The sequence below is a fragment of the Myxococcales bacterium genome, from assembly GCA_016703425.1.
Lineage (GTDB): Bacteria > Myxococcota_A > Polyangia > Polyangiales > Polyangiaceae > JADJCA01.
The window spans coordinates 360,001-416,715 of sequence record JADJCA010000008.1 but is presented as its reverse complement, the minus strand read 5'-3'; the positions used below and the strand labels follow the sequence as shown (position 1 = coordinate 416,715).

Genomic DNA, 56,715 nt, shown 5'->3' with positions numbered 1-56,715 from the left:
GATCTCGTGAATGTCGTCGGCGTTTTCGCGCGTCACGTAGCCGGTCAGGTCGACGCCCGCCTTCTGGTGCCTGGTGCGGCACTTCGTGAGGCCACCCTCGTAGTCGTCAAGCTCCGCCATGGTGCAACCGAGGCGCGGGATCGACCGACCGACGCCGCGTTGATCGACAAGGACGTAGTCCCCGAACTCGAGGAAGCGCGCGACCGTTCGCATGGGTTCCGAGTCTTTGTTTCCAAGAGCCAAGTCGACGGCGAGGCTCTCCGACGGGGCGCCGGGGCCACCGTTCAGTTCGATCGTCGGAGTCCCGCCAGGCTTGCCACGAAAACGGATGGCGTGGACCTTGATGGTTCGGCTGCCTTCTTGGCTCCGGTTCTCGGGAACCACGAGGTCGTAGCAGTCGTAGGTCTTGCCTTCGAGGCTCGTTGGAACCGTGAAACGGCACCCCGTCTTTTCGAGGTTGGTGGGCTTCGTCGCTTCGGCAGCCGGCGGCGTCGCGGCCGGCGCCGCAGCGGGCACGCCGTCGGAGGACGAAGAGCAAGCCGAGGTGATGAGAGCAAGGGTCAGGGCCGAGGCAACGCGCATGGTTCTCCTTCAGCGGATCTCGTGCCAGCCGAAAGGTACGATGCGAGCACCCATTTCGCGGCAAATCAGCGTTGCACAACGACGTCGCGCGTCGCGCCAGCGCGTCACTCGTCTCCGGTCGAGGACGCGCTCACGGCCTTCGACGCGCCACTGGGCAGCGTCGGCGTCAGCGAAACCCGAGCGCGAGACGAAGGGGACGCGCGGTGTTGAGAGGAGACGAGCAGGCATCGAGAAGCCGGTGTCACTTCGAGGCGACGATCCAAATCGAGGACCCCGCGACCTTGGCACCCTATGTGGGATAACCCCGTCGGGACAAATGCGGAGAGCGCTGAACGCCCGGAAATTTGCGTGTGGTTTCGGGGCGCTAATGTAGGCAAATGCGCGCCCGTCGCCGCGGTACGAATGGACTCACCATTGCAGAGTTCCAAGCACGATGCGTCCCGTACAGCTCGGTTCCACCCTCTCGCTGCTCGCCCTCTTCGTGGTTGGCTGCTCCGATCACGTCGAGCGCCTCGATGACGCTCGGCAGGCGAAGAGCGGCTCCGCTGCCGTCGCCGGTGGTACCGGCCTCCCGACGACGCCCAACAGCGGTGTCGTCCCGCCGCTTCCGGGGAGCGGCACCGGCAACCCCGGCGTGCCTGGCCTTCCCGGCACCGGCGGCACCAGCGCAGTCGCGTGTCAGCCCAAAGCGCCGCAGGCTGCGCCCCTGTGGCGTCCGCCGAGCCCGCCCCGTAAGGCGTGCACGCAGCAAGAGGGCGCGGCGGTCGTGTCGTGCATGTTGCAGAAGCAGGGCTGTCAAACGCCGGTCAGCGCGGCTTGCCAATCCTGCGCGATCACCGTCAAGGGCCAGGGCTCCTACTACGGTCCCATCATCGTCGACCCGCAGACGGGCAATGTTGAGATCAACGTCGAGGGCTGCGCGGCGCTCGCCTCGGGCGACCTCACCCAAGCCGGGTGCGGCGGACGTCTTCAGGCGCGCTTCGCGTGCGAAGATCAGGCGTGCGCGCACTGCGGTGCGGCCGATCGGCAGTCGTGCATGGCGGCCGCCGCCGCTGGTCCCTGCTCCGGTCCCGTCAACGCCGCCAAGGGCTGCGAGAGCTTCGCGCAGCAGTGCATGGGGCAAGACGAGATGAGCACGGCCTTCAACCTCGTCGGCACGTTCTGCGGCTGAACGAAATCGAGCGCTGGTCGACTAGGCGTTTACGCGCGCGTCACACGTGGCAGTGACTGGCGCTTCACACTCCGCGCGCGCCACGGCCTTTTTGCGAGGATTCACTGTGGCATCGCGGCTGCACACGCGCCCGCACCATGCCCACCCACTCCCTTTCGTCTCTCTTCGGCGCCGCGGCCTTTTTCGCTTTCGCTTCCGTTGCGTGCGGAGGCTCCACGTCCGCACCGCTCTCGCAGGCGACCGATGATGACGCCGGTACGCCCGCGGCGACCGATGCAGCCTCGCCGACTCCTAGCGTCGATGGCGCGACGCTCCCGACGCCGACGACGATCGATGCGGCGCCTGGCAAGCCGCAGCCCGACATGCGCCTCGACCCCATCGAGGTAGGCCGCGCCTGGACCTACAACGTGAAGGTGCTCGGCTTCTACCCGAGCTGCGAAAACGGTGTCCACACGGCCACGGCGCTGTCCACGAGTCAGAAGGCGGGCAAGACCGCCCACACCGTGCAGTCGCTTTGCAAGAACGCCGGCACCTACGACTACTCGGTCGACAACGACCGCGTTTACTTCCACTACCTGGGCGCGTGGCGCCTCTCGACCGACGAGCCCGTGCAGGCCGGTCACAAGTGGAGCGACGACTTCTACGACTACGTTTGGCAAGACGCGGGCAAGGTCACCGTCGCCGCTGGCACCTTCGACGACTGCTGGAAGGCGAAGCGCGACGCCGCCTACGAGTCTTCGATCACGTTTTGCCGCGGCGTCGGACCCGTGATTTGGCACTACGAGGACGGCCTGGGCAACGGCTACGAAGCCGTCCTCGTGTCCAAGAATTTCTAGCCCGCGTTCTGGCGTTCTACTTCGTTCTATCCGAGAGGGAGCGCTCTACTCGTCGGTCGCTTGAGCGCCCACGCGCTTCAAGATGGCGGCGACCTTGTCCTTCGCTACGCCGGCGGCCTTGCCGAGCGCGTGGACGATGGTCGCCTCCTTCTTGTCGATGCCCCCGGAGGCCTGCGCAACGAACGCCGCGAAAAGCAGCGCCGCCTCCGGGTGCCCCAGCGTGCTCAAGCTCTCGCCGACGTGGAGCAGCCGAGCCTTCTTGCCGTCGGCCTTGGCACGCGCCGCGCAATCGTCGAGGAACGAATCGAGCTCCCACTCGATGACGGCGCCCTTCGACAACGCTTCGATGGCGCGGATCATCCCGGCGCGCTCTTCGTCGTCCACGGTCTCGTCGGCGAGCGCCGTCAGATAGCCGGCCTCTGCGGCCACGCGGAAGAGGCGCTCTTGGTCGGGGACCTTGAGCTCCTTCATGATGTCTTCGGCGTGTTTCGCCATCGCGTCCAGCGTCTGCGACATTCTCGTCTCCTCTAGTGCCGTTGATCACTCGATCGGGGGCCAGAGGGGCAGCCCCGATCTCGGAACGAGCCGCATTGTCTCCGGTCCCGCCGGCCGTTGGAAGGGAGAAGGGCCGAAAACCGCGGCGCCACGAAACAAGCCGGAAACCGCGACGCCCCTACGTTTGGGGGCGTGAGCGACGTTGCGCAAAGTCCGCCGACCACGAGTGCTCTCAGCGCAGGCGACACCGCATGGCTCCTTGTGAGCGCTGCGCTGGTCCTCCTGATGGTGCCGGCGCTCGCGCTCTTCTACGGCGGCATGGTCCGCAAGAGGAACGTCCTCTCGACGATCATGCATTCGATGAGCGCGCTGCCGCTCGTCAGCGCACAGTGGATCCTCATCGGCTTCACGCTCACCTTCGCGTCGAGCGCGAGCAAGGCCGGGCTCATCGGCGGTCTCGACCACCTCGGCCTCACGGGCCTACCGGAGCTTCGCGGGAGCGTGCCGAGCCTCGCCTTCGTGGCGTTTCAAATGATGTTCGCCGCCATCACCCCGGCGCTCATTTCTGGCGCGTTTGCTGAACGCTTTCGCTTTGCGACGTACCTCGTCTTCACGCTCGCTTGGACGACGCTGGTCTACGACCCCGTCGCCCATTGGGTTTGGGCGGAAGGTGGCTGGCTCTTCAAGCTCGGCGCGCTGGACTTCGCCGGCGGCACCGTCGTGCACGTGACGGCCGGCGTCTCCGCGCTCGTCTGCGCGTTGGTCGTCGGCAAGCGGCTGAAGTACCCGCACGAGCGGCCTCTCCCTCACAACCTCACCATGACGCTCACGGGCGCGGGCCTCTTGTGGTTTGGCTGGTTCGGTTTCAACGCCGGGAGCGCGCTCGCGGCGTCGGGCGTCGCTGCCTTGGCGCTGCTCACGACGCACGCCGGCGCGGCGGGGGGCGCGCTCGGCTGGCTCTTCGTCGAGTGGGCGCACCGGAAGAAGCCCACGGCGCTCGGCGTCGCGTCGGGACTCGTCGCGGGGCTCGTGGCGGTGACGCCAGCGGCGGGATTCGTCGCGCCCTGGGCCGCCCTCGTCATCGGCCTCGTGGGCGGCGTAGGCTGCTATGGAGCGGTGCTTGCAAAGTACAAGTATGGCTACGACGACTCGCTCGACGCCTTCGGCGTGCACGGCGTCGGAGGCCTCTTGGGCGCGTTGCTTACGGGGGTCTTTGCGGACAAGCGCCTCAATGCAGCCGGTGCCGACGGCCTCTTCTACGGAGGAGGCGTGCGTCCGATTCTGATTCAAGCGCTGGCGTGCGCGGCCGCCGCCGCCTACGCGGCGGTCGTGACATTGGTTCTTCTGAAGATCCTGGACCGCACGATGGGCCTTCGGGTGGCGCAGAGCGACGAGCGTGAAGGCCTCGACACGACGCAACACGGCGAAGACGCCTACGCGGGCTGAGCCGCGCGTTCCCGTTGCGGTGGCCGAGCCACGCGCGTTCGCTGGCTTCGCTTGCGTGGTGCGGCTAGCGATTCACTTCGGTGCCGGCTCGACGGTCGAGAGGTCTCGGCCTTCACGGCTCAGCCGCGCGAAGCGCGCCTCGGCCAGGCCTCGGTGTTCTTGGAGATCGTCGGGGTCGTGCCCGCCGTCCCCTTCGAGGGCGAGAGCGGGGAGGGCGGCGGCCGCGCGCTCCGCAGCAAGGAACGATGAATCGCTTGCCCCGATGGCCAAGAGCGCCACCTCCGAGCCGACGCACCGTCGTGCGATGGTGGCAATGCGGCCGCGGTACATCGTTTGAACCGAGCGGGGCCCGCTGTCGCCCCACTCGCCGAAGGCGAGCTGCACGAAATAGCGCTGGCCCGCTTCGGCACGCACGCGAGCGAGCGCAATGTCGGTTGGGGAAACATGCCCCATCTGTCCTTCGCGAGACGGGTTCCAGGTCCAAAATACGTGCTCGCCGGGTGTCAGCGGCACGACCGCTCGATGACCGCGGGCGACCTTCGCGACGACTCCTCCTCGATCGCTCGCGATGACGTAGTGCCCGGAGGGATCGCAGCTGCCCTCTTGCCAGAAGAAGGTGACGGTCGCCGAATCGTTCCTCACCTCGCTTACGGCGCTCGTGAGGCGGACTCCGGTCGGAAGCGTCGGGGCGCAGCCCAACGGGAGGACGAGCAACAAGACGATCGACCACCGAGCCATTGGAGAACCCTGCCACACGGGCCGGCCGCTACCAGCGACTGAGGGGAAATCGCGCCGTCCCCGGCGAGATCGTGCCCTTGTCTGGATCGCGCTCCGTCGTCAGCAAGATGGCCGCCGTGACGCCGCCGGCTACTACGGCGGCCGCTCCCGTCCAGAACCACCACCGCGTGAACACCGACGCCTCCTTCTCCAGGCGAACCAGATCAAGGTCCTTGGTGACGCTCGCTTCGACGACGACTGGCAACGTGAGCGATTTGTAGCCGGGCGCTCCTAGCTCCAGCCGGTGCGGCCCGCTCGGGAGCAAGAGCTCGAGCGGCGTTTCCCCGAGCTCGCGTCCGGCGATCTCAACGCGCACGTGCTCCGGTTCGCTCTTGAGACGAAGCACACCCGACTTGTCGCGCGGCGCAATCTCGAGCCGCACGCTGCCGTTGGCGCCACCGACCAGCTCGGCCCGCACCGAACGCGCCACGTACCCCTCGGCAGAGACGACGAAGGTGGCGATGCCTGCCTTCAACTTGAGATCGTGGGCGCGGCATCCCGTCGCGACGACGCGCCCATCGACCAGGACCAAGGCGCGCTCAAGCGCATCGCCACCGAGGAGCGCGGGCGGCCCCTCGCATTCGACGCGCACGCGCGCGACTTTGCTTCGAAGTCCATCGAGGAGCGCATCGACCTGCCCCACGCGAGCCTTGAGCTCCGCCGTTGCGCGCGCCTGGAACTGCTCCATGAACTCGAGGGCACGGACCGCATCGCCGCGAAGCTCGTGAATGCGCGAAAGGTTGTAGAGGATCGCCGCGTCGTCGGGTGCGAGGCGCTGCGCTTCCTCGTAGCGCTGCAGCGCCTCGTCGAAGCGCCGCTCGTCCATCAGCTTGTTGCCTTCGGCGCGCAGTTGCTGCGAACGCTCCGTGGGGGGAGCGGCCATGGCCGCGTTCGTCGAAAGGGCGGCAAGGGCGCAGGCCAAGAAGAGAGCGGGGAATCGCAGGCTTCGGTTCATAGATGATCGGGGGGCCTTGTTGGTCGTACCGGCGGCGTAACGGGAACGGGGGTTGGCCCCGGTGTCTGTACCGACGCGCGCGGGCGCGGGCCCCGTTTGGGGACGGAACGCGTCGGCGTCTCGGCGATGGGCGTCTCCGTCTTTGCCGGGGGCGCGGCCGCAGCATCGACGACCGGCTCGGGCGTCAAGGTCGCCGGCGCCGCCGCCAGCGCCTTCTCGGGGCCCGACGCGGAGGCACTGGCCGCCGGAGCGGGGACCTCGCTCGGCGGGGCGCTGGCGCTCATGAGCGCGAAGGCGCCGCCACCGACCACGAGCGCGCCGACGAGGACGCCCAGCGTCGCCTCGCGTGTGCGGCGCTTGGTCGTCGAGTGAACGGTCTCCGTCGAGAGGCCGTCAGCGGTCGCGATGCGAGGCGCCCGAATTCGGTCGCTCGCGTTGAGCGTCGTGGCCGTGGCGTCGACGGAGGGGACGCTCGGAAGCGAGGGCTCGCGCTCCGGCACTTCCGCGAGGGCCGCGCTGGCGATCGCCGGCGTGGCGAACGACGCGAGCGCCTCCATGAGCGCCGTCACCGTCTGGTAGCGGCGCTCGGCCTTCTTCTGCAGCGCCCCACGGATCACCTCTTCGAGAGCCGCGGAGATCGCGGGTCGAGCCATCGGCGCCGGCTCGTCGGCGACGATGGCGGCCGAGGCTTGCGTCACGCTGCCCTCGAACGGCATGCGGCCCGTGAGCAGCTCGTAGAGCACCACGCCGAGGGCCCAAACGTCGCTGCGCCCGTCGACGGTGCCGCCGCGTACTTGCTCCGGCGACATGTACATGACGGTGCCGATGATCGCGTGCTCATGCGTGAGCTTGCTCGCGGTGCCGCCAACATCCTTGGAGATGCCGAAGTCGAGCACCTTGACCATGACGCCGCCCTGCTCGCTCGCCAAAAAGAGGTTCGCGGGCTTGAGATCGCGGTGCACGATCTCGCGCGCGTGGGCCTCGCGAATCGCGACGCACGCCTGGAGAACGTAGTCGACGGCCTCTTGGGGCTCTAGCGGGCCGCGCTCCTCCAAGACCGACGCCAAGTCGCGGCCGCTCAAGAGCTCCATGACGATGTAGGGGAGGCCTTCGGCGGTCACATCGACGTCGAAGACGCGGGGTACGTGACGACTCTTGATGCGAGCCGCGGCGCGTGCCTCGCGCTCAAAGCGCGCGACAAGCGTGGGATGCGCGAGCATCTCCGGCAACATGACCTTGATGGCCACGGCCTGGTCGAGCTTCGTGTGCATGCCGCCGTAGACGACGCCCATCCCGCCTTCGCCGAGCACTCGGTCGATGGTGTACTTGCCGTCGAGCGTGTCGCCCGGTTTGAGCTTGGCGGCGGTCATTTCACGCGGTCCCTCGGGCTCTTCTTGGCGCCGCCGGCGCCGCCGCCGCGACGCACCCTTGCGAAGGGCTCGAGCGACGCGTGCGCGGGCATGCGCGCGATTTTAGGGCCAAGGCGAAGCGGTTGCCACGAAGTCGTCATGTGGCGCAGTTGGGACCTCTGCTGCCGCGCGCATACGAAGAGCGCGGGCAAGGGCGGAGACGACATCGCGACGATCCTACGGGGCACTTGGTACCTCGGCCATGAAGGGAACGGTGGCCCGGTGAGCGATGCCCATGATAACCCCGGCCATTCGTCGAGCGATCTTGAGTAAGGTATTTTCCGAATCCGCGTGAGAAAACAATCCAAACGTGAGCGCTTTTCGTACCGCGCCGGAGAGGGCGGCCGCGTACGGCACACGTACTGGAGGTGAAGGAGGCGCCGATGGCGAGCGCACTCAGGGATCGGCGACGTTCTCGAAGATCCAGATGGCGCCGCGCGCGGCGACCAGGACGTGGACGAGGCGACTCACGCCGCTCGACGCCGAGACCGGCACCACGAGAATGTCCTCAGCGCCCGCGAGCGATGCGGCGGGGAACCACGCGCCGTTCGGGCGCTGCACGAAGACCGTGGGGCCTGAGGCGCCGGCGGTGTCCACGGTGACGTAGCGGACACCGCCGGGGCTCTCGGCAGCCGCCAGCATCTTCATGCCCGCGGGGCCGGCATAACGCTGCGTTGGCTTTCCCGTCGGAGGCACCAGTTGCACCGTCGCTCCAGCGGTGTAGGCCACGCCGTCGCCCACCCGGCGGGCGTAGCCCGTTGGCGGGGCAGCGTCGGCCATCACGGCACCACCACCATCCAAGGCGAAGCGCCCCACGCTCCGAATGCCCGAGCTGGTGGTCGCGACGCCGTCGGTGCGGCTTCCTGGAAAGAAGGCCAGGCCGGTCGCCATACCAAACAGGCCCTCGGTGCAGTCGGCGAGCTTCTGGGGGATTGGGAAACCGCCATCGGTTGCAAGAAACGTGATGCCGCATGGGCTGTTGCTAGCGGGCGGGAGCGTCGCTCCGACAACGACGCGAACTTCCTTCTGCGACTCATGAACCGCGTCGAGGCCGCGGTAAGGGGGGGTGAGAAGCTTCTGCTCGGTGCCCGCCTCGACGCTACTCACGCCGGTCGGATTCGCGAGGAGCGGCGCGAGCGCCCCGAAGCGCAGGAAGGACACCGTTCCGCCCAGCGGTTCTTCGGTCCAGTAGAGCGTGTCGGCAAGCTCCGCGAGGCCATAAAAGGCTGTGCCCGGTTCGCTGACCAACACGCGCGGTACAGGCAGATCGGCGCCCGCGTCGGCCGGGGCCGACGCATCCACCGTGGCCACCGGTGTTCCGCTGTCTTGGCCTAGGGACAGGGCGCCCGAGTCCGAGCGAGGGGCCGTGCACCGCGCCTCCGGCGCGTCACAGGCGTCGGGGGCGTCGAGAGGCGCGCAGCGCGGTTTACAACCAACCCCCGTGCATGGTGCACACGTTTCGCCTTCGCCGCACACGACATCGAGGCAAGAGCGTGAGAGCAAGACGGGCAACTCGAGCGGCGTGTGCTCCACGTAGCGAAGCCTGCGTCGCGCCACGATGCACCCCTCGAAGGCGGCGGCGGCGCACTCTTCGCTCTTCCGGCTCACGCCCGCCACGGCGGTGACCGTGATCTCGTCGCTGCGGCTCCCGCTCGGCGCGATCACCAGCGTGCCTACGGTGGCGATGGGAGCGCCTCCGGTGCAGTCGCGCGTGGAGGTGAGCGGGACGGCATCCCGGAGTCCAGTGCCGTTCCAGATCGACACGCCGCTCTCGGCGATCTGGTCGCACGGGACGTCTGTCGTGACACGGAGCGTGATCTGGGTGGGGCGAAGGCACGCCCACAGCGAGCCGACGGCGGCAAGCGCTGTGCAGCCAACGAGCAGACCGCGCCTCGCCCGCCACGCCATGGCCAGATACTAGCGCGCCCACATCAGTGGACGCAGGAAGACGTCGTCGTCGCCTGAGGCGCACGGCGCGTTACGGCGCCGACGAGGCGCCATTCGCCTTCACCCTGATCAATTGATGGTTCGACTCGCCGGGCCGTGCGTTCCGGAGCTTCACATGAACGAGGACGCCATCGGCGGTCGGGAACATCGCCTTCGGCTCTGAGCCCTGCGGCAAAGGCGCGACGGTCGTTGCCGTACCGCCGGTGATGGGCACGCGCTTCACTTCCATCGCGTCGATGAACCAGACCTCGTTGCCTCGAACAGCGAGCACGCGACCTAACGCGCCGCGAAACAGGGTCGATGGCGCGCCACCCGCCTTCGGCAAGCGAACCAGCTCGATGCCGAGGCTGCTGTAGAAGAGATCCGTGTCGCTCTGCGCAACGTTCGAGGCGACGCGGGACGTCTCGACCAGCGCCTTCGTGGGCCCTCCTGTCCGTGGCACCTGCACGAGCTGCCCGCTGTCCGGGTAGCAGCGCCGCCAACCATAGACCGAGGCCTCGTCGACGAGCAGCTGGACGATGGGGCACGCGCCCTGACCAAAGTCCTCCGAGATGACGTCGACGTTCGAAGTCGTTGGGTTGACGCGCAAGAGGCGCGTGGGCGGTGTGCCGGGGCTGGCCACACCGATCATGTAGAGCGCGCCCCCGCGGTCCGTGGTGAAGCCGTAGGCCGGGCCACCCAAGTCGTGCAACGGGGTCGATGTCTTCGACGCGAGCGAAATGCGCGAGAGCGTCCGCGAGCCCGTGGCGGACATGCGCGACAGCGCGAAGGCGTTCTCGCCGCTGACCAGGAGACTCGAGCTCGCCGCCGTCAAGGCCCGCGCCCTTTGCTGCCCGGCTTGACCAAACGCTAGACCGTGCGAGAGCCATACGCGGTCTCGGGCGTCGACAGCCCAGACCGGGTCCGCCGCGCCCTCCTCGAACACCGAGTCGACGACCGTCGCCGGCGAAGCAACGCTCACAATTTCGTCTTCCGTGGCCTCCTCTCCCGAAGGAGCGGACGCGCAAGCGGCGAGGAGCGGAAGGAGGAGAAGCGCGCGGGAGGGTCTCATTGCACCGGGACCACGCATCGCGCGTGCCGCGGCGCGAACGCGCGAGTCGTGTGGACGGTGAGCCACGCGAACGCGCCAGGGCTGGCGTAATTCGTGGGGCGCTTGCGACTGCGCGCCCCATCAAGCGCACGCCGCTCGTGGCGGCGACGCTCGCTGGCCGGGACACCTGTCGACAGGATCGCTGGTACCCGTGGCTCGACGGACCCAGCAGCCCCACCCACCTCGGAAGGGCCCGCTCGCCCCGACCTCTTCGCAACGTTCAGCTTTGGCGCGACGCTCGGCCCCTTCGTCAACGCAGCGACGCATCAGCCCGAAGGGCGGCTACGGAATGACGCGTCCCCGCGCCTCCGCCACGATGGCGTCGTAGTCGGCCTGGAGAAGGAGTCGCTGTGCCATGAGTCGACGGCCGGCGGCCTCGACGCGAGCGACGTAGTCCGCGGACGATGCGTAGCGCTCCTCGATGGAGAGGCGCGGGTCGTTGGCGGCGATTCGCTCGGCGCGCGTGGCGAGGAACGGAATGTAGGAGCCCGTTAGGCTGCATCCCTCGTCCTCCGCGTTCCCGGCGGAGCGCAGGTTCCAGCCGGTGTACGTGCCGATCGGGACGGAGAGAAAGGGATGGGCGATGCCGCCGATGGCGTTGCCGTCGTCGTTCACGATCGGCGCAAAGCCTGGGTAGATGCGGCCTGCGGTGGGAGGCTGGGTCGACAGGTCCTTGAACGGCAGCTCGTTGTACAAGCCGTTGAAGGTGACGCCAGGGATGACCGGGAAGCCGATCGCGGCGGGGGGCGCGAGCTCGCCCTCCTGGAGCATCGGGTAGTTCGAGGGGGGCGCCGCCTTCCCCGAGCGGACCCAGCCGTCGAGCGCGGAGAGCACGGCGCGCATGGAGGGCGCGTAGGGGAGCGGGTTCGACAGGTTCTTGCAGATGCCGCGGGCGGGCGTTGCCGCCGGCCCGTGCTGAGTTCCTGCGAACGCGTACACGCGGACGTCCGGCGGAATGTAGGTCGGCCAGCCTTGTGGCGTCGTCACGACAAGCGAGCCGCGCGCCTGCCAGACCTCGAGCTCCGAGTCCGTGTGCACGACCTTCGGGCAAGTGCCCGTGAGGCGACACTTGACCATGATGCCGTCGAAGCGGCGGCTGATGGGATCGTAGGTCAAGCCGTAGGTGAACGGGAACTGGTCGCCGGGGTACATGTGGTCTTCGTGCTGCCGCGAAAAGCGGCCGGGCGCGGCGAACTCGTAGTTCGTGAAGGTCTTTCGAGAGCCCGAGATATGCGGCTGGATGCCGTCGAAGACCTTGCGGCGCGATTCGTCGCGGTTGAAGCCCTGGTAGAGCAGGTCCTTCAAGAACCTCCCACTCTGCGAGGAGCCGAACCCGAGGACGTGACGTATCGACCCCGCGAGCGGGTTTCGTTGGCCTGCGTCGTCGGTGGTCTTGTTCCGCAAGAACGACACCACGTCGCGCGTGGCGGCGAAGCCGATCCCCATGACGATGGGATCCTGCGCCGTGTAGACGAACTCGTAGAGCGCGCCCGAATCGAAGCCCGCGGGGCGTGTGATGGCGATCTGCTTGTTGTTCACCCACGTGAACGAGAGGCCCGGTGGCGTCTGGCGTGGGTCGCCCTCGCGTTGGCGGACCGTAAGCGTCCCGCCAGTGAGCGCCGCCGCTGGGTACACCAGCGCCGCGTTGAACGTGGGGGCGGTGCCCGTGTCGGTGAACTCCTCGCGGCTGAGGCCCGTCACCGGTGAGCCGTCGGGACGTTTCGCGATGGGAAAGTTTGCGACGACCCGGTCCGAGCCCGCCGCGACGTCGCCCTGCCATGCGCTCCACACGACCGCATACCCCTGGTCCATGAGGAAGCCGTTGCCGGCGTGTGCTGCCAAGACCGGATCGTTGGTGCTCGCGCCGTTGAAGTTGCCCATCGCGAGCTTGTTGCCGCGATTGACCACGTCGTAGAAGAGTGTGCTGCTGCCCTTCGAGAGGTCGATGGGCTTGAGGATGTGGACGTCGGTTGTGTATTCGACGAGACCGCGACTGTTGCGCGGCGCCTTCTCGATGTTGACGATGTCCGCGTTGAAGGGCGAATGAGGATCGAGCTCGCCCGAGGCGCGCATCCGGAGCAGCTCGTATTGGCCACTCTTGAACGCTCGGCCTTCAAAGGTCGGCGACACCGTGCTCACCACATCGAGGCGCGTGACGCGAGCCTCCGCGAGCCCCGCGGCCAACAGCATCGAAGTCCCAGTCAGGGCCGCAGCTATCGTCGCACTTCGCATGGCCGGTGCCTTTCTGTGCGCGTTGGGCGCGCATGGTTCAGGGTGGTGCCGTTTGCTTCGATTCGGGCCTCGGTCGTGACGCCGAGCTTGCCCGCACTCGCCGCGGTCACCCTGAGGGTCAAAGATGACCCCCGCAAGTCGCGGCGCGCAGATGGCCCGCACCTTTGTCGACAGACGCGCCGCTCAACGCATGGGGAGGGCACCGTGTTGCCCCGGGTCAGCCGCTGATTTGCTCGCCGTCAACGAGAATCGTTGGTGTAGCAATCTTCTCGTGAACGACGGTGGGACAACGTGCCGTCGTGAGGTGCGCTGTGCCGCCGCTCAGAAGGGGCGAAACGACCATGACGGCGACGACGACCGAGAAAGTCGACCTAACGCTCGAGCTGCGACCCTCAGGGCTAGGTTTCACCGGACTGGGAAACGGGTCCAACGTGGCGGTGACGACGTCGTGCTCCCCGCGTGGAGCGCGACGTCACACGGTTTGCCTGCGTCACGGCGCCGCGTTGAAGACGAGCACCGTGCTCCGATCGAGATCGTGGGTGATCCGCAAGCCCACGCTGATGCGCTCGATCTTTCCGTCGGCCATGATCTCTGCGCTCACGCCCACTCCGCGTCGCCCCTCGAACGAGGGGTTGTTCGGAAAGAGGCTTTGCGGGGCGTCGCCGCCGAATCGTCGACCCGTCACGCGGTAGTCGGCGCCGTACAGGGTGCCCCACATCGATGTCGTCATGTCTGTCTCGAAGCTGACGTCGATCGGCGCTTCGCCCTCAAGAATGCCCGGTGACTTGACCGAGACCTTCACTCGAATCTTGTCTTCAGGGATCTCGCGGTCGATCGTCGGCAGCGTTTGCGGGAACTCGATGCTGAATGAGCCAGGACCGGCGACGCCCTCCCGCCCGCATGCGGTCGGCGAGTGCGTGCCAGAGGCTTCGCAACCCGTGCGTACGAACTGCCCCGAGAACGAGAAGGAGCGCTGCTGCTGCGCACCGCTCTGCCCTTCGCCGGTCAGCGCGGACGCTTCCTCTTCCCCGGCGGAATCCGATCCTCCACAACCGACGAGAGCGAGTGAAAGGGCGAGTGCAACAAGCGGCATCTTGAACATGACCATCTCCTTTATTGGAACGCCTGCGTTCCCATCGCCGCATAGGGAGCAGCACTCGTGCCACGGTGCTAACCGTGGCAATCACGGGCGCGCTCGCGGCTCATGGTTCGCTCGTGATCGACCCGCACGACCAAGTGTGGGCCTTCGAGAGCGGCTACCGCGAACAGCCACCCGACGGTGTCTGTGCTCCGTCGCGCCAGCGACCGGTCTGGGCCCGTGTCTGCGAAAGCGACGCGCGCATCAGCGCGGCAGCGCCCCTCAGCGCTTGCGACGGCAGGCAAGCTTGAACATCCTCATGGGGCTGTAGGGGCCCTCGTTCTTGAAGGAGCCGTGCGCCTCGAAGGCCTGCTCACCGGGATTTTCGAGATCCACTTTGCTGAACCGAAGCTCCAGGGAGTGCTCCTCTCGCGGTGGCGACGCCAGCGCGCGCACGCCCTCGGGGGCCGCGCGAGACACGGTAAGTTCGTAGCTTTGGGACCTGGGCCACGAGCGAGAGCCGGATTCATTGTGAACGTCCGCCGTGCCTCGAAGGTGCCCTTCGCCCACCACGACAACGTCGATCGTGTCGCGCGCCGAGGCGTTCGACGCTGCATGGGCGCAGTCGAGCCGTAGGGTTGGCGAATCCCGTGGGTCGAGCGTCTCAACGCGCTCCAGCTCGGTCCGCCTACCTTCCCATTGGGTCACGACAGTGAGCCGATCGCCGACCCTCTCGAGGGAGTACACCTCGAGGCCCACGGGGTCGAAGACGAACTCGCCGCCCCGAGCACCGGGCCGCAAGCTGTACGCGCCGCGGACGAAGCTCTTCTCGCGTGTCGATGACTCCCGACGCTCGATGGTGACGTCTGCTTCGAAGGTGTCGCTCGTCAACAGCGTAAGCCGATCGATGTGAGATTGACTGCGGCGGTGTTCGCCGATGGTGCCAGTGGGACCAGTCCGCCGGACGTACGTGCCGAGCGGCGGGCGCTCCGACAGCGCCGCCTCCACGCTCGATGGCTCCGGCAGCCCGGCGGATTCGTGACTCTCTCCGGCACACGCCGCGAGCACACTGGCAAGCGCAACAGCGAGCGCGGACGCGGCGACCTGGTGGCACCTCGGGTTCATGCTCCCCCGGAAGCAGCTGGCGTGCCGCGTGCGCGACCTCGAAAGGGGGCGATCTTCCGAGAGAGGGGGCCTCGCGGGATTCCCCTTGATTCCCCCCTGATCCAACCTGCGTAGCCGGCGATCGAACCGATCGCGCCCCGGCAGATCCTAGTGCGCTCGACAGGAATCGAACCTGTAACCCTCGGCTTCGAAGGCCGATGCTCTATCCAGCTGAGCTACGAGCGCGAACGGAAACGCCCACGACGTATCACGGGGCGCGGGACTCGTCTATCAACCCACGGCCTCGGGGAGAGCGGTGCCTGACGAGCGAAGGCCTGCAGACGCTAGCGCGCGTCGAGCGTGCGGCAGCTGCGGCCGACTTCAATCTGCTTCATCCCTCGCGTGATGTTCACTTTGATGAGCGGCGCTCCGGCGTCGTCCAGGAGCCAGACGGTCTGCGAGCCGTCGGCGCGGCGCGGCACCGGCTTCGTAGCGCCGACGCCGAGTGCGTGTTTTTCGCCCTGGTCGGCGACCTTCGGGTCCTCCCCGAAGAACACCGAAGCGACCGTGTCGCAGCCGTTTCGGATCTCGAGCGGGCGCTTCTGCGCGCCTGTCTTTGCTGGCGGACCCGCATCGACGACCGGCGTTGCAGCCTCTCTAGCGGGAGGCGCGGCCGTCGCCGGTTCGGGAGTCGCAGGCGGCGCTGCGGGCGCGCCGCACGCGAACGTCAAAAGGCATAGAGACCCCATCGCCAGACGCTTCTGAACCATTCGCGCAGCCTACGCGGGAGCGCGGCGCACTCACAAGGCGCCGGTAACGAGCTCAGGCCTTCGTTGCAGCGATGACGACGTGTGGATACGGCAGGACGTCTGGCACTCGAACGATGCGAACCTTGAAGCCCAGCCTCGTGAGCATCTCGCCCCACGCGCCGTGATGCCGATACGCCAGCGGCTCATTCAGTCCGACCATCAAGCGATCGAGCGCCTCGGTGAAGAGCAGGCCATGCAGCGGCTCCGTCGTGATGTCTTTGATGAGCAAGACGCCACCGGGGGCCAAGAGATCGGCCATGCGCGCGAGCGTCGGCTCCTGCTCCGCCGCGGGAATGTGATGCATCACGTCGAGCACGTAGGCGCCGGCGAAGGGGCCTTCGAGGCGTGCTTGGCGCACGTCGCCGACCTCGAACGAGTGCCCGTCGAGCCCCAGCTCGCTGGCGACGTGGCGCGCCAGCTTCACGCGGCGCGCGTTCGGGTCGACGCCAACGATGCTGCGGCCTGGGTGAGTTTGCCCGAAGTAGGCGGCAAAGAGCCCGAAGCCGCAGCCGACGTCGAGGATGCGCCCCTCGTCGGGCAACAAGAGGTCCATGACGCTGAGCAGCTTCGGGCGAAGGATGGAGAAGCGAATCTCCGCGTAAGCGCGCTCGAAGAGCGGCAGCGACTTGGCGATGCGACGGAGCGCCTCGCGTCCGAACACCTCCGTGGCCGCGAAGGACGGAGGTCGCGGCGCCGCGACGCTCGCGCGTGTGCGCCGTGCAGAGGGAGGCGCCGCGTCGATGTTCGCCTCCGCGCGAGCGTCGGCCGGGACCGCGGAGTGCGGGCCCGCTCCGTCGGGGCGCTCGGGAGGCACGATCCTAGAGCTTTCCCGTGAGGCCTTCGTAGCGGAGGCGCCACACGACTCCGACGGCCTCCAAGAAGATCTTGCGGCTCATCTTGGACGCACCGGCCGTGCGGTCGACGAAGACGATGGGGACTTCCTTGACCCGCATGCCTCGCAGGATGGCGCGGTAGGTCATCTCGATTTGGAACGAGTAGCCGTTCGAGTGCACGCTCGGCAGGTCGATGGCGAGGAGCGCGCGCCTCGTGAACGCCTTGTACCCGCTCGTCAGATCGCGGACGCCGAGGCCGAGGATGGTTCGCGAGTAGATGCTCCCGCCCTTCGAGATGAAGTGGCGACCCGGGCCCCAACCCTCGACGTTGCCGCCGGGAATGTTGCGCGAGCCGATGATGACGTCGTTGCCCTCCGCGAGGGCCGCGAAGAATGCCGCGAGGTATTTCGGGTCGTGCGAGAGGTCCGCGTCCATCTCGAAGAACCAGTCGTAACCTTCGTCGAGACCCTTCGCGAAGGCCTGAAGGTACGCGGTGCCGAGGCCGAGCTTGCCGGCGCGGTGCATCACGCGCACGCGCGGATCCTTCGCTGCGATGTCGTCGGCCAGCTTGCCCGTGCCGTCGGGAGAGTTGTCGTCGACAACGAGGATATCGGCCTCGGGCGCTGCCTTGCGCACCGCTTCGATGAAGCGGGGGAGGTTCTCTTTCTCGTTGTAGGTCGGGGTGACGATGAGGGTCTTCGGCATGACGGGAAAGCTCGCAGGGCGCCATCCAGCGCCGGAGTTTTCCGAGCGCTCGAGAGACCGCTCTATACCGCTCTCCCGCGCGGCGCGGAAGCACTTAGGGCCCGCCGGCCGCCGTTCACGGAGGCCCCGAGATGGCAGCCTCACGAGCGTCGAACCGGTCAGTAGCAGTCGTAGACGCGCTTGGACTGCTTTGCCTCCAGGTCGCCTGCCACGTTGCCGTCGGGGGAGCGAAGCTCGACCTGGAAGAACCGTCCAAGTCCGAGCCTTTCGGCTTGCTCGTCATCTCGCACGAAACGACCGGCCAGTACGACGCGCCTCGCAGGGCTCTCCCGGCCATCGTTCGCCACGCAGACGAAGGGCGTGTCGCTGCGCCACCCAGGCTCGCCGTACCGGACTTCGCGAAGTACGTCTGTACGGCTCGTGCAGTAGTGCGCGGTGGAGCCTAGGCTCTCGAGCGAGGTCGTCGGTGTGTCCTTGGCGTCATTCAAAGTGACGGCGACGCGCCACATCCAATCTGTTGGCACGACCTCGCGGTCGGGCCACGAAGTTTCCGACCGCACCTCGGCGTCGGTCGTTGCGTCCTTGTCGCCAGCGTCGCCAGCCTCCGTAGCATTCGGGTCCAGACGAGGCTGAGAAGGGGCCGCGTCAGTGGTTCCAGCCGCGAGTGTCCGGGGGACTTCTTCCCCGTACCGGAAGTGGTCTCCCCAGCGCGTCTCCGCCTGATAGACGCGGACGTCGTCGGCGGACGCCGTGATGACGACCTGCCCTTTGGCGGCCGTTCCGCCGCCGGACACGTAGTGCGCCGTGCCCCCAGGCATCAAGCCGCATGCGCCGTTGTGGCAAGGCTCTTCCTCGTCGTGGCAGCTGGCCAAGAGGATCAGAAGAACGAGCCGCCGTTGAACCGAATGGATGCCGAACATGCCGATGCGAACTGCACCGGCCGTGCCAGCCTCCTGCTCGCGCGACCCCAGGCGATCGGGGCTTCTCGTGGATCGGCCGCCCGGGGGGCCTTTCGAGGCGTGCCCGTGATGCGCTTCAAGCGCGTCGCACGCGAACCGCTGTTCGCCGTTCAGAGCCGCTCGGGCGAACCGAACCGCGCGAGCAGCGTTGGGTCGAGAAATGCCGTCATCGCGCGAACTTGCGAGCCAGCGATCTCGAGCAGCTGGAGCGAAGCCGCGGCGAAGGCCCCGTCTGGGCCCTTTTGGTATGTCGCCAACGACGGAAGCCCGTTGGCTTCTGTCGGCACGAGGCGAAAGACCCCCCGCGCTTCCGGCGGAAGCACCATGGCTCGAAGCGACGCACCGATGCTTCGCGGTCCGCGCAACCACAGCGGGATGGGCGGCATCGACAGCGTCGCGTCCTCGTGGAGGAGCGCGACCAGCGCCGTCACGTCGGCGCTCTCCCAGGCCGCGACGTAGCGGGCGACGAGCGCTCGTGTCGTCTCGTCCTCGACCGGCAGCGCGGACCACCCGCCTCGCTTCGCGTCCATCGTCTCGCGCGCCCGCTGCAAAGCGCTGTTGACGGCGGTCACCGTTGTGCCGAGCCACTCGGCGCACTCCTCGCTGCTCCAGCCGACGACGTCTCTCGCGATGAGGAGGGCGCGCTGTTTCGGGGGGAGGAGCTGCAGCGCCGCCAAGAAGGCTAGCGCCACGCTCTCGCGGCCGCTGTAGCGCGCCTCCGGTGACGGCGCATCGTCGACGTAGAGCGAGGCCGGGCAGGGGCCCAGCCATCCGTCGAGCCGCGGCGGCGGCATCGGCTCGTTCTCGTCGGACGGCGGTCCGAGGTCGATGGGCAACATGCGCTGCGCCTTGCCTTCGAGGCCGTCGACGCATGCGCTCCACGTCACGCGGTAGAGCCACGTGCGCAGGCTCGAGCGCCCTTCGAAGGTCGCGAGCCCGCGCCACGCGCGGAGAAGGCTCTCCTGCAAAAGATCGTCGGCGTCCTCGAGCGAGCCGGCCATGCGGTAGCAATAGGCGCGCAGCTCCCGCCGGTGCGGGGCGACGAGCTCGCGGAAAGCGACTTCGTCGCCGCGCCGTGCAGCCGAAAGCGGGGCTTCCTCAGGCATTCAGCGGGTCGTACCTTCCACTCTGGCGCCGGTCAACGCGCCCTGACACGTCACACCCTTGCACATTACATCGGAAAGGCGCGCTTGAAGGCCGGTCGCGCCATGAGGCGCTGCGTGTAGTCGGCAAGCTTCAAGTGGTTCTTGAGCAGGCCGATCTCGAGGGCGAGCACCAGGTCGTAACCCACGACGACGTCGGCGGCCGTGAAGTCTTGCCCGCACAGGTAGGGCTTGTCGCCAAGCCGGTCCGTAAGCACGTCGGCCGCGACCTTCCACGTCGGCTCCTTCGCCGCGATCACCTGCGCATCACGCTGGGCCTCGGGCAAAACCTTCTTGTGGAAGTAGAGCGGAATCACGCACTCATCGAGCGTCGAGATCGCGTAGACGATGGCCTCGTAGTACCGGGCGCGCGCCGGCGACGTCGGCTTCGGCGCGAGCAACTTGTTTTCGTGGAAATCCGCCAGCGCGAGGCACATCGCTGCCGACTCGATCATTGGACCCGTGCCGAGGTCCATGGAGGGCACCAGGCCGTGGCGGTGCCGAGCGAGGTGCGCCTCGCCTTTGTGCTCGCCCTTCATGAAGTCGAGCTTGTGATGCTCGTAGGGAACGCCGAGCTCTTCGAGGAGCCATTGGGCGCGGGTCGAGCGAGTGCCGGGAACACCGTGGAGCGTGATGGTCATGGGGGTCTCCTTTTTGCGTGTAGACGGCGCGCGCGGGGCAAACTCATCGGCGTCTGCTCTCTTTTTTCGCGATCACGCCCAGGTCCCCGAAATTTCGCGAAAATTGACCCGCCGTGAGTCGCGGGAACGGGCCCGAACTGGCCTATGATGGGTGCCGATGGCCCGCGTGGCGAAGCCCATGACGAGCAGCAGCCGGCGCGTCGCCGAGCTGGAGGAGGCGCTCGCCCACGAGCGGCGCGTATCGCAGGCCCTTCGCGATGTCGGTCTTGCGCTCGGCACGACGCTCGATCTCGACCAGGTCCTCGAGCTCATTCTCTCGAAGATCACCGACGCGCTCGAGGCGGATCGCGCCACGCTCTACCTCGTCGACGAGACGACCGACGAGCTCGTCTCGCAGGTGATCCAAGGCGACGAGGTCCGCTCCATTCGTCTCAAGAGCGGACAAGGCATCGCGGGCCACGTCGCGCGCACGGGGAAGCTTCAACACGTCAAAGACGCCTACAAAGACCCTCGCTTCAACCCCGCGTGGGACATGGCCTCGGGCTACCGGACTCGCTCGATCTTGGCAGCCCCCATGAAGAATCACCTGGGCCGCACCATCGGCGTCGTCCAGGTGCTCAACAAGCTGCGGGGCGATTTCACCGCCGAAGACATCAGCCTTCTTTCCGCGCTCGCGACGCAGGCCGCCGTGTCCATCGACAATTCGCGGCTCTTCCTCTCGGCCATTCAGAAAAACATGCAGCTGCTCGAGACCAAAGAGCAGCTTGAGCACCGCGTCCGCGATCTCCGGCTGCTCTTCAGCTTGGAGAGCGCCATGGCCCGCGCCGCGTCACTCGAGGAGCTCTTCATGGCCGTCCTCGGCGAAGCGATGCGGTCTTGCGAGGCGCGAGCCGCCGCCGTCGCGCTCCGCGACGCGACCTCCGAGGAGATCTCGCTCTTCGTCGTCGACGACCGCCACCGGAAGCTGCGTCGCTTTCCGCTCCGCGAAGGCCAAGGGCTCATCGGCCATGCGATGCGTTACGAGGAGATCATCCTCTCCAACGCCGCCGAGACGGAGCGGCGCACCGATCGCGATCTCGACACGATGGTCGGCTTCAGCGCGACGTCGGCGCTGGCGGTGCCGCTGGAAGGCGACGACGGTCGCCCCATGGGTGCGCTCGCGCTCTACAACAAGCGGCACGACGACGGCTTCTCCGACGAGGATCGTGGCCTCGTCCTCCTCGTAGCGGCCAACGCCTCCACGGCCATACGATTGCAGCAGGCGCGCGAGGCGCGGGAGCGCGAGGAGCGGCTCACGACCATCGGGCGCCTCCTCTCGGGCGTCATTCATGACTTGAAGACGCCGCTGACGGTCATCAGCGGCTACGTGCAGATGATGACCAACGAGAACGCCGCCGACCGGCGCAAGCACTACGCGGGGCTGACGCTGGGCCAATTCGATCTCATCGCGTCGATGCAACGCGAGGTGCTGGAGTTCGCCCGCGGCGAACGCAGCATCCTCGTGCGAAAGGTGTACCTTCAACCCTTCTTTGAATCGGTTAAGGAGCAGCTTGAGCCCATGCTGGGCCGTAGCGGCGTCGAGCTCGTCATGGACATCGCCGACAAGGGCACGGCGCGCTTCGACGAGGGCAAGCTCCTCCGCGTGCTCCACAACCTGGCGCGCAACGCCGCCGAGGCGCTCGGCGACCGAAAGAAGGGGCGCGTCACCATTCGCTGCGCCCGCGAAAAGGACGACGTCGTCGTCACCGTGTCCGACAACGGCCCTGGCATCCCCAAGGACATCGAACACCGGCTCTTTCAGTCGTTCGTCACGAGCGGCAAGAAGGGCGGCACCGGCTTGGGGCTCGCCATCGTCAAGAAGATCGTCGAAGAGCACGACGGCACCGTCTCCGCTCGTTCGAAGCCCACCGGTGCGGCCTTCGAGATTCGCTTGCCGCAAGGCAAGAAGGCATGACGCCGCGGGCGCGGACGCTCTTGACGTCGCTCGCCTTGGCGAGCGCCCTCGCGTCGGCGCCCTGGGCCGCCGCGTCGCTGCCGCCATGGCTTGACCCCGACGACGTGCCGCTGCCGGCAGGGGTGCGGACGGCGGTGCCGAAGAAGGACGAGCTCTTCGTCTTCCTCGAACCGTCGAGGAGTCCGGTCCGCCGCGGCACCATTCCCTTTGGCTCGCGCGCGTTAATCTTTGGCACCAAGCGCGGCCCCGGCTGCGTGGGGCGCTGGCTGCTCGTGGGGCCGCTCGGCTGGGCGTGCTCCGATCAAGCGCTCTTCTCCGATGAGCCACCGGAGGCGGCGCCCCTCGTGGCGAAGCTCGAGGAACCGGGCGGCGATGGTCTGCCGTACCGGTATTACTTCGTGACCGGCCAGGGCGCCTTCGCGTGGGACCGCATCGAGCGCGTCGCCGACGACGCGCCGGACCAAGAGCTTGAGCCGGGCTTCGCCATCGCCGCCGTCGAGGAGCGCACGGCTTTCGGCGAGCGCTACATCAAGACCAGCAAGGGCCGATTCGTTCCGCTGCGCGATCTGGCGCCGGCCCATCCAAGCGGCTTCTCCGGCGAGCACCTCGCCGCGGGCGCGGGCCTCGACTTTGGCTGGGTCGTCGTAGACCGAGCCACTGTGCGGGCCACGCCTTCGGCGGCGGGCAAGGCCCTCGGCTCGCGCGTGCGGTTCGAGCGCGTGGAGGTGAGGGAGCTTCGCGGCAAGGGCGTCGCGGCCTGGGCTCGCGTGTCAAAGGATGGCGAAGCGGAGGCGTGGCTTCCGGCGCGCGAGCTCGCGCGGCCGAGCGCGTCTCCGCGGCCGACCACCGTGGGCGATGACGAACGGTGGATCGACGTGGAGCTCGCCTCGCAGACGCTCGTGGCCTACGCCGGGGACCGCCCGCTCTTCGCGACCCTCGTCTCGACGGGGCGCGGGCCGCAAGGCAGCGAGACCGCTACCCCGCGTGGTGAACACCGCGTCTGGGTCAAGCTCGCGACCTCAACGATGGACAACTTGGAGCGTCGCGACGACCTCTCGCACGCAGGCTCGGAAGACGGCGATCCGCACGTCTATTCGCTCGACGACGTTCCCTACGTGCAGTTCTTCGACAAGGCGGTGGCGCTGCACGGGGTCTTTTGGCATCGCAACTTCGGGCGCGTGCAGAGCCACGGTTGCGTCAACCTCTCGCCCAAGGACGCGCGGTTCCTCTTCAGCATCACCCTCCCACGACTGCCGCGAGGCTGGTCGGCGGCGCTTCCCGTCGCCTCGGAGCCCGGGACGCTCGTTCGGGTACGGTGACGAGACACGCAAGAAACAGCACGTTTCTGGGCTGCGCGGGGGGGACGGGCGAGCAGCCCCGAGGACCTTCTTGAGGTTTCCCGCCCGTTTCGCTATGAGCGTCGGGCACTGGCGCCTCGCGCGCTCACTTTCATTGTCGCCGTGGCGGCCGCGCCGCCCGGATCGAGGCACGATGCATATTCCCCTTCGGAAGGCCTTCTTCATCACCGCCGGCGTGCTTGCGCTCGCACCTGTCTTTGCCGCCGGCTGCAGCTCCGACGAGGACAACGGTGGTAACGGCAACCTTGGCAACGCGCCGTTTTGCCCCGCGACGCTCGCGCTCGCGCTCGACGCGAAGACGTCCTGCGTGGGCGAAGGCTTCGAGTGCCCCATCGGCTACACCTGCGGCTCTTTCGATCAGCAGGCGTATTGCCGCTGCACGAAGGGGAAGTTCGTCTGCAACACCGGCCGCAACGAGCCCATCGACGACGCGACGAAGCCGCCGTGCACAGCGTCCGGCGCCGGCTCCGACAAGGAGTGCCCGGCCTCGCAGAACGGCACCGACACGGCCTCGTGCAAAACCCCAGGGCTTCAGTGCTTCTACAAGGGCTTCACGTGCCCCGAGTCGCCCGATATTCCGAAGGTCGACGTTTGCCAGTGCAAGTCCGCGGCGCTACCCGACGGCGGACCGTCGCTGCAGTTCCACTGCGAGATTCGCTACTGCAACCCCAAGAGCGACGCGAGCATCCCCGTCCCGCCGCCGCCTGCCGACGCCGGGCAGGGCTGAGTCACCGTGCCCGTCCTGGGCGTCGTCACGGCCGTTCGCGACCTCGCGCGCCTTCGTGAGATCACCGCCGTCCTCGTTCGCCACGGATTCGGCGAGATCGTCGCGCGCGCCGGCTGGGGACGGCGCCGCCGCGACGAAGGGGCGAGCGGCAAGAGTGAGCCGCCGGAAATCTCCGCCGAGGACGCAGCTCGTGGCGAGGAGCTGAAGAATCGCATCTCCTTGGCCGAGCGCCTCAGGCTCGTGCTGCAGGAGTTGGGGCCCAGCTTCATCAAGCTCGGTCAGATCGCCTCGACGCGCACCGACCTCTTGCCGCCCGACGTCATCGCCGAGCTTCGCAAGCTCCAGGACGAGGTGCCGGCGGTCTCCTTCGAGGAGATCCGGGGCGCCATCGAGGAGAGCCTCGGCGCGCCGCTTGACCAGATTTACAAGTCTTTCGAAGAAAAACCGCTCGCCACGGCCTCCATCGGACAGGTCCACCGGGCCGTCCTGACGACGCCGGAAGGCGACGTGGACGTCGTCGTGAAGGTGCAACGGCCCGGCGCCGGCGACACCGTGGCGCGCGACCTGAGCCTCCTCCACACGCTCGCGGCCACGCTTGAGCGCACCATCCCCGAGACCAAGACGTATTCGCCGGCAGCGCTCGTTCAGCAGTTCGACGTGTCCGTCACGGCGGAGCTGAACTTCCTCGTCGAAGCGGAGAACGCGGAGCGCTTCGCCGCGAACTTCAAAGGCTCGCCGCTCATTCGCTTCCCCAAGGTGTATCGCCAAGCCACGGCCAAGCGAGCCCTCACCATCGAGTTCTTCGACGGCAAGAAGATCGACGGGGCGCTCAAGGCGGGGTTCGACGGCAGCGTCATCGCGAAGAACTCGGTCAGCGTCATCGTGAAGATGATCTTCGAGGACGGCTTCTTTCACGCCGATCCTCACCCGGGAAACATCTTCATCCTCGGAAAGCCGGGCGACGGTACGCCGGTCATTGGCCTCATCGACGTCGGCATGGTTGGGCGCCTCAGCCCGGAGCTTCGAGAGCTGACCATCGACCTCATGATCGCCGCTGTTCGCAAGGACGCGCACGCCGTGGCCGATGCGCTCTACAGCATCGGCCGCCCGACGCAGAAGGTCGACATGCGCGCGTATCGCACGGAGGCGGCGATGCGTGCGGAGAAATACCTCGGTCGCTCCCTCGGCGAGATCCAGCTCTCGGCCATGATTCGCGATCTCGTTCAAGGCGCGACGAAATTCGGCATCGAGATCCCGGCCGACTTCATGCTCGTTGGCAAGTCGCTGATGACCCTCGAGAGCGTTGGCAAGATGCTCGATCCGACGCTCGATATCTTCGGCGAGGCCAGCCCATATTTTCTGAACCTCCTGAAGAAGCGCTATTCGCCGGAGCGCGTGGGCATGGAGCTTTGGCGCGCCGCTGAGCGCATCTCGCGCGTCGGCTACGACGTGCCCATGCACCTACGCGAGGTCTTGGACGACCTCCGCTTGGGACGGCTCAGCGTTCGCACCGTCGACCCCGAGCTGCCCCGCGTGGCAGACCGCTTGGGGCGCCGCATCTTCTCGGGTCTCCTCGTCGCCACCCTCGTGGGCAGCAGCACCGTGCTGCTCACGCGCGGAATCCATGAACAGCTCGGCTGGGGAATGCTGCTCTTCGCCGCCACCGTCTGGTCGCTGCATCTGGTGCGCGACCTGCGCCGCGGCAAGAACTCCTGAAACGCCCGCTCGGGCCGCAGGATGCCGGGCGTCAGCCGGCGCTCAGCTTGTTGGTGACGTCGCGGACGTCCGGCTCGGGCACGTTGTACATCGCGAGCGCGTCGTTGGACCAATCGAGGCGCCGGAACTTCTGCGTCTGCCTTGGCGCGGCGGGCCACTGACTGGCGACGCCCGACGCCGGGGCTCCGTCGTCGGCGAGGTCGACAGGTTGCCCAAAGCTCAGCGAGAGCTCCGCCAGCACGTTCGCGAGGCTCTCCCTTCGCGTCTCCGCCAGCTCCGCGGCGGCGCTGGCGAGGGCCGAGACGATGCTTCCTTCTTGCGCCCGCAAGAACTCGAGCGGCGTCTTCTCTCCGGCCCAGAAGCTGCGCGCCGCGGCGACGGCCTCGCAGATCGCCGGCTCGCCCAGCGCCGTGAGCAGGTAGCTGGCGAGCGGCGAAGGCGCGATGTCAAAGCTCGAGGAGCCGGCGCGGCCGCCGGCGAGGAGGCGCGGAAGCGGATCCCCTTCGTCCATGCGCTGGGAGCGCGAGGCGACAGGCAAGAAGCTCTCGAGTCGGCTCTTCTCGCCGCGACTCGCGATGGCGCCCATGACGTATTGGAGCGGCAGGTCGCCGCCGCTCGCGAGGCAGATGGCTTCGATGAGCGCGATGGCGTAGAGCTTCACGCGCAGGTAGCGGACTGCGATGCGGATGTTCTCGCCGGCCGCGGCGATGAGGCGGGCGTGCTCTTCCGGCGACGGCTCGTCGCCCCAGGCGTGAAACACGCGCGCCGGGTCGAGCTTCTCCAGAAACGTCTCCATCTTGAGGAGCGCGACGCGGTAGTCGCCAACGGTGTAGCGCGAGGGCACGTGCAGCGACGGATTGGTCTCAGGCAAGAGCTTCCACGTGTTGGCCAGGAAGCGCGCCGCGTCGGGGTCTGAGAAGTTGTCGACGTCGCGGTTCGCAAAGCGAACGGCCTGCTCGACGGCTCGCTTGGTGTCCAGTTGCGACCACCCAAGGTCGGCGAGCCGGGCGGCGAGCGAGGCGCCGGGGTCGGGCCGGAAGGGGATCGTTGCCTCGATGCAGGCGGCCAGCTCCACGAGTTGATCGCTGCGGAGCGTTTCGCCGAGGTGCATCACCAGAACCCACGCGCTGGCCAGTTCGTTGAGTCCGCAAAACGGGCCCATGACGTCACCGACGTTGCGCCCGAAGATCGCTAGCACCTGCGCCGTCAGGGGGTTGTCTGCGGCGCGCGGGAGGACGCGGAAGGACGCTCCTTCCGTCCTCTCGAGGAGCGGCTCCAGCAGGGCGCGGACCGCCGCTGGCAGCTCGCCATCGACCTGCACGTAAACGAGGTCGTGGTAGATGGCAGCAACCACCTCGAGCGGCGAGGCTCCTTCGCAGAGCTCCATGACGTGCTCGTGCGAGTGAAACTGGCGTGACTTCGAAGCCAGCGCCGAATGAACAGCCAGGCCCCACGTCTCGATTTGGAGCGGTGTGGGCTCAGCGCCAAGCGACCGCAACGCCTGCCACAAGGTGCGTACGAGCTCGTGGGCGGGGGAGGGGGCGCTGCGCATCGGGGGATTGACGGAAGGTGACCCTCCCGCTTCAACCGCGCTCGTCCAAAGCGCCGTCTCAAACCCGCTACGCGGAATAGAGCCCGGAACTTCCCCCCAAATCCCCGCGCCCGCCGCGGCTCCGAGGACAAAAAAGGAAAGCGCGCCCCGAGGGGCGCGCCTTTTCCGACGTTGGAGCCCGCGAGGCGGGCCGCGTCTCAGATCTTGCCGAGGATGAACAGCGAGACGACCAGTGCGAAGAGCACGAGCGACTCGATGAGGGCGAGACCGAGAATCATCGGGGTCTGGATCCGGGCAGCGGCGCCGGGGTTGCGCGCGATGCCTTCGAGCGCGGAGCTCGCGGCGCGGCCTTGGCCCATGGTGCCGCCGAGGACGCCGAGGCCGATGGCGATGCCGGCTCCGATGGCGGCCCACATCTTCACGTCGTTCTCGTTGGAGGCGACCTTGGCGCCGTGCTCCTGCGCGAACGCAACCGAAGACCAGAAGAGGGTGAGGAGAGTGGCGGCGAGCGCCGAGCCGGCCAGCTTCTTCGAGAGCGACATCGTCGAGAACTCCTAATGTTGAATCAGTGGGAAACGAGAGGGGGGAAGCAGAAGGAATCTAGAAGCGAGGCCCGCCGTGTAATCGTTTTCCGTTCGGCGGGGAAGGGAGATCGTGCGCGGCCTAACGTTCAGAGCTCAGTGAGCGTGGGAATCGCCGTGTCCATGTCCGGCGCCGTGCTCCCCGTGCTCTTCGTGCTCCGTCGCCAGGGCGATGTAGATCGAAGTCAGGAGGCAGAAGACGTAGGTCTGGACGAGGACGACGAGCGTGCCGAGCACCATGACGGGGATCGGCAAGAGGAACATGAAGAGGCCGAGGAAGATCGACAAGAGCAGGTGGTCGACCGACATGTTGAGCATGAGGCGGACCGACAGCGTCACGGGGCGGATGCAGAGGCTCATGAGCTCGATCGGGAAGATCAGCCAGCTCAGGTACCACGGCCCCATCATGTGCTTGAAATAGCCGAGCCCGTTCTCCTTGATGCCCCAAGCGTTGAACGCGACGAACACCACCAGCGAACACGCGAGCGTCAGGTTCCAAGACGACGTTGGCGGGCTGAAGCCCGGGATCATGCCCAGCACGTTTGAGAAGAAGATGAAGAGCGCCAGCGTCCCAATGAGCGGGAAATACCGCTTCGCCTTCTTCGCGCCCATGACGTCTTTCACGGTGTCGTAGAAGACGCCAATAAAGACTTCCATGAACGTGCGCAGCGAGAGCTTGTCGTCGGGGATGACCGCCGACTCGTGGTTCTCGATGCTCTTCTTCGTGAAGTGACCGAGCACGGCAATGATGAGGACAACGAAGGCGCTCGCCAAGAGGGGTTCGGCCTTGTGTGCGTCGACGGGCTTGCCAAAAACCGTGTGGCCCAGCGCCTCCATGTTGTGGCCGAGGGCCGGAAACATGGCGACGAGATAGCTGAAGAACGACGTGTGTTCGGGCATGGGGACCGGCTCGGGTTTCGGGCGCGCGGAGCGACACCCAAAGGGTGCTTGGCCTTACACCAAACTAGGGCCCACGGCGATGATTTTTCAGGGGTTCAGCGGCAGGATTTGAAGGCTCGGTCTAGCGTGGTCGAAGCGCCACGAGCATCGCCGTGGCGTTGGCCTGGCATGCTGGCGCGGCCTGCACCGTGAAGGTCCTTGGCGACGCCCCGCCCGTCGCCGAGGAGCCCGTAAAGAGCGCCAGGAAGCCTCCCGTCACGCGCGGTGTCAGCGGCTCGGCAGTGGCCCAAGAGCCGCCGCCGACGTCGGCGATGAAGTAGAGGAGCTCGGCGTCGGCCTTGCTCTCGGGAATGGCCGGCACCACATAGGTGATGACCCCACCGTCGGTCGTCCCCCCGAAGCGCCCCGCCGGTTTCTGGTTCGCGATGGGGTTCCGGTCGTCGACCCCGCCGTAGCCCACCACGACGGCGCTCGCGTAGACCGGCTGCGGAAAGAGGAACTCGTAGGGCGGCTCCACGGCTTCCGCGATCCGCGAATAGAACTGAGTCGTGTGGGTGCCGCCCTGCCCGTTGTTGCATTGGCCAGGTCCCTGCGTGTCCATCGAGCCGCGATCGGCGAAGCCCGCCGCGGCCGGGCTCCCTCCGTCGAGCAGCGTGATGCCGAGCGGCTTGGTCCCTTGGAGCTCCAACGCCAGCCACACGAGGTCACCAGGTCTGGCCTCCCTGAGATTCGGAATCGAGAGCGTCTGCGTCTGCGCCGACGTCAGGTTGCTTAGCCCGCGGTACGTGATGCCTGCATCCGGCTGCGGGTTTGCGCCATCGCGCCCGTCGATGCCGGCGTCGCTTGCCGCGGCCGCGCCGGTCGTCACTTCGCCGGATTCAGAGAGAAGGATCTGACACCCGACGCCTAGCGCAGCCGCCGCGAGCACATGGCCAGCGCGAGCGTGAAGCGGCCTAGGGTTCACGGCCGTTTCCTACGGGATTCGCGCCTTCGCAGCAAGCGCGCGCGCCCGCCTTTGGCGAGTCGTGATGCCGGGTCGAGTCGGCCACTCACCCGTTCTCACTCGTTGGTGGTGTCATCCCCATCGTGCGCTGTGAGCAACGCACCAACCGCGATTCCTACGGGTAGGGCCACGTACCCCACCACGAAGGGAATCGGCGCCGCCCACTTGCGAATCAACACGAGCGCGACGACGGCGAAGAGCCCGAAGAGCTTGAGCACGGCGAGGGTTCCCAGCGTCGCCCCTTGTTGAGGTCGCCCTCCGTCGTGCTGTCGATCACGCCGCCGAGAATCTGGCGCATGGCCATCAGGTTCGCGACGGCAACGGCGCCGCCGACCAACGTCGACGCCGCGGCCCCACCGCCGCTCCGGACGAACGCCCCGACGCTCAAGGCGAGGGCCGTGACCGACACGGCGCGGAGCGTCACTTCGAAGGTGCGATCAGCTCGGCGGGCCATCGTGGGGATTCCCTGGCGCGTTGGCCCGCGGAGGACTCGGACCGTCGCCTTCGCGCGGAGCACGCGTTGCCAACCGTGATGGGAGCTGCTTGCTCTCTAGGTCGGCCTCTCGGTCGGCTTCCCGCTGCATCTCGTTCGCGGCCTTCATGAGGTTGCGGAAGCCGGCAAAGACGCCCAAGGCGAGGCCGACGAGGGTCAGGTACTTGGTGCCCAGCTTGCCGTCGGCCCAGCGACCAACCCAGAAGCCAAGGCCCATCGAGACGACCAGCTCGAGGCCGACGGTCCCGTACCTTCCAATCTGCTTCCAAGGTTGCACGGCCCTTATGGCTTATCATGGGCAAGAGGCCTCACCCAGGCCGGGGCCCCGCCAAGTGCAAACCTCTCGGTTGAAGATCCATCGGCTCGGCAGCGCGGCCTTCGTCTTGGCGTTCGCCATCGCGGCGGTGGCCCGAGCAGACGACGCGCCGTTGGCGGCTCCGCCCGCCGCAGCTCTCCCGGCCGCCCAGCCCGCGCCCCCGACGCAAGAAGCGCCGCCCGCGGAGAAGCCTCCGCCGTATGCGTTCGAGCCCGCGCCGCCCTCGGTCCACGCGCCCCAGACGGCGTTCTGGGTCGGCGCCCGCCTGGGCCTCCTCGGCTACGGGGGAGCGTTCTTCGTCAACGCACAGAATCGCGAGGAGACGACGGGCAACTTCATCGGGCAAGGGCTCGCCGGCGAGGCGAACGTTGGCGTTCGACTCAACCACCGGTACATCCCGTACTTGTTGCTCGAATACGCGGTCCTTCAGCCGGGGCATCGCTTCGACGACAACACGTCCGCGCAGAGCATCCTCGCGGGGCTCGGCTTTCGCTTCATCATCGGCAACGTTCACCGCACCGGGTTCCTCGCAGACCTCTCCGTCGGCCGGCGAACGATCAGCGTCGCTCGCGAGGGTCACTCCTTCAAGATGCAGGCACCAGAGATCTTCCGTCTGGGATTGGGCGCAGAGATTCGGATGTCGACGCGATTCACGCTAAGTCCGCTCGCCCACCTCTCCGGCGGCAGCATGTCTCAGTCGAGCGGCGAGATCTTCTACGCCCCTCAAGGCGATGGCGCTGACAGGCCGACGTTCATCGACGGAAGCATCTCCGGCTCGCAGCGCTCGTATCTCGTCGTCGGCATCGGCTGCGGCGCGCACTTCGATCTGTTCGGCGACTGACCCGGTCCGCGCGGCTTCGCGGCCAGCGAGATTTTTTTTTGGCGCCGGAAGTCCAAACGACACGGCCCCTGGATCGCCGGTCACCCGTCCGACGCGTGCCTCACGAGCGCCCGGGGCGCGTGGCCTGCTCAATCATCGCGGCCACTTCGTGATGAGGGGAGAGGTGTGCTGTCGCCCGCTCGAGACAACGTATCTGTCTTGTAACACTGCGTAAGCATGCGACAAATCGGCGTGTGGCCTGTGGCGCCACAGTCCCGCGCTGCTACTCCAAACAGGTCGCCGCTCACCGCGTCCCTCCGCACCAACCGGACGCGTCCGCGAGCAGGCTGAGAAAGGCCCCGTCCATGGAAGAGCTCCTTGACCGAGTCGTGCGCGTTCAACATGTCCGCGGGAGCGCGCTGTTCGACGCGCAGGGGCGAGTCCACCTCGACCGCTCCTCCGGCGCGAGCGCCGAGACGCGAGCGTCGATGCGCCTGCTCGTCGAGTCGACGCTTCGGGCTCGCGCCGACGAGGCCCGTCGCGACATCGGCAGCTTCAAGATCCTCGTGCGTCGCATGGGCGCCTTCGTCTGCGCCGTCATCTGCGCAGCGGAGGCCGATGAGGTCGCGTTGCGTCTGCAGCTCAACGTTCTCGCGATCAAGATCTCGGCGCTTAGCACGGCGCCGCGTCGCGACCGGACTTCGTCGATGCCTCCGAATGCGGTGCAGGCGCTTGAGCGCGAGCTCGTGTCTGACGTCGGCCCTCTTGGCAAGATGCTCTTCTTGGCGGGGCTCAAGCGCTTCAACGTGACGACCGAGAGCGTGACGATGGACGTGGCGCGTGATCTCGTGAGCCACCTCGCCGGCGAGATCCCCGAGCGCGCGCGACGCAGCTGGCTCGAGCGCGGCGGGGCGATCATCGAGGCTGCGGCCACGGGGCTCCCTCGGCCGATGCCCCCGCTCGTGCGCGCTGACAGTGCGCCGCGGTCCGGCGTCCAGCCGAAGTCCGGCGCGACCGAGCGACGGATCGCCTGAGGCTGCGGCAGAACTGGTTCGACGGCCTAAGCGAAGATCGCGGCCAGGCGCCGCGTGCGCGCCGCCAAGATCGCCACGAGGTTCGGTCGCATCGCCGCGAGCGCTTTGCCGCGATGGCTGAGGGCGTTCTTCTCCGCGCTCGTGAGCTCGGCCATCGTTCGGCCATCGGCGCCTTCGACGACGAAGAGCGGGTCGTAGCCGAAGCCGCCGGAGCCGCGCGGCGTGCGAAGGATGGTGCCTTCCGCTGAGCCCTCGCTGACGGCGACCGCGCCGTCAGCGAACGGGTCGACCAAGACGAGCGCGCAGCGAAAGCGAGCGCGCAAGCGATCGCTGGGGCGATGCAACTCCGGGGTCGCGCCGGCGTGACGAATCGAGAGGGGATCGTCGACGGCTTCAAGGGCAGCGAGCAAGGCCGCCCGGTTCTCCGCGTCCGTCGCCCGTTCGTGGGCGTACCGCGCCGAGCGAACGCCGGGCGCGCCGCCGAGAATGTCGACCTCGAGGCCTGAGTCGTCGGCGAGGCACAACATCATGCTCGCCTCGGCGAAGGCGCGCGCCTTCTTGGTCGCGTTCTTGACGAAGGTGTCCCCGTCTTCGACGACGGCCTTCGGCTCGCGGAGGACGTCGGCCGGCGCGAGCACGTCGACCGGGAGATCGGCCAACAGCGCCCGCAACTCGACGAGCTTGCCGGCGTTACCCGTGGCCACGAGCAGCGCGTGCTTCACGCCTTTTCCGCCGCGAAGAGCGTCGCCACGTCGACGCCGGCGCCCGCAAGTGCACCGAGCTGAATCTTGACCAACTCCGCGATCCCCAAGAGCGCGCAGTCGAGCATGGCATCAACCTTCGCCCTCGGCGCGGGCGCCCCCTCGGCGGTCCCTTGGATCTCGACGATGGCGCCCGATCTTGCGGCGACGACGTTGAGATCAACCTCAGCGCTCGAGTCTTCTACGTAGCAAAGGTCGAGGACCACGCTCCCGTCCTTGAGCATGCCGGAGCTGACAGCGGCGATGGGCTCGCGGAGCACCGGCTCCTTGAGGTCGCCGCGCTTCTTGAGCTTGTCGATGGCCAGGGCCATGGCGACGAAGCCCCCGGTGATCGACGCCGTGCGTGTGCCGCCGTCGGCTTCGAGGACGTCACAGTCGACCGTCAGCGTTCGCTCGCCGAGCTTGTCGAGGAAGATCGCGGCACGCAAGGCGCGACCGATGAGGCGCTGAATCTCGTGGCTTCGACCGCCGAGGGGCTTCGAGCGGCCATCGCGGCTCTCGCGGCGCGGCGGATTCGCGCGCGGGTGCATCTGGTATTCGGCCGTGAGCCAACCCTTGCCCTTGCCTTCGAGGAAAGGGGGGACCTTCGACTCCAACGACGCCGTGCAAAGGACCACAGTGCCGCCTGCTCGATAGAGGACCGAGCCCTCGGACGGGCGGTGAAAGCCGGGAAGGATCTCGATGGGGCGAAGAGCGTTGGCGGAGCGGCCGTCGGTGCGCATGCCACGTCATACCGCACTTCGGCGGACGAGCCGCGGCCTAACTCGCGGCGCCGATCCGTGGCAGCGGCATTGCCGTCGCGCGGGCCGGCGCGATGGGAAGCGCTACGCGGAACGATGTGCCGCCGCCCTCACGAGCCTCGGCCGACAACGCTCCGCCGTGAGCGAGGACGATCTGGCGCGTGATGGCGAGGCCGAGGCCCGTGCCCTCACCCTTGGTCGAAAAGAAGGGGTCGAAGACCCGCGAACGGATGTCGTCGGGAATGCCGCCTCCGCGATCCTCGATGCGAATCACGACGCTCATGCCCTCGGCGTCGACGCGGACGTCGATCTCGCCCCCAGCGGGCATGGCCTCCCGCGCGTTGCGCAGGAGGTTGAGCAGCGCCTGACGCACTTGCGCCTCGTCGAAGAGCACCGGTGGCAGCGCCTCGGCGACGTGCACGACGGCCCTTGTTCCGGAGCGCTCAAACTCCGGTTTCGCGAACTCGACCACGTCCGCTACGACGCCCCGGATGTCTTCCGCTTCCATGCGCGGGGACGGCAAGCGCGCGAGCCTCAGGTATTCCTCCGACAAGAGCTCGAGGCGACCGACCTCGCGACCCACGGCCTTCAGGAGCGCCAGCGCATCGTCGGGCGTCTCGTGCCGCACCAGCTCCTCTTCCAGGAGGTCGAGGTTGAGGCCGATTGACGACAGCGGGTTTCGAATTTCATGCGTGACGTGCGCGGCCATTTTTCCGATGGCCGCGAAGCGTTCGTTGGCGAGGGCCTTCTCTTGCGCGCCCGCCACCGCGCCGACCATCTGCTCGAAGGACGCGGCCAGCTGCCCGATCTCGTCGTCGGCCTTCACGACTTCTCGCGGGACGAGATCGCCGCGCGCGACGGCGCGGGCGCGCTCCGTGACCCCTTGCAGCGGCGCGAGGAGCTTGCGCGTGTGCCACGACACGAGGACCCCGACGCCGAGCGTCAGGAGCGCCAACACCGCGAGCGCAAGGAGCGAGCGTTGCTCGCGACGCCTTGCGTCCTCCGTGAGGTCGCTCATGGCCAAGGACACCTCGTCTGCGAGCTGATGAAGGCGACGCTCCGCCTCGTGCTCCTCCGCGGCGACGATGGACACGACGCGCAGCGCTTCGCCGCGCTCCGCGGCGCCAAGGGCCGCGAAGAGCCGCTCGAAGTCCGCGCGGTCGTCGCTCAGCGACTCCTCCGAGGCACGCAGCTCCGCGCCCCAGCGCGCCGCGAACGCCGTCGCGGTCTCCGAGGCGACGGCCGACAGCCCCTGCTCGACGGCGTACCGGGTCTCCAGAAACTTGGTTCGGCGGGCGCTCACGAGCGTGAGCAAGACCTGGTGCGTTGACTCGGGCGCCCTTTCGTTTGGGATTCCATCGACGAGAAACGAAATAGTGGCCTGCGTGGCCCGCAGTTGACCGAGCTTCAACGCCACCGGGACGTAGCCGCGGGTGAGCTCGTCGCTGTGCCGTGCCGTGGTTCTTTGCGCGACGACACTCCACCCGACGGTGATGGCAAAAGCCACCACCGTCACCGTGAAGGAGGCGAGCACCCGTCCTGCGACGGAGGTCCTCGGCGCGACGCCGGCGCGGCGAGCGATCTCCGTCGTCATCGCGTCCCGGCCGCCCGCTCAAGGACCTCGAACAGATCGAGCGTCCGTCGACCCGCCTTCTGGAGCGCGCGCCGGCTGCTCGCGCATGCGGTGACCACCGTGCCCGGCGGGAGCTCGGCGGCGCGGGCCGTTGCCATGACGTGGCTCGTCGCGGGCCTGGTGAGCGGCAGGAGCCCGCCGCCTCCGGAACACGTGCCCCGGAGGCCCGACGCATGGCCGTCGACAGGGGCGTGACCCACGACGTGCGTCAAGAGGGCCCGCGGCTCCGCGGTCCGGCCGAGACCACGACTGAGCAAGCATGGGTCATGGTAGGTGAAGGTGCCGAGGTCCACCGACGCTGCGTCGAAGCGAGCGAGCCGCGCGTGAGCGTCGTCGAGTAGCAACGTTGGCGGGGTGGGCCACGTCAGCGAAGAGAGCGCCGTCAGGGCGTAGTGGCACCCGGGATCGGAGACGACGAGGCGGCGCGTCGCAGCGATGGCCGCGAGGGCCGTCGCCGCCGCCAAGAAGCCTTCGCGATCACCGGCCAGGAGCAATGGATAGCCACAACACCCTTCGTGGACGCTGACGTCGCCTTTGGCCGTCGCCCGTGTTCGTTGAGCGACACTCAACGACGCTCGTGCAACGTCCGGCGCCTTGCGCAGCGAAAGACAGCTCAGCAAGAGCAGGTCGTCGCCGCGGCCCGCCGCGAGCCCTCGCGCCAAGGTGGCGGCCTCCCGCTCCATGGCCGCGTAGCCGTCGCGCGCTCGTCGTGCGGCCGACGGCGCCACGTCGCGAAGCGCGCTTCGCGCGTCGAGGAGCGTGTCGGCCACGGGGTTCTCATGGTCGCAGGCCCCGCGACACGCGAGGCACCCCGTGCACGCCCACGCGCCGGTGGCTGCCTCGACGCTCCTCGGCAGGTCGCCCAAGCCGATGGCGTAGGCCGTCGACATCTTCCCCCACGGCAGCAGCGACTCCTTGGGTTCGGCGTTGGAGACGGGGCACACGCCGCGGCAAAGTTTCGGGCAAAACGCGCACGTCTCGAGCGCGCCCTGCCTCTCTGCGAGCGTCGGCAGCACGTGGAGTGAACGTTGCGCGGGCCTTTTCACGGGCGAGTTCCGAGAACGATCTGCAACCTGGCTAGCGAAGTATGCGGGAGTCCTCGTTCCCGAGCGAGTTCGGTGATGGCGTCGGCCATGGCGACGTTTTGTCGGTGCATCTTCGAGCCAAAGTGATGCTCGACGTAGCGAATCGCTTCGGCGCTGCGCGCCCGAGCCAGCGCCACGCCGACGCTAAGGGTCCGCGGGCCCAAGAAGCGCACCAAGAGGTCTGCCCAGGGCGCGGTCTTCTCGCCGCTCACGACCGCCTGAGCCTCCTTCGCGGCAGCGAGACCGAGATCCAAGAGCTCGCGGTTGCGCATCAACCCATCCACGGAGCCGGCCGCATCGAGCGCACACGCGAGCGGCAAGAAGGTCACGGTGCTGGCAACGTTGAGCGCTTGCGTCCCGGCGTGCAGACGAGCCGTGATGCCCGATGCGGTGAGGTCGCGGACCAGCTCGTCGACGACCGGTGAGAGAGGGCGCGGCTCCTCCACCAGCGTGGTAGCCACGCGGGGAAGCCAATAGCGAATGGCGCCCTCGTCGTTGCGGTACGCAACGACGCTCGGCATGGCGGCAACGAGTTGGCCGTGGAGCATCCCGTGGACGCGCTCGAAGTCTTTGGGCAAGAGCGGTGTCAACATGACGACGGGCTTGCCGGGTGCCGCGAGCTTTGCCAACGTCGCGTCGTCGAGATCGAGCGCCGACACGGTGCACAGGACAACGTCGGCGCCGTGCGGAACCGTGAGGGCGCGTGTCGGCTCCACCAACGTCAGCGCTTCGGCGCGACGGTCAGCGCGAGTGATGGTGATGGGGCCCCGTACGTCGCGACGCACGACGAAGGTGAGCGAGGCCTTCCCGCGGACCGCTAAGAGGACACCGTAGACGGAGCCCAGTGCTCCTTCGCCGAGGACCGCCACGTGCATGCGCTCGTGGTAGCACCGGCGCCCAACGGCGGTTCGTTATTCGAGCCTTGCGGCACGGAGAACGCCGCGCAGCACGTAGTCGAGGTACGTCGCGTTGCCTTCTGACCAGAGCACCAGCGGTTCGACGAGGCTCCCGGAGTCGTCGACCCCGTAGAGAAACTCGACGGGGCCCATGGCCGACAGCTCGTGGAGCGTTGCCTGACGGGGAACGCGCGCGGACTCCTCAAAGCGCGCCGACGCGTAGGCGATGCCTTCGCCGAAGGACTCGATGGCACCCCGGTGTCGTTCCGGGTCTAGCTCGTCGAGCGGCAAGAGTTCCCAGCCAGCGTCGACGAGCACGGGGAACATGTCGCCTTCGGACGCCTCGTCGAAGGGCCGTGAGCCGACCGACTCGTTGATGTCGTGTCGCGCCAGGAAGCTCACGAGGCGGGCGGCGGCTCGCTTTCGCTCGGGGCCCCAGATGACGGACAGGAGCGCGGCGACCTCCTTCTCCGACGATGCGCGAAGCAGCGCGGGATCGCGTGACCCGCTGTCGATCGCGGGGTTGCGAAGGGTCTCGTGCGCCCAGCGAATCGCGTCGCCCAGGGGGCCTTCGTGCTCCCCGAGGGAGGTCGCGCTGGCGGCATCGAAGGCGGCCGCGTGCACCTCGAGGAGTCGGCCGACGACGTACCGGTGCGAGCCGAGGGCTCGAACGACACGCGCCACGTCGTCGCCCGACGAGCAGGGGAGGGAGAAGCCGATCATCCGGACGAACCGAGTTCGAGCTTTATCGCGCTCAGCGATACGTGCAGAGAATGTCGTGATCGCAGATGCGGAAGACATCGCCTTCGTTGATCTGCTTGCGGGCGATTCGTTGCCCGTTGAATTCGATGCCGTTGGTCGAGCCCATATCGACCATGAAATAGAGGCCGTTCTGGAACTCCACCATCGCGTGCTGTCGCGACACGTTGGGGTCCTTGAGCGTCAGATCGCTCGACTGCTTCCCGCGTCCGATGACGAAGCGATCCTTGGACACGGTCTGGCGCTCGCCGTTGTAGACGAGCGCGAGCATCCCGCCCTGCGGCGAGGGCGACGGCGCCGGCGGCGGGGGCTCAAAGCCATTGGGGCCTGGCGTCGGCATTCCGCCGCTGCGGGGAATCGGCGGCGGCACGCTCCGCGGTGGCACCGGCGGAACGCTTCGTGGTGGAACGGGCGGCAGCCCCAGGCCGCCCACTGAACGCGGCGGAGGCGCGGGCAGCCCACCGCCGCTGCTGCCCATCGGAGGCGACGTCCCCATGCCGCCCATCCGCGGCGGCGGCGCCGGCAGGGGAGCACGGTTCATGGCTCCCGACATCGGTGCGGGCCCCGCGCTTGGTCCGGGCATGCCGCCGCTGCGAACCGGCGGCGGCGGTCCGGTGCGCGGCGCCGACGACGGCACCGACGGCGGCGGAAAGGTGCCCGGTTGCCGATCGGGGCCTCCAGGAAACGGCGTTCGCGTGCCGTAGCTCCGCTGACGCGCGTATTGCTTCATCGCCTCGTTGATGAGGTAGTCGACGCTGCACTCGAGCTCACGCGCCATCTGCTCGAACGTCTCCCACAGGACGTCGCGGCACTGGAACGTTCGTGCGCTTTTCTTGTTCGGATCCGAGCTCATCGTCAAAGACACTCCTCAGAAGCCCGCGCGTCGCGCGAGCCGACACGCCAGGGCCGCCCTGCTTGCCGTCACTCCGTCATCGATGGGATAACGCAGAATTTGGCGAACTCGCCGACGGTCTTGATCTCCTTCGACTCCCGCTCCTGAGTGCCCGGCTTGGGCACGTCGCAGGACCAGCCGCATTCGTCAGCCGCTTCGCACTTCGGGATCAACATCGTGTCCGCCTCGTGTCGCTGGACGACGGGGATGTCGGCCTTCTTGCCGCCGTAGAAGAACCCGAGCGCCACGAGCCGCGCTCCCATGTCTTTCGAGTCGAGATAGGGCGCGATGACGTCACGCGCCTTCTTCGGGCCCTCTAGCTTCTGGATCGAGCCGCCGTAGGAGACGGTCTCCGTGAGGCTCATCTTCTGCGTCGGCACCTTCGGGAGCTTGCTCATGAAGGTGTCAAGCTCCTTCGTGGTGATCGTCTTGAGCGCCAGCGAAGCGGCGACCCAGCGAACCTTCCACTTGGCGCTCGAATCAAAGAGCTCGTAGAGCCGCGTCGTGACCATCTCCTTGGGAAGCTCGCCGAGGCGGCCGAAGACAAGGTCACGAACGGAGTCAGGCGTCGCGTCGTCTTTCGCCAAGGCAAAGAGCTTGTCGATGTCGCCCTTGTTGCTCTTGTCGACGCGGCCTTCGAGGGCCGCGAGGGCGGCCTTTCGGCGCTCTTCGCTGTTGTTCTTGTCGCTGGCGTACTTGAGCAGATAGTCGATCGTCGGCCGCCCCCCGATGCGCTTCATTCCCCCGAAGACTCGGATGAGCTCTTGCTCCTGATACTTGGCGACTTGTTGCGCGAGCTGCTCCGGCGTGGTCTTGATCCCGCCGCGCTTGTTCGCATCGGCGACCAAGGGTTTCTGCTTCTCGATCCACTCGTTGGAGTCGAGCTTCTGCGCGAGCGCCACGATGGCTGCCGACGCCTTCAGCTTCGTTTCCGGATCACCGATCTCGGCGATGAGGAGCGCGAGGCGGTCAATCTTGCTCGACGTCTCGGTGATCATTCCGGGTAGCGCCTTGACGGCCGGCGCGCCCAAGAACCGCAGCACCTGTTCGACGCCAAACTGTTGCGCCGTGTAGTCGATGCGGGCCTCGAAGTCGGCCTGCGTCCAATAGGTGATGGCCGCCGCCAGCTCGCTCCGGACCTTCTCGTCGGTCACCAGCGGCGGGTCGTGAGAGAGAACCGCGAAGGCTGCGTCCTTAAAGGGGGTCGACGGATCGGGCGGGCGCGTCCCGTCCGGGTTCTTGGCCGGCGGAGGCGTCTTGATCTGCTTCACGAGCTCCGGCGCCATGGCCTCCAGGAGCTTCTTCCGCGTGTCCGGCTGGAGGGCAACAATGGCGCCTTCCTTGACCTCGCCGCCCTCGTCCTTGAACCCTTCCACGAGGTACGGGATGCCCCAGTTTTTTCCGTGCCGCGGCTTCATCCGAATCAACGACAGCGCCGCTTCGACGCGCAGCGGCCAAGCGAATTTCTCGTGGGTGACGACGGCGTAGAGCTTTCGCGGTCCTTGCTCCGTTGTTTCCCAACGGTGGACATCGTTCTCGCTGACGGCGCACCCGCCGATGCCGAGCGAAGAGAGTCCCAGGACGAGGGCGAACGCAACCGTTCGCGTGCTCCGTTTGTCGATGATCATGGTCGTTCCCGGTCCCTCGGACCCTCTCGAAGTGTACGGCACACGGTTCATCCCGCGTCTTTTCATCGCGCGCGGGTGGATGAGCCCTCATGCCCCGCCATCGCGCGGGCGTCAGCGCTCCACCAATCCAACAAGCATCCAACAAAAGCAGGGGCCCGAAGACCCGACGCGCCATCCTACGCCGCCTCGCGTTCTTTCCCAAGCTTCCCACGACCTCCACCGCGGCCCTCGTGAGGAGCCTCGCAACCAAACTTGGCCTCCCCTCGCACGGGCGCCTATGTAGGATAACGTACGCAATGGCGCTCCCCCTCTTTGCTCCTCGTCGCACGACCGATGGTGACGCCCAGGAAAGCGTTCCCGAGGTCGAGCGGTCCGCCGCGGTTCCCGCGCGCAACCTGCCGTCGAACGTTCGACTGGCGCCGTCGGAGATGCGCTCGCGTTTGCGTGCGGTCGTCGGGCCCAACGCCGCGCCGTCGCACGCCCGTGGCCGCGAGGCCATCGCACTCCTCCTGTGGACCGCGGCCTTGTTCGTGTCGCTGGCGCTCGCCTCGTTTCAAGGGGACCCGGCGCAGAGCACGAGCTACGGACCGAATTGGGTCGGGCCCGTTGGCGAAGTCATCGCGAAGGCGCTCGTGGGCGCCATCGGCCTCGTCGCCTGGGCGCTCCCGCTCGAGGCGGCGCTGCTGGGCATTCCCCTCGTGCGCTCAAAACCCAGCACGCTCACGCCGGCGCGCTTCGCTGGCGACTTGCTGATCGTGCTGACGGCGTCGGCGCTCTTGCAGGTGGGCTGGCCGGGCTTGCGCGCCTTCGGCAGCGCCGCCGCTGCAGGTGTGGTCGGAGAGCTCTTCGGTGAGCTCGCTCGCTCCCTGTTCTCTACCGTCGGAAGCTTCATCGTCGGCTTCGCGACTTTCGGCCTCATCTTGATCGGCCGCGCCGCGTTCTCGTTTATTGCGCTCATGCGCTTCGTCGCCGACTTTGGCGCGCGCGGCGCCCGCGGCACCGCGGCTGGCGCGCGCAGCGTCGCCGAGGCCTGGCGCACGGCCCGCGAGATCGAGCGCGAGCGCGCCGAGCAGGAGCGGAAAGACGCCGAGCCGCGGATCGCTCTCCAGAAAGACGTCGCCGCGACCATCGCCGTCCTGCCCGAGGACGACGCTCTCGCCGCGGCGCTCGAGGGCGACGAAGAGGTTCCCGACGTGTCACAACGCCGCCTTCGCAAGGCCGATGCGCGCGAAGCGGGCTCCGCCTCTGGCGGGGCCACCACCGTGGCGCTCGGCGACGCGGCGGAGCGAGCGAAGGCGCGACGCCGTGCCAAGGCGCAAGGCGCTTCGGTCGAAGACGGCGAGCCGGAAGGCGTCTCATCCGAATCCTCGGCGGAGGCCGAGCCCTCCAGGGACGAGGACGCGAGCAAGCGGCGCCGCAAGGCGAAACAACTCTCGTTGCCGGCGCCCGTCGGTGAAGGCGACGACGCTGGGGCGGCGGTCGCTGACGTGGACGACGTTTCGCTCTCCCAGGCCGAAACGCCGGACGCATCGTGTGCGGTGCCCGAGGAGGCAGCCGACAACGACGACGTTGCCGACGCCACCGCCGACGCCGGTGTCGGCGCGCCGGGCACGCGCCCGAAGAAGAAGCTCAAGGAGCCGACCATCGTCGACACCTCGAGCGTCCTGCAAAAGGAGGCCGTTCGAGAGCGCGAGCGTGCACGGCCTCAAGCGCCGACGAGCTTTGAGCTGCCGAAGATGGACTTCTTGGTCGCCGCCAAGGTTGATTCGGCAGCCGTCGTGGACAAGGACGCGCTCTTCAAGAACGCCGAGCTGCTCGTCAAGACGCTCTCCGACTACGGCGTCAGCGGCAAGGTCGAAGACATCCTCCCAGGGCCCACGGTCACCACCTTCGAGGTCTCTCCGGCCGCCGGGACGAAGGTCTCCAAGGTCGCCTCGCTCGCCGACGACCTCGCCTTGGCGCTCGCGCGCAAGGTGCGCATTGTGGCGCCCATCCCCGGCAAGAACCGCATCGGCTTCGAGTTGCCAAACGAGCGCCGCATCCCCGTGTCCCTTCGCGACCTCATCGAGGATCGTCGCTTCCAAACGCTCGACGCGCCGCTGCCCGTCGTCTTGGGCCGCGACATCGTCGGTGCTCCCGTCTACGCCGACCTCGCGAGCATGCCGCACGTCATCGTCGCCGGCGCGACCGGCGCCGGCAAGAGCGTCGGTCTCAACGTGATGCTCACCTCGCTGCTCTTCCGGCGCACGCCCGAGGAGCTTCGGCTCCTCATGATCGATCCCAAGGTCGTCGAGCTCGCTCCCTTCGACCGCATCCCGCACATGCTCTTGCCCGTCGTGACGGACATGAAGCAGGCGTCCAACGCCCTCAAATGGGCCGTCGACGAAATGGAGCGCCGCTACCAGCTCTTCGCCGACGCCGGCACCAAGAACATCGGCACCTTCAACAACTGGGTCGACCGGGTCATCCGCGGGGAGATCAAGAACCCCTTGCCGAGGACTGTGACGGCGAAGGACCATAACGGTCTACCGGAGGAGCTCCCGCCGCAAGCCGGCGAAGAGGGGACCGCGCCGCTCCCCGAGCGCCTGCCCTTCATCGTCATCGTCGTCGACGAGTTTGCCGACCTCATGATGCAGCAGGGGAAAGAGGTCGAGGCCGCCGTCGCCCGCCTCGCCCAAAAGGCGCGCGCCGCTGGCATGCACGTCATCCTCGCGACGCAGCGACCGAGCGTCGACGTCATCACGGGCATGATCAAGGCGAACTTCCCGACACGCATCGCATACCGCGTCGCCCAGAAGGTCGACTCGCGGACGATCCTCGATGAACAAGGCGCCGAGCACCTGCTCGGTCGCGGCGACATGCTCATCAAGCTAAACGGGACCAACGAGACCAAGCGCGTCCAGTGCCCGATGATCAGCGAGGAAGAGGTCCAGCTCGTGACCGACTTCCTCCGCAAGCAGGGCGAGCCGGTCTACGACGAGAACATCCTCAAGCCGCGCGACGAGGACGGTGCCGCGGATGCCGAGGACGATGCCGAACAAGATCCGCTCTACGACGACGCGGTTCGCCTCGTCGCCGACACGCGCCGGTGCTCCACGTCGTGGCTGCAGCGCAAACTAGGCCTCGGCTACAACCGTGCCGCCCGGATTGTCGAAATGATGGAGCGGCGGGGGCTCGTGGGGCCTGCGAACGGCGCCAAAGATCGAGAAGTATTGATTGATCCCATCTGACTTAACTCACGGAAATCGTTTGCGGTTGCGGCGTTCAACGCGGGGCGCCGAGGGGCGGCGCCTTATTTCTCTTGCAAAGTGCGTGGAGTCTGCTTCTGCATATGCCGGCTGTACGGAGGACATGGGTGGCTGACGAGAGCGCACGGGCACGCATGATCGAGGACATCTCGAACCTCCTCCGCGAGGTCCCGGTGCCTGAAGCCACCCGCACGGCAGGCCTTCAGCTCATTGGCTTCCTCGCGCGCCGCATGCCCGGCGAGGAGCCGCACCGTCTCGGCGTTGACGAAGCCCGCCACCAGCGGCAATCCGAGCAGCGCCTCAAGGTCGCGCGACGGCGCGCGCGCTGAAGGCCCGCTTGACCGAGGAGCGCACGGAGGAGCGCGCAGAGGGGGCGCGACGCTCGCGGAGCCGCTTCAGCCCCCTAACGGCACGCTTGCAGAGGCTGCCGATCGCGATCTTGGTCGTCGTCGGCGCGCTTCTCGTGTTCACACGCGCCCGTCGCCCCTCCGTTGTCGGCCTTGGCGCGCCGGTGGCGGTTCCCTTGGCATCGCCCGCGCTGTCGGCCGAGGCGGCCTTGGGCACGCTTGAGCCGCTCGGCGCAGGTGTCGTCAACGCCCACGCGTCGACGACGTTCCACGGTGACCGCGCTCGCACGCACCGCGCTCCCGGCGTCGTCGCAAGAGCGCCGAGGGAGCGCTGGTCCATTGCCCTCGGTGCGCCCGTCGTCGCGCAACCGGTGCTCTCGAACGATGAGAAGACCGTCCACGTGCTCGCGCTCGATGGCACGCTCTTGGCCGTCGATCGCCGTGGCGCCATTCAGCGCAAGGTGGCGCTCGGGGCGAAGGCCTACGGGACGCCGCTCGTGGGCGACGACGGCACGGTCTACGTTGGTTGTGATGCCAAACGCATGGTCGCCGTCGCAAAGAGCGGCAGCATCGCGTGGAAGCTCGACGTGGAAGGGGAGGCCGACGTGGCGCCGGCGTTTGTGGACGGCGGCCGACTCGCCTTCGCTGCCGGCCCGGTTCTCTACGTCGTCTCGACGAGCGGCGTCGTGAGCGCTCGATACCGTGCGAAAAAGAAGATCTTCACCGCGCCGGCCATCGCCGCCGATCAGACGATCTACTTCGGCAGTCAGGATCGCCACGCCTACGCCGTCTCGCCTGACGGCCGCCTCAAATGGTCGGTCGACCTCGGCGCTGACGTCGACGGGGGCCCAGCCGTCGCCGACGATGGCGACGTCTATTTCGGAACCGATGGAGGCGCCGTGTTTCGGCTGCGCCCCGGCGACGGCTCCGTCGTCGCGCGTACGGACGTGGGCGGGCATGTGCGCGGCGCCATCTCCGTTGCCCGCGATGGCGGCCTCCTCGTCGGGGTTTACGGTCCGCGCGCGGGTTTGCTCCGCCTCGTACGCGGCGCGGTCGTCGGCGCCTTCCGCGTCCCGGGACCGTCTTCGCGCGAGTTTGGCGTCCACGGCGGTGCCCTCGAGGACAGCGAGGGAACCCTGGTTTTTGGCGCCCAGGACGACGCGGTCTACGCCATCGAGCGAGGTGGTCGAGTGCGATTTCGCGTCGACCGCGGAGCCGACGTCGACGCACCCGTCACCCTCGCGAGCGATGGTGGTCTCATCGTTGCCGCTGACGATGGTAGAGTGGCAGAGCTAGGCGACTGAGCGCCGGCGCTGACATCGATCGTTTCGCATTCGCGGTTTTCATGCGCGGGATCCCCCCCGTCCTCGACACCGATAGTGAAGACGTCGCCTGGGCTCTCCAGACGGCGGAAGCACTTTGGCTTCGCAACGAACGCGTCGACGCGATCGTTTGGCTTCGTCGCGCGGCGCAAGCTGCCGGCGACGCCAGTGACAACACACGTGCCCTCACCCTGGCACGTTCCGCCGTCGACCTCGCCGAGTGGCTCACCGGGCAGCCGAGCGCTGGCGGAGCGCCGAGCCAGCCGGCGGCGCAACTGCACGACTCCATCGAAGAGCTCCTCAATGCGTCGGCGGGGCCGCCGCCGGCACAAGGACGAGAGCCCGGCGCGGGCCTCTTGCATCCGTGGACCGACGAGGAGACGCGCGAGCTGCGTCGCGGCCCCGATATCATCGACCGGCCCCTCCTCGACGATCAGGAGGAGCTGACGGAAACGGTGACGGCCATTGGCGAGCGCGTCGGCAAGAACGTGCTCCCGCTCGGGCCAAACGCGGCGCCGAACGCGGTGCCCAACGACGGCTACGACGAAGACGACGACGTCGTCACGAGCGCGAACCTCAAGGTGCGTCCGCGCGGAGCCGCTGCGCCGTCGCCGCGCCCGCCGCCGCCGCCGCCGAAAGCCGGTCTCCCGCCCATTCCGCCGCGCCGCCCAGGCCCGCCGCCGCGGCCCGTCGCGAGGGAAAATCCGCCGTCAAACTCCGTGGAACTCGGCGACGCGGATCTCGTCACGATTCCCCCGCCGCTCGCCGATTCACAGACCATTCACCTTCCGCCTGCTGGCGGCGGTCTCGGCGATAGCGCCACGCAAAGGCTCGCAACGCCCATCACGCCGCCCGATGAAACTGAGTCGTCGCTGGCCGCGCATGTCGTGGCGCTTGAGGACTCGGTGGAGACGATGGTGCACGATCGAGCTGGGCTCGCGACGCTCGCCGCGCTCTACGACACGCCTGAGAGCGCGACGGAGACGCAGGCGCGGGGACGGCGCGGCGCCTCCACGCGACCACCCCCGGCATCGGGCCGAGAGATCATCGAAGACGGTTCGGTGGCTTTCGATAGCGGGACGCTCACGACCAACATCCCGCTCACGCCCGCCAACGAGGACCTCTCGGACCTCGCCGCCGATCCCGATGTGGTAGCGGCCATGCCCCAACGCGAGGGACGCCCCACGAGCCGTCCCGTCGACGTCCACAAGAAGGGGGGCAAAGACATCGTCGACCTCGAAGGGGTCGACGCTCTCAACGACATCCCAGAAGAGGAGCGCGATCTCTTCGCGTCCAAGGCGACGCTTCACGACCTTTCGGAAGACGACGAAATCGCAAACTTTGCCCTCGCCCTCGTCGTGACCGGCGACGTCGATGTCGTCGCGACGGTTCTCGACGCTCACGAGCGCCTCCCTTCCGGAACGGTGCTCCGCGGCCGTGGGACTAACGAGAAGGGTTTCGAGCTCCGGCTTGTGTGCCGGTCAAAGGTCGCCCGGGTGGCAACGTGGCCGGGCCCGCCCGTCGAGGCGGCGTTTCGCGCATGCCCTTGGGTCGAGGACGACCTCCGCATCGCCACCGATCGCATTCAAGCACTCGTGGGCATCACCTCCGGTCCCCTGGCGGACCGCATGGATGCGTCGCTGCGCAACGAGGTCGTTCGCGGCATGACCTCGAGGGCGCTGGCGCCCGGCGAGACGCTCCTCAAAAAGGGAGAGACCGTGCCGGGCCTCTACGTTGTCGGCGTGGGCGGCCTCGAGCTCGTCGATGGGGCCGAGGTTGTGTCCGACGTCATCGTCGGCGACTTCGTCTTTCCCACCGAGGTCCTCGGAGCCGGGTCGGCCCCGCACGCGGTGCGCGCTCCTCGGGACGGCGCAGTGGTCCTCTTCGCGGATCGCAGGACGACCCAAGAGCTCATGGTGACCTGTCCTCCGCTACTCGAGATCCTGGCGGGCATGTGAGCTCGACGCTGCGGTAGCCCGCGTTCCGGCGAGCGCTGTCACCGCCGAAGCTCGCCCGCCGCGCCCTTCGCCGCCGACTCCACCTCCCAGCGGAGCTCCTCGTTGCCTTCGGCGCCGGCAAAGCGAAGACCGAACCACTTCGCCGTCATCGAGATGCTTGGCCGGCCGTCGGTCTGCGCGGGGAACCTGACCCGAAACGCTTGCCGCCACGGTGTCGTGTACGGAAAATACGTCCGCTCCAGCGCACCGGGCTTCGCGATGGCGTCGATCTTGGCCGGGGCCGTCTCGTTGCCTTGGTCATCGATGAGCCGCACGATCCACGAGCTGTTCGGCTTCGTCAGGTCGGTCCAGCGCCGGTTCGAGCCGTACAGCGCCACGTAGAATTGGTGCGCTTCGCGCGTCTCGTCGAGCGTCGCCTGCAGGAGCTTCCGTCGCTGATCGACGGTGAGGCGATAGTCGTTGGCGTAACGAATCACGTAGGCCCAACGAAAGTCCCAGGACTCGTAGGTTGACGTCACCGTGAGGAGGTCGTCGAAGCGCGAGAGCGATACGAGGTTGCTCGTCCGCGTCCATCGTTGGAGCACGTCGGAGTAGTCGCCGGCCACGTATTCGCGCGGTCCCGTGGCGAGCGACACATGCGGGTCACCACACGCCAGGGTCGACGCGGCGACAAGCACGACAAGAGCGCGGAGGGAGGTCGCGCGGGCTACCCGCATCGGCAGCACTCTACAGGGTTTTGCCGAGTGCTTCAGCTTCGCAGCGCTCGCGCCGCTTCTGCTCGCCGTGCCGCGCCGATCTTTTCCCCACCCCAGCGAGCGCGCTCGGCGATACTCCGATCCGATGGCGCGAGGGAATCAGAGGCGGATCTTCGGTTCGCTCCTCGCCGGGGCGTGCCTCTTGTGGCCCCTTCTCGCCTTCGCGAACGAGCCCGCCGCCGACGGCTCGCGGCAAGCGGTTCTTCTTCGCGTCGTCGTGGGATTGGCCGGCGCCACGGCGCTCGCCGTCGCCGCGGCGCACCCCGTGGTCCGGCGCCTCGAGCGGCGCTTTGGGCTCACCGTGCTCGTGTCGAGCGGGATTCCGTTTCTGATCCTTGGGTTGATCTTTAGGCACCCAAAGGTCGGCGTGCTCACGGACGCTGTACTTAACGACCTCAGGCCGGCGCTCGAGTTTGCCTTCGGCCTCATGGGCTTCGCCATGGGCCTGCAGTTCGATGTCCGCGAGCTCGACACGCTGCCCGAGAAGACGGGAGCCGTTCTCTTCGCGGAGACGGCGCTGCCCCTCGCGACCACGACGGTGGCCTGCGCGGCGGTTCTCTTCGCCCTCGATCCGTCGTGGTCGCTTTCACAGTTCGAGACGGCGCGAGACGCCCTCGCGGGCCTTTCGCAGCGGCCGGCGCTGCGCGACGCCCTCGCGCTGGGCGCGTGCGCGACGCAAGCGGCGCCCGTCGCCGCCGTCGCCATCGCTGGCAGCACCGGTTCGCTCTCGGCGCGCATCGTGGCGCACATCGCGCGCCTCGACGACGCCGGCGGCGCCTTCGTCCTCGCCGTCATCTGCGCGTTCTTTCGCCCAACCGATGCCGTCGCCGCCTGGAAGCTGCCGCATATCGCGTGGCTCTTCGTCACCCTCGGTATGGGGGGGCTCTTCGGCTTGCTCACGTACGTGCTGCTGCGCGGCGCCAAGAGCCCCACGGAGCGCTTCAGCCTCCTCATCGGCGCCGTGGGCCTGTCGGCAGGGATGAGCGGCTACCTCGCGATTTCGCCCATCGTCACATGTGCCATCGCCGGCGCGCTGCTCGTCAATCTCCCGTTCAAACACATCGCCCAACTGCGAGCGAGCATCACCGAGATCGAGCGCCCGCTCTACATGATCTTCCTCCTCATCGCGGGCGCGCTCTGGGATCCCACGGCGTGGCAGGGGTGGCTCCTCGTTCCGGTCTTCGTGCTCGCGCGCGTTGGTGGCAAGCTCGTGGGAGCGCACGTCGCCAAGTCAGTGGGACCCGAAGCGCTCCCCGATCCGACGACGCTGGGCCTCGCGCTATCGCCTCAGGCGCCCATCACGATAGTCACCATCGTTAGCTACGCGACGCTCTATCAGCCCAACGACGGAGCGGCGTCGACGATGCCGTGGCTCATGACGGCCACCATCGGCGGCGCTGTTCTCACGGAGGTCACCATTCAAGTCATCGTCCGCATGCGCGGCGACCTGCGCTTCGACACGCCGAGCGCGGCCCACTTCTCGTTGCCGCCGCCGGGTGGCTCAAGTCCGTCGCATCCATCGCATCCCTCCAATCCCGGGAGAGCCACTGATGCCGCGCGCCATCTTCCTCTTAGGCCTCGTCCTCGTGCTCATCGCGGCGGCTCGGTCCTTCTTGCCGCAAGAGACCTCGCTCGTTGGCTCCGGGGCGGCGCTCGCGTTCGGCTTCGTGCTGCTTGCCGCACTGCAAGCGGGGACCATCGTCGGCGGCTTGCGCATGCCCAAGCTCACCGGCTACCTCGCGTGCGGATTTTTGGCGTGGCCGAGCGTCGCGAACTTCGTCACGGAGCGGATGCTCGGCGACCTCAAGCTGGTCAACAACGTCGCCATCGGCCTCATCGCCCTCTCCGCCGGCAGCGAGCTGAACATCCGCAAGCTTCGACCACGGCTCCGCGCGATCCTCTCGACGGGGACCATCTCCATCGTGTTCGCCGTGCTGCTCATCGGCGCCACATCGTTCGGCCTCGCCAGCTTCTTGCCCTTCATGAACGGCATGTCCGTGCGCGAACGGCTCGCCGTGTCGCTGCTCATGGGCGTCGTGCTCGCGGCCCTCTCGCCAACGGTCACGCTCGCGATCATCGGCGAGACGGGCGCCGCTGGCCCCATCTCCGAGACGATCCTAGGGCTCGTCGTCCTCGCCGACCTGGTCATCGTCTTCGCGTTCGCTGGCGCGTCCGCTTTGGCGAGCGCGACCTTCGGCGGGGCCACGTCCGGCGGCGTGAGCGAGCTGTTCGTTCACATCTTCGGCTCCATCGCTGTCGGCGCCGTCATCGGTCTCATCTTCTGGCTTTACCTGAAGCGCGTCGGGCAGCGCATCGCGCTCTTCGTCTTCGCCATTTGCTTCGTCAGCGCCGAAGTCGGTACGCGCCTGCATCTCGATCCGCTCCTCATGTGCCTCACGGCAGGGCTCTTCATCGAGAACTTCACCGACATCGAAGGCCAGAAGCTCATTCACGAGATGGAGATCGCCTCGGTGCCGGTCTTCGCCCTGTTCTTCGCCGTCGCCGGCGCCGGTCTTCACTGGCACATCTTCCGCCTGGTGGCGCCCATCGCGCTCTTGCTGTCGGTCATTCGCGCCGCCGCGATGATCGCGGGCGCACGCGTGGGGATGGCCATCGGTAACGTGCCGCTCGAGCATCGCCGGACGATCCCCTACGGCTTGCTCTCGCAGTCGGGCATCGCCATCGGCCTGTCGGTGCTGATTCACAAGACCTTCCCCGGTTGGGGCGAAGGCGCCGCGGCGTGCCTGCTCGGCTCCGTCATGATCAACGAAGTCGTTGGCCCCGTGCTCTTTCGCGCCGCCATGATGCGCACCTCGGAAGCGGGCCAAAGGGCCCCCGTCGCCGGCGGCCACTGAGCGGCCTCTTCGTCGGGCGTGGAGAATTCCGCGCTTCGCTTCGGCTGAGGCGTGTATGTTCCCCCCAACGGCCTCGGACCGAGCCGTTTGCGTAAGGAGATCGAGGCGATGCCGCTCGACATTTCGATTCATGCGGGAGCGATTGGCGAACAAACGGGCGATCTTTTGATCGTGGGCCTTTGGGCCTTTGCCCTCGGAAAGAAGGGCACGTATCCGGCGCCCGTGTTGGCGGCCGAGAAGGTCCTCGGCGGGAGCCTCTCAGCGCTCCTCGCGAAGGAAGAGTTCACGGGCAAGAAGGACCAAGTCGTCTCCGTGCAGCCGCTCGCGGCTGGGGCGCCGAAGGTCGTGCTCTGCGGCCTGGGCGAGCGAGCCAGTGCGAAAGATGGCGACCTCCGAACCTTCGCGGCCAAGGTGGCCCGCATGGCGCTCGCCGAGAAGGCGAAGAAGCTCGTCGTTGCGCTTCCCGACGGGCTCGACGCGCGCCTCCGCCCCATCGCCGAAGGTCTCGAGCTCGGCGCCTACCGCTTCACCAAGTACCTGACCGGTGACCGCGCGCCGAAGGAGCTCTTGGAGGCTGTCGCTCTCATCGTCTCCAAAAAGCCGCTCGTTCAATCGAAGAAAGACGTGGCCACTGGCAAGGACGTGGCCGCCGCCGTGAACCTGGCGCGCGACCTCTCCAACGAGCCGCCGAACACCCTCACGCCGGCCGCGCTCGCGGCAGAGGCGCAGAAGCTCGCCAAGGCCACGGGCCTCGAAGTTCAAGTCTTCGACTACAAAGAGATCGTCAAACGCGGCATGTCGCTCATTGACGCCGTGGGCCGCGGCAGCGAAAATCCCCCGCGCCTCGTGCACCTCGCCTACGTGCCGAAGAAGCCCAAGAAGACCCTCGTCTTCGTGGGCAAGGGCATCACCTTCGACACCGGCGGCATCAGCATCAAGCCCGCGCAGGGCATGCAAGAGATGAAGCACGACATGTCCGGCGCCGCCAACGTCGTCGGCCTCATGGCGGCTGTCTCCGCGCTGAAGCCCAACGTCGCTGTCCACGGCATCTTCGCCGCGGCGGAGAACATGCCCGACGGCAACGCCTACCGGCCTGGTGACATCTGGGGCTCGCTCGACGGCAAGACCGTCGAGATCGTCAACACCGACGCCGAAGGCCGTCTCATCCTGGCAGACGCGCTCGCGTACGCGCGAGAACTAGGCGGGGACCTGCTCGTCGACAACGCGACGCTCACCGGCGCCTGCGTCGTCGCGCTCGGCACGACCTGCAGCGGCTACTACGCAAACACCGACGCGGCCAACAGCGAGTTCGCTGCCGCGCTCAAGGCCTCCGGCGAGCAAATGTGGCGCATGCCCCTCCTCGAGGAGCTCAAGGACCAACTGAAGAGCGACGTCGCCGACATCAAGCACACGGGCGACCGCTGGGGTGGCTCCATCTCGGCCGCGCTCTTCCTGCGCGAGTTCATCGGCGCGACCAAGAACTGGGTCCACGTCGACTTGGCCGGGCCTGCGTCCACGGAGCGCGTCTACGGCTGGAACCCCAAAGGCGCGACGGGACACGGCGTCCTGACGTTCCTCTCCATCGTCGAGCGCGCCGCCGGCAAGGGCTGAGGCCGGCCCCCGGACGGCCCCCAGGGAGCGTGCTATAGGCCCCGCGTCATGACGCTCGGCCCCGCACCCACTCCCCGCAACGTCGAGCTCGAGCTGCGCCTCACACGCCAAGTGGGGCGCGCCATCGGCGATTTTTCGATGATTGAAGACGGCGACCGCGTGCTGGTCGCCGTCAGCGGCGGCAAGGACAGCTACACGCTGCTCCACATCCTCCGGGCGTTGCAGAAGCGCTCCTCGGCGCGCTTTGCCCTCAAGGTCGTCAACATCGACCAGGGTCACCCGGGATACCCGGGGCACCTGCTCCGCGACTACATGGCGCGCGAGGGCTACGACTTCTCGATGGTCGCCGAGGACACGTACTCGATCGTCAAAGAGAAGGTCCCCGAGGGCAAGACGACTTGTTCGCTCTGTTCACGCCTTCGCCGCGGGATCTTGTACCGAATCGCAGCCGAAGAGGGGTGCACCAAGATCGCGCTCGGGCACCATCGCGACGACGTGCTGCAGACATTCATGTTGAACGTCCTCTTCGCTGGCCAGCTCTCCGCGATGCCGCCGAAGCTCGTCGCCGACGACGGGAGGAACGTCGTCATTCGCCCGCTGCTCTATTGCGCAGAAGAAGACATCCGTGACTTTTCGGAGCGGATGGAGTTTCCGATTCTGCCGTGCGATCTGTGCGGATCGCAGGAAAATCTCCAGCGCAAGGTCGTCGGGCGGATGCTCGACGGCCTCGAACGCGAGCGCCCCGGGACCAAGTCCATCATGCTTTCGGCCCTCGGCAACGTCCGCCCGAGTCAGCTGCTCGACCGCGAACTCTGGAGCCGCCTCAGTTTGCCATCGGCGGCCGGACTAGGCCAAGGCGAGCCCTCTCAGCGGCCCACCCAGCTCGTCACCCAGCTGCCCTCTGACCTCGTGCCGGCGTCAGCGCTCAACCGTCGGCCGCTCGCATGACCGGCGCTCGCGCTGTATAGGTCAGGCATGGTGGATGCGGACACCGCGGAGAGCGCCGAGCGGCCGGAAGCGCCGCGCTCGTTCATCTCGCGCGTGGCTGACATCGGCTCCGTGGCGCAGGCGAGCGTTCCTGCCGCGTACGCGTGGGCCGTGACCGTGGCCCCCGTGGCTTGGGCGCGCGGTGGCACCACTTCGCTGCGCGTGCTGGCGCTGTCCGGACTTGCGACGATCGGCGCCGCCATCCTGCTCGAGGGCCGAGGACGAGCCAAGGCGGCGCGGCTCGTCTCCGTGTGGGGGTTGGTCATCACCAGCGCGCTCGTGTGGAGCCTCGCCACGCCACGCGTCGACCTCATGCGCGGCATCAGCGGTGTGCTCGGATGGGGGCTCTTCGCGTACGCGTCCGCGGCCCCAACCTTTCGGCGCTCCTCGGCCGAGCCCCGCTTCGACGAAGCCGACGATCTCCGACCTCGCGCGACGTCACCGTCGGGTGATCGCTACTACGTGCTCTCGGCGGCGGTGTGCGCGGTCGCGCTCCAGCTCGTCGGCTGGGGGCCGATGGTGCCCGAGCGCGCGCTGCTCGTTCGGCTCGTGACGCTCGCCGCATCGGTGGCGCTCGTTTCGCAAGTTACGAACGTGGCACTCGCCCGCCACAAGCGCGGTCGCGCCGCGGCGCCATCGACGCGCCGACGGGCCGTCGTCGTCGCGCTTTCGGGAGTCGTGCTCGTCGCGATACTCGGCATCGTCGTCGCCTTCGTGCGTTGACGCTCCGCGCTTTGGGAAACATCGCGCCCGACCTTCGGATATTCTCCGGCGGTCATGCACGCGTTTGACATCGTGGCCCTGGCCCTGCTTGCGGGCGCCTTCGTGGCGTTCGTGCTCGGCAGCGTCGCCTTGACGCGCTCCGAGGACCTCCTTGGGTTCTATTGGTTGATCGCCGGCGCCGTCGCCGTTCGTGGAGCCACGCACATCGCCCGCTCCGGCGTGAAACGATGAGGCTGTGTCGTGGGATGGCTCGCCGGATGGCTCGCGCGACCGGCCCGATGGTCCTCGTGGCGCCGTTCGCTGCTCTGGCGTTGGCGTCGTGCGGCGGCAAGGAGGTCGAGCGACCGCGCCTCGACCTCGCGCTGCCGGCTGCCACGGACCAAGTCGCTCGCGCCGGGACCTACGTGGTGACACGGGGCATGCTCGAGGCAGCCGTTCGAGCGCGCGCCGTCTCCAAGGAAGTCGCCCTGCGAGAGTTGCTCGACGATGCGGTGCTCGCTCAAGTGGGCGCCAGCGAGGCCCTCGACCTACGCGAAGACGTGCGACGAAACCTCGATGCGGCGCTAGCGCGCCAGGTGGTGCGTCGCCTCCGCGAGGCGGCTGAAGCGAAGGGGCCCCTGACCGACGAGGAGCTGCGCGAATTGACCGCCAAACACTGGCGCGAAGTAGACGTCCCGGAACGCGTCCGCGTCGTTCACCTCGTCGTTCGTCGCCCCGCAAACAGCGCCGACAACGCCCGCGCGGAGCGCGCGGCAGCCGCCATTCGTGAGGTCCTCCTCCAGGCCAACACCGCCGACGACTTCCTCACGCTCGCAAAGCGGGCCGCCGCTGAGCAGGAAAAGACGGGCCTTAAGGTCGTGGCCGAGCGCCTGCCGGCATTCGCCCACGATGGGCGCAGCTACGAGGGCGACGACGGCGCGATGGACGGAACGTTCGCTGCGGCGGCCTTCGCGCTTCCTGTCGGCGGGACAAGCGTCGTCGCAGAGACGACCTTCGGCTGGCACGTGATTCGGTGTGTCGAGCGCCTCGCGGCGATGCCCGTCTCTGCCGAGCGCCGGCGCGAATTGTTTCGGCCCGAAGCGGTCGCGCAACGTGCGCGAAGGAGCTACGAGGCCGTCGTGAAAGCGCGGCAGAGCGCGACGCCGCCGAGGCGGGAGACGTACCTGGAGACCGCGCTCGCGTCTGTGCCGCTGTCGTCGGAGGTCACGCGACCGTGAGGCGACAGAGTGACGCGCCGGGCATGCGAGAGCGCCGCTCCGGTCGAGCGGTGAAGCCCGAGCGCGATCAGGCGCCGAGCGCGTTCACCATGATCCTGGACGATCTCGTCGCGCGCGTTCCCGGCGCCATCGCGGCCGCGCTCGTCGACGCCGAAGGCGAGACCGTCGACTACGCCGGGTGGCTGACGCCCTTCGACGTGAAGATCGCGGCGGCGCACTGGCGGATCATCCTCAACCAGCTCGACGCGCTCTCGTGGATGGGCACGACGCGCACGCTCGTCGTGCGCGGCACGACACGGAGCACCTTGGCGCGGGCCCTCTCCGAGGGTTATGCCGCCGTCCTCGTGCTCGCGCGGCGCGCCGGCTTCGTCATGCCTGAGCGTGCCTTCTCGGCGTGCGAAGTCGCGGTGGCCATCGAAGCCGGGTGGCCGATGCCACCGCGCGCCGCCCGCTGGTTCCCGGTCCTCGTGGAGGTCGACGCACGCCGCCGTCCCGTGAGCATCGTCTACGGCGGCCTCGCGGAGGCGGTCGAAGTGCTCGGTCGCCTCGTCGAGGCCGAGGGCCGCGCCTCCCTTAGGCAGCAGGCGTTCCGCGTACGCTTGGCGTCGGGACCAGAGATCACCATCGTGCGCG

General features: G+C 67.8%; 53 protein-coding genes and 1 tRNA gene (2 of these 54 cut by a window edge). 20 read left to right on the top strand and 34 right to left on the bottom strand.

What is annotated here, in order from left to right; genetic code table 11:
- Positions 1–582 carry the 5' portion of an alpha/beta fold hydrolase gene (locus IPG50_16795; GenBank protein ID MBK6693842.1) on the bottom strand. 1,110 nt of this gene lie to the left of the window's left edge, so 582 of the gene's 1,692 nt are visible here — the first part of the coding sequence; the start codon lies at positions 580–582; its stop codon lies off the left edge, out of view.
- Positions 583–1,015: 433 nt separating this feature from the next.
- On the opposite strand from IPG50_16795, the gene IPG50_16790 reads away from it, so the two are divergent.
- Positions 1,016–1,753, top strand: a complete 738-nt coding sequence (locus IPG50_16790) for a hypothetical protein (GenBank protein MBK6693841.1) — start codon at positions 1,016–1,018, stop codon at positions 1,751–1,753.
- 137 nt (positions 1,754–1,890) lie between these two features.
- Positions 1,891–2,589, top strand: coding sequence for a hypothetical protein (locus IPG50_16785; protein ID MBK6693840.1), 699 nt, complete (start codon positions 1,891–1,893; stop codon positions 2,587–2,589).
- Between the two features lie 45 nt (positions 2,590–2,634).
- On the opposite strand, the gene IPG50_16780 is transcribed toward IPG50_16785, so the two are convergent.
- Positions 2,635–3,105 (bottom strand): hypothetical protein, encoded by a 471-nt coding sequence (locus IPG50_16780; protein MBK6693839.1) that lies wholly within the window; start codon positions 3,103–3,105, stop codon positions 2,635–2,637.
- Positions 3,106–3,369: 264 nt separating this feature from the next.
- Between IPG50_16780 and IPG50_16775 the strand changes: the two genes are divergently transcribed.
- The gene (locus IPG50_16775; GenBank protein MBK6693838.1) at positions 3,370–4,530 is read left to right on the top strand and encodes an ammonium transporter; all 1,161 of its coding nucleotides are present in this window, start codon (positions 3,370–3,372) and stop codon (positions 4,528–4,530) included.
- A 72-nt stretch (positions 4,531–4,602) separates the two neighbouring features.
- Here IPG50_16775 and IPG50_16770 read toward each other — a convergent pair whose 3' ends face one another.
- From IPG50_16770 to IPG50_16695, 16 genes are all read right to left on the bottom strand, one after another.
- On the bottom strand, positions 4,603–5,268 hold the full coding sequence (locus IPG50_16770) for a hypothetical protein (GenBank protein MBK6693837.1): 666 nt from the start codon (positions 5,266–5,268) through the stop codon (positions 4,603–4,605).
- A gap of 28 nt (positions 5,269–5,296) precedes the next feature.
- Complete coding sequence (locus IPG50_16765) at positions 5,297–6,190, bottom strand: PEGA domain-containing protein (protein MBK6693836.1); 894 nt, start codon at positions 6,188–6,190, stop codon at positions 5,297–5,299.
- 68 nt (positions 6,191–6,258) lie between these two features.
- A complete protein-coding gene (locus tag IPG50_16760) occupies positions 6,259–7,632 on the bottom strand; it encodes a serine/threonine protein kinase (protein MBK6693835.1) in 1,374 nt (457 codons plus the stop codon).
- On the bottom strand, positions 7,629–7,838 hold the full coding sequence (locus tag IPG50_16755) for a hypothetical protein (GenBank protein MBK6693834.1): 210 nt from the start codon (positions 7,836–7,838) through the stop codon (positions 7,629–7,631). Before IPG50_16755 ends, IPG50_16760 begins: the two co-directional genes overlap by 4 nt.
- A 229-nt stretch (positions 7,839–8,067) precedes the next feature.
- A complete protein-coding gene (locus IPG50_16750; GenBank protein ID MBK6693833.1) occupies positions 8,068–9,579 on the bottom strand; it encodes a hypothetical protein in 1,512 nt (503 codons plus the stop codon).
- A gap of 70 nt (positions 9,580–9,649) precedes the next feature.
- The gene (locus tag IPG50_16745; GenBank protein ID MBK6693832.1) at positions 9,650–10,669 is read right to left on the bottom strand and encodes a hypothetical protein; all 1,020 of its coding nucleotides are present in this window, start codon (positions 10,667–10,669) and stop codon (positions 9,650–9,652) included.
- A gap of 321 nt (positions 10,670–10,990) precedes the next feature.
- Complete coding sequence (locus IPG50_16740; GenBank protein MBK6693831.1) at positions 10,991–12,898, bottom strand: hypothetical protein; 1,908 nt, start codon at positions 12,896–12,898, stop codon at positions 10,991–10,993.
- A 532-nt stretch (positions 12,899–13,430) separates the two neighbouring features.
- Positions 13,431–14,042, bottom strand: coding sequence for a hypothetical protein (locus IPG50_16735; protein MBK6693830.1), 612 nt, complete (start codon positions 14,040–14,042; stop codon positions 13,431–13,433).
- Between the two features lie 258 nt (positions 14,043–14,300).
- On the bottom strand, positions 14,301–15,143 hold the full coding sequence (locus IPG50_16730; protein MBK6693829.1) for a hypothetical protein: 843 nt from the start codon (positions 15,141–15,143) through the stop codon (positions 14,301–14,303).
- A 151-nt stretch (positions 15,144–15,294) separates the two neighbouring features.
- Positions 15,295–15,368 (bottom strand) — tRNA-Arg (locus tag IPG50_16725).
- Positions 15,369–15,466: 98 nt separating this feature from the next.
- The gene (locus IPG50_16720; protein ID MBK6693828.1) at positions 15,467–15,892 is read right to left on the bottom strand and encodes a hypothetical protein; all 426 of its coding nucleotides are present in this window, start codon (positions 15,890–15,892) and stop codon (positions 15,467–15,469) included.
- Positions 15,893–15,944: 52 nt separating this feature from the next.
- A complete protein-coding gene (locus IPG50_16715) occupies positions 15,945–16,745 on the bottom strand; it encodes a class I SAM-dependent methyltransferase (protein ID MBK6693827.1) in 801 nt (266 codons plus the stop codon).
- Positions 16,746–16,749: 4 nt separating this feature from the next.
- Positions 16,750–17,469, bottom strand: a complete 720-nt coding sequence (locus IPG50_16710) for a polyprenol monophosphomannose synthase (protein ID MBK6693826.1) — start codon at positions 17,467–17,469, stop codon at positions 16,750–16,752.
- A 158-nt stretch (positions 17,470–17,627) separates the two neighbouring features.
- A complete protein-coding gene (locus IPG50_16705; protein ID MBK6693825.1) occupies positions 17,628–18,389 on the bottom strand; it encodes a hypothetical protein in 762 nt (253 codons plus the stop codon).
- A 149-nt stretch (positions 18,390–18,538) separates the two neighbouring features.
- Positions 18,539–19,534: an RNA polymerase subunit sigma-70 gene (locus tag IPG50_16700; protein MBK6693824.1), complete on the bottom strand. Its 996-nt coding sequence runs from the start codon at positions 19,532–19,534 to the stop codon at positions 18,539–18,541.
- Between the two features lie 65 nt (positions 19,535–19,599).
- Positions 19,600–20,211 carry a glutathione S-transferase family protein gene (locus tag IPG50_16695; GenBank protein ID MBK6693823.1) on the bottom strand — a complete coding sequence of 204 codons (612 nt, stop codon included), beginning with the start codon at positions 20,209–20,211 and terminating at the stop codon, positions 19,600–19,602.
- A gap of 157 nt (positions 20,212–20,368) precedes the next feature.
- On the opposite strand from IPG50_16695, the gene IPG50_16690 reads away from it, so the two are divergent.
- The 4 genes from IPG50_16690 to IPG50_16675 all read left to right on the top strand — a co-directional run bounded on the left by IPG50_16690 (position 20,369) and on the right by IPG50_16675 (position 25,966).
- Positions 20,369–22,165: a GAF domain-containing protein gene (locus tag IPG50_16690; protein MBK6693822.1), complete on the top strand. Its 1,797-nt coding sequence runs from the start codon at positions 20,369–20,371 to the stop codon at positions 22,163–22,165.
- Positions 22,162–23,484, top strand: a complete 1,323-nt coding sequence (locus IPG50_16685; GenBank protein ID MBK6693821.1) for a L,D-transpeptidase — start codon at positions 22,162–22,164, stop codon at positions 23,482–23,484. Before IPG50_16690 ends, IPG50_16685 begins: the two co-directional genes overlap by 4 nt.
- Positions 23,485–23,656: 172 nt before the next feature.
- A complete protein-coding gene (locus IPG50_16680) occupies positions 23,657–24,250 on the top strand; it encodes a hypothetical protein (protein MBK6693820.1) in 594 nt (197 codons plus the stop codon).
- Between the two features lie 6 nt (positions 24,251–24,256).
- Entirely contained in the window at positions 24,257–25,966 is a 1,710-nt protein-coding gene (locus IPG50_16675) for a hypothetical protein (GenBank protein MBK6693819.1), read from the top strand.
- A 31-nt stretch (positions 25,967–25,997) separates the two neighbouring features.
- Here the strand turns inward: IPG50_16675 and IPG50_16670 are convergent, their stop codons facing one another.
- The 6 genes from IPG50_16670 to IPG50_16645 form a co-directional block, all read right to left on the bottom strand.
- Positions 25,998–27,518, bottom strand: coding sequence for a hypothetical protein (locus IPG50_16670; GenBank protein ID MBK6693818.1), 1,521 nt, complete (start codon positions 27,516–27,518; stop codon positions 25,998–26,000).
- Positions 27,519–27,715: 197 nt separating this feature from the next.
- Entirely contained in the window at positions 27,716–28,060 is a 345-nt protein-coding gene (locus IPG50_16665; protein ID MBK6693817.1) for an ATP synthase F0 subunit C, read from the bottom strand.
- Between the two features lie 135 nt (positions 28,061–28,195).
- Entirely contained in the window at positions 28,196–28,999 is an 804-nt protein-coding gene (gene atpB / locus IPG50_16660) for a F0F1 ATP synthase subunit A (protein ID MBK6693816.1), read from the bottom strand.
- A 121-nt stretch (positions 29,000–29,120) separates the two neighbouring features.
- Entirely contained in the window at positions 29,121–29,963 is an 843-nt protein-coding gene (locus IPG50_16655) for a hypothetical protein (GenBank protein ID MBK6693815.1), read from the bottom strand.
- 211 nt (positions 29,964–30,174) lie between these two features.
- Positions 30,175–30,456 (bottom strand): hypothetical protein, encoded by a 282-nt coding sequence (locus IPG50_16650; protein MBK6693814.1) that lies wholly within the window; start codon positions 30,454–30,456, stop codon positions 30,175–30,177.
- A complete protein-coding gene (locus tag IPG50_16645; protein MBK6693813.1) occupies positions 30,440–30,712 on the bottom strand; it encodes an AtpZ/AtpI family protein in 273 nt (90 codons plus the stop codon). Before IPG50_16645 ends, IPG50_16650 begins: the two co-directional genes overlap by 17 nt.
- A 130-nt stretch (positions 30,713–30,842) precedes the next feature.
- Between IPG50_16645 and IPG50_16640 the strand changes: the two genes are divergently transcribed.
- A complete protein-coding gene (locus tag IPG50_16640; GenBank protein MBK6693812.1) occupies positions 30,843–31,652 on the top strand; it encodes a hypothetical protein in 810 nt (269 codons plus the stop codon).
- 344 nt (positions 31,653–31,996) lie between these two features.
- The gene (locus IPG50_16635; GenBank protein MBK6693811.1) at positions 31,997–32,665 is read left to right on the top strand and encodes a hypothetical protein; all 669 of its coding nucleotides are present in this window, start codon (positions 31,997–31,999) and stop codon (positions 32,663–32,665) included.
- Positions 32,666–32,691: 26 nt separating this feature from the next.
- Here the strand turns inward: IPG50_16635 and IPG50_16630 are convergent, their stop codons facing one another.
- The 8 genes from IPG50_16630 to IPG50_16595 all read right to left on the bottom strand — a co-directional run bounded on the left by IPG50_16630 (position 32,692) and on the right by IPG50_16595 (position 41,059).
- Positions 32,692–33,387: a non-canonical purine NTP pyrophosphatase gene (locus IPG50_16630; GenBank protein MBK6693810.1), complete on the bottom strand. Its 696-nt coding sequence runs from the start codon at positions 33,385–33,387 to the stop codon at positions 32,692–32,694.
- Positions 33,384–34,148, bottom strand: a complete 765-nt coding sequence (rph, locus tag IPG50_16625; GenBank protein ID MBK6693809.1) for a ribonuclease PH — start codon at positions 34,146–34,148, stop codon at positions 33,384–33,386. Before rph ends, IPG50_16630 begins: the two co-directional genes overlap by 4 nt.
- Positions 34,149–34,185: 37 nt before the next feature.
- Complete coding sequence (locus IPG50_16620) at positions 34,186–35,760, bottom strand: HAMP domain-containing protein (protein MBK6693808.1); 1,575 nt, start codon at positions 35,758–35,760, stop codon at positions 34,186–34,188.
- Complete coding sequence (locus tag IPG50_16615) at positions 35,757–36,845, bottom strand: (Fe-S)-binding protein (GenBank protein ID MBK6693807.1); 1,089 nt, start codon at positions 36,843–36,845, stop codon at positions 35,757–35,759. Before IPG50_16615 ends, IPG50_16620 begins: the two co-directional genes overlap by 4 nt.
- Complete coding sequence (locus tag IPG50_16610) at positions 36,842–37,759, bottom strand: hypothetical protein (GenBank protein MBK6693806.1); 918 nt, start codon at positions 37,757–37,759, stop codon at positions 36,842–36,844. The genes IPG50_16615 and IPG50_16610 overlap by 4 nt, the downstream gene beginning before the upstream one ends.
- A gap of 36 nt (positions 37,760–37,795) precedes the next feature.
- Positions 37,796–38,503: a hypothetical protein gene (locus IPG50_16605; protein MBK6693805.1), complete on the bottom strand. Its 708-nt coding sequence runs from the start codon at positions 38,501–38,503 to the stop codon at positions 37,796–37,798.
- A gap of 31 nt (positions 38,504–38,534) precedes the next feature.
- Entirely contained in the window at positions 38,535–39,392 is an 858-nt protein-coding gene (locus IPG50_16600) for an FHA domain-containing protein (GenBank protein MBK6693804.1), read from the bottom strand.
- Positions 39,393–39,460: 68 nt separating this feature from the next.
- On the bottom strand, positions 39,461–41,059 hold the full coding sequence (locus tag IPG50_16595) for a hypothetical protein (GenBank protein MBK6693803.1): 1,599 nt from the start codon (positions 41,057–41,059) through the stop codon (positions 39,461–39,463).
- Positions 41,060–41,289: 230 nt separating this feature from the next.
- On the opposite strand from IPG50_16595, the gene IPG50_16590 reads away from it, so the two are divergent.
- The 4 genes from IPG50_16590 to IPG50_16575 all read left to right on the top strand — a co-directional run bounded on the left by IPG50_16590 (position 41,290) and on the right by IPG50_16575 (position 47,934).
- Positions 41,290–44,289 carry a DNA translocase FtsK gene (locus tag IPG50_16590; GenBank protein ID MBK6693802.1) on the top strand — a complete coding sequence of 1,000 codons (3,000 nt, stop codon included), beginning with the start codon at positions 41,290–41,292 and terminating at the stop codon, positions 44,287–44,289.
- Positions 44,290–44,414: 125 nt separating this feature from the next.
- On the top strand, positions 44,415–44,636 hold the full coding sequence (locus IPG50_16585; GenBank protein ID MBK6693801.1) for a hypothetical protein: 222 nt from the start codon (positions 44,415–44,417) through the stop codon (positions 44,634–44,636).
- 86 nt (positions 44,637–44,722) lie between these two features.
- A complete protein-coding gene (locus tag IPG50_16580; protein ID MBK6693800.1) occupies positions 44,723–45,958 on the top strand; it encodes a PQQ-like beta-propeller repeat protein in 1,236 nt (411 codons plus the stop codon).
- 41 nt (positions 45,959–45,999) lie between these two features.
- Positions 46,000–47,934 carry a cyclic nucleotide-binding domain-containing protein gene (locus tag IPG50_16575; protein ID MBK6693799.1) on the top strand — a complete coding sequence of 645 codons (1,935 nt, stop codon included), beginning with the start codon at positions 46,000–46,002 and terminating at the stop codon, positions 47,932–47,934.
- A 38-nt stretch (positions 47,935–47,972) separates the two neighbouring features.
- On the opposite strand, the gene IPG50_16570 is transcribed toward IPG50_16575, so the two are convergent.
- Together IPG50_16570 and IPG50_16565 are read right to left on the bottom strand one after the other, a co-directional pair.
- Complete coding sequence (locus tag IPG50_16570; GenBank protein ID MBK6693798.1) at positions 47,973–48,650, bottom strand: hypothetical protein; 678 nt, start codon at positions 48,648–48,650, stop codon at positions 47,973–47,975.
- 625 nt (positions 48,651–49,275) lie between these two features.
- Complete coding sequence (locus tag IPG50_16565; GenBank protein ID MBK6693797.1) at positions 49,276–49,536, bottom strand: hypothetical protein; 261 nt, start codon at positions 49,534–49,536, stop codon at positions 49,276–49,278.
- A gap of 703 nt (positions 49,537–50,239) precedes the next feature.
- Between IPG50_16565 and IPG50_16560 the strand changes: the two genes are divergently transcribed.
- The 7 genes from IPG50_16560 to IPG50_16530 form a co-directional block, all read left to right on the top strand.
- The gene (locus tag IPG50_16560) at positions 50,240–51,544 is read left to right on the top strand and encodes a cation:proton antiporter (protein MBK6693796.1); all 1,305 of its coding nucleotides are present in this window, start codon (positions 50,240–50,242) and stop codon (positions 51,542–51,544) included.
- A gap of 108 nt (positions 51,545–51,652) precedes the next feature.
- Complete coding sequence (locus IPG50_16555; GenBank protein MBK6693795.1) at positions 51,653–53,155, top strand: leucyl aminopeptidase; 1,503 nt, start codon at positions 51,653–51,655, stop codon at positions 53,153–53,155.
- A 48-nt stretch (positions 53,156–53,203) separates the two neighbouring features.
- A complete protein-coding gene (gene ttcA, locus IPG50_16550) occupies positions 53,204–54,103 on the top strand; it encodes a tRNA 2-thiocytidine(32) synthetase TtcA (GenBank protein ID MBK6693794.1) in 900 nt (299 codons plus the stop codon).
- 27 nt (positions 54,104–54,130) lie between these two features.
- On the top strand, positions 54,131–54,865 hold the full coding sequence (locus IPG50_16545) for a hypothetical protein (GenBank protein MBK6693793.1): 735 nt from the start codon (positions 54,131–54,133) through the stop codon (positions 54,863–54,865).
- Between the two features lie 54 nt (positions 54,866–54,919).
- Entirely contained in the window at positions 54,920–55,096 is a 177-nt protein-coding gene (locus tag IPG50_16540) for a hypothetical protein (GenBank protein MBK6693792.1), read from the top strand.
- A 26-nt stretch (positions 55,097–55,122) separates the two neighbouring features.
- Positions 55,123–56,082: a peptidyl-prolyl cis-trans isomerase gene (locus IPG50_16535; protein MBK6693791.1), complete on the top strand. Its 960-nt coding sequence runs from the start codon at positions 55,123–55,125 to the stop codon at positions 56,080–56,082.
- A 23-nt stretch (positions 56,083–56,105) separates the two neighbouring features.
- Positions 56,106–56,715, top strand: partial view of a hypothetical protein gene (locus IPG50_16530; protein MBK6693790.1) — the 5' portion only. Its footprint extends 38 nt past the window's final position; only the first 610 of its 648 coding nucleotides appear in the window; its start codon is at positions 56,106–56,108; its stop codon lies off the right edge, out of view.

Coding starts and splice junctions, on each gene's coding strand:
- IPG50_16790 (MBK6693841.1), top strand. CDS start 1,016: ATGCGTCCCGTACAGCTCGGTTCCACCCTCTCGCTGCTCGCCCTCTTC.
- IPG50_16785 (MBK6693840.1), top strand. CDS start 1,891: ATGCCCACCCACTCCCTTTCGTCTCTCTTCGGCGCCGCGGCCTTTTTC.
- IPG50_16780 (MBK6693839.1), bottom strand. CDS start 3,105: ATGTCGCAGACGCTGGACGCGATGGCGAAACACGCCGAAGACATCATG.
- IPG50_16775 (MBK6693838.1), top strand. CDS start 3,370: ATGGTGCCGGCGCTCGCGCTCTTCTACGGCGGCATGGTCCGCAAGAGG.
- IPG50_16770 (MBK6693837.1), bottom strand. CDS start 5,268: ATGGCTCGGTGGTCGATCGTCTTGTTGCTCGTCCTCCCGTTGGGCTGC.
- IPG50_16765 (MBK6693836.1), bottom strand. CDS start 6,190: ATGGCCGCTCCCCCCACGGAGCGTTCGCAGCAACTGCGCGCCGAAGGC.
- IPG50_16760 (MBK6693835.1), bottom strand. CDS start 7,632: ATGACCGCCGCCAAGCTCAAACCGGGCGACACGCTCGACGGCAAGTAC.
- IPG50_16755 (MBK6693834.1), bottom strand. CDS start 7,838: ATGTCGTCTCCGCCCTTGCCCGCGCTCTTCGTATGCGCGCGGCAGCAG.
- IPG50_16750 (MBK6693833.1), bottom strand. CDS start 9,579: ATGGCGTGGCGGGCGAGGCGCGGTCTGCTCGTTGGCTGCACAGCGCTT.
- IPG50_16745 (MBK6693832.1), bottom strand. CDS start 10,669: ATGAGACCCTCCCGCGCGCTTCTCCTCCTTCCGCTCCTCGCCGCTTGC.
- IPG50_16740 (MBK6693831.1), bottom strand. CDS start 12,898: ATGCTGTTGGCCGCGGGGCTCGCGGAGGCTCGCGTCACGCGCCTCGAT.
- IPG50_16735 (MBK6693830.1), bottom strand. CDS start 14,042: ATGTTCAAGATGCCGCTTGTTGCACTCGCCCTTTCACTCGCTCTCGTC.
- IPG50_16730 (MBK6693829.1), bottom strand. CDS start 15,143: ATGAACCCGAGGTGCCACCAGGTCGCCGCGTCCGCGCTCGCTGTTGCG.
- IPG50_16720 (MBK6693828.1), bottom strand. CDS start 15,892: ATGGTTCAGAAGCGTCTGGCGATGGGGTCTCTATGCCTTTTGACGTTC.
- IPG50_16710 (MBK6693826.1), bottom strand. CDS start 17,469: ATGCCGAAGACCCTCATCGTCACCCCGACCTACAACGAGAAAGAGAAC.
- IPG50_16705 (MBK6693825.1), bottom strand. CDS start 18,389: ATGTTCGGCATCCATTCGGTTCAACGGCGGCTCGTTCTTCTGATCCTC.
- IPG50_16700 (MBK6693824.1), bottom strand. CDS start 19,534: ATGCCTGAGGAAGCCCCGCTTTCGGCTGCACGGCGCGGCGACGAAGTC.
- IPG50_16695 (MBK6693823.1), bottom strand. CDS start 20,211: ATGACCATCACGCTCCACGGTGTTCCCGGCACTCGCTCGACCCGCGCC.
- IPG50_16690 (MBK6693822.1), top strand. CDS start 20,369: ATGGCCCGCGTGGCGAAGCCCATGACGAGCAGCAGCCGGCGCGTCGCC.
- IPG50_16685 (MBK6693821.1), top strand. CDS start 22,162: ATGACGCCGCGGGCGCGGACGCTCTTGACGTCGCTCGCCTTGGCGAGC.
- IPG50_16680 (MBK6693820.1), top strand. CDS start 23,657: ATGCATATTCCCCTTCGGAAGGCCTTCTTCATCACCGCCGGCGTGCTT.
- IPG50_16670 (MBK6693818.1), bottom strand. CDS start 27,518: ATGCGCAGCGCCCCCTCCCCCGCCCACGAGCTCGTACGCACCTTGTGG.
- IPG50_16665 (MBK6693817.1), bottom strand. CDS start 28,060: ATGTCGCTCTCGAAGAAGCTGGCCGGCTCGGCGCTCGCCGCCACTCTC.
- atpB (MBK6693816.1), bottom strand. CDS start 28,999: ATGCCCGAACACACGTCGTTCTTCAGCTATCTCGTCGCCATGTTTCCG.
- IPG50_16650 (MBK6693814.1), bottom strand. CDS start 30,456: ATGGCCCGCCGAGCTGATCGCACCTTCGAAGTGACGCTCCGCGCCGTG.
- IPG50_16645 (MBK6693813.1), bottom strand. CDS start 30,712: ATGGGCCTTGGCTTCTGGGTTGGTCGCTGGGCCGACGGCAAGCTGGGC.
- IPG50_16635 (MBK6693811.1), top strand. CDS start 31,997: ATGGAAGAGCTCCTTGACCGAGTCGTGCGCGTTCAACATGTCCGCGGG.
- rph (MBK6693809.1), bottom strand. CDS start 34,148: ATGCGCACCGACGGCCGCTCCGCCAACGCTCTTCGCCCCATCGAGATC.
- IPG50_16620 (MBK6693808.1), bottom strand. CDS start 35,760: ATGACGACGGAGATCGCTCGCCGCGCCGGCGTCGCGCCGAGGACCTCC.
- IPG50_16610 (MBK6693806.1), bottom strand. CDS start 37,759: ATGCACGTGGCGGTCCTCGGCGAAGGAGCACTGGGCTCCGTCTACGGT.
- IPG50_16605 (MBK6693805.1), bottom strand. CDS start 38,503: ATGATCGGCTTCTCCCTCCCCTGCTCGTCGGGCGACGACGTGGCGCGT.
- IPG50_16600 (MBK6693804.1), bottom strand. CDS start 39,392: ATGAGCTCGGATCCGAACAAGAAAAGCGCACGAACGTTCCAGTGCCGC.
- IPG50_16595 (MBK6693803.1), bottom strand. CDS start 41,059: ATGATCATCGACAAACGGAGCACGCGAACGGTTGCGTTCGCCCTCGTC.
- IPG50_16575 (MBK6693799.1), top strand. CDS start 46,000: ATGCGCGGGATCCCCCCCGTCCTCGACACCGATAGTGAAGACGTCGCC.
- IPG50_16570 (MBK6693798.1), bottom strand. CDS start 48,650: ATGCGGGTAGCCCGCGCGACCTCCCTCCGCGCTCTTGTCGTGCTTGTC.
- IPG50_16565 (MBK6693797.1), bottom strand. CDS start 49,536: ATGCGGCAGCTTCCAGGCGGCGACGGCATCGGTTGGGCGAAAGAACGC.
- IPG50_16560 (MBK6693796.1), top strand. CDS start 50,240: ATGCCGCGCGCCATCTTCCTCTTAGGCCTCGTCCTCGTGCTCATCGCG.
- IPG50_16555 (MBK6693795.1), top strand. CDS start 51,653: ATGCCGCTCGACATTTCGATTCATGCGGGAGCGATTGGCGAACAAACG.
- ttcA (MBK6693794.1), top strand. CDS start 53,204: ATGACGCTCGGCCCCGCACCCACTCCCCGCAACGTCGAGCTCGAGCTG.
- IPG50_16545 (MBK6693793.1), top strand. CDS start 54,131: ATGGTGGATGCGGACACCGCGGAGAGCGCCGAGCGGCCGGAAGCGCCG.
- IPG50_16540 (MBK6693792.1), top strand. CDS start 54,920: ATGCACGCGTTTGACATCGTGGCCCTGGCCCTGCTTGCGGGCGCCTTC.
- IPG50_16535 (MBK6693791.1), top strand. CDS start 55,123: ATGGCTCGCGCGACCGGCCCGATGGTCCTCGTGGCGCCGTTCGCTGCT.